This is a genomic window from Specibacter sp. NPDC078692 (assembly GCF_040686835.1).
Lineage (GTDB): Bacteria > Actinomycetota > Actinomycetes > Actinomycetales > Micrococcaceae > Specibacter.
Map to the genome: position 1 here is coordinate 1 of NZ_JBFBLV010000006.1, position 56,189 is coordinate 56,189.

At 60.1% G+C, this 56,189-nt stretch carries 56 protein-coding genes, 3 pseudogenes and 1 riboswitch (1 of these 60 running past the window's edge); of the genes and pseudogenes, 25 read left to right on the top strand and 34 right to left on the bottom strand.

Annotation, left to right across the window (positions count from 1 at the left end; translation table 11 throughout):
* Positions 1-774 precede the first annotated feature (774 nt).
* The 8 genes from AB0O97_RS06090 (at position 775) to AB0O97_RS06125 (ending at position 11,518) form a co-directional block, all read left to right on the top strand.
* On the top strand, positions 775-1,929 hold the full coding sequence (locus AB0O97_RS06090; RefSeq protein ID WP_363881025.1) for an ROK family transcriptional regulator: 1,155 nt from the start codon (positions 775-777) through the stop codon (positions 1,927-1,929).
* A gap of 62 nt (positions 1,930-1,991) precedes the next feature.
* Positions 1,992-3,062: an extracellular solute-binding protein gene (locus tag AB0O97_RS06095; RefSeq protein ID WP_363881028.1), complete on the top strand. Its 1,071-nt coding sequence runs from the start codon at positions 1,992-1,994 to the stop codon at positions 3,060-3,062.
* Between the two features lie 78 nt (positions 3,063-3,140).
* Positions 3,141-4,226, top strand: coding sequence for an ABC transporter ATP-binding protein (locus AB0O97_RS06100; protein WP_363881031.1), 1,086 nt, complete (start codon positions 3,141-3,143; stop codon positions 4,224-4,226).
* Entirely contained in the window at positions 4,208-6,046 is a 1,839-nt protein-coding gene (locus tag AB0O97_RS06105) for an iron ABC transporter permease (protein WP_363881034.1), read from the top strand. The genes AB0O97_RS06100 and AB0O97_RS06105 overlap by 19 nt, the downstream gene beginning before the upstream one ends.
* A complete protein-coding gene (locus AB0O97_RS06110; protein ID WP_363881037.1) occupies positions 6,003-7,520 on the top strand; it encodes a lyase family protein in 1,518 nt (505 codons plus the stop codon). Before AB0O97_RS06105 ends, AB0O97_RS06110 begins: the two co-directional genes overlap by 44 nt.
* Before the next feature lie 17 nt (positions 7,521-7,537).
* Positions 7,538-8,455: a carbohydrate kinase family protein gene (locus AB0O97_RS06115; protein WP_363881252.1), complete on the top strand. Its 918-nt coding sequence runs from the start codon at positions 7,538-7,540 to the stop codon at positions 8,453-8,455.
* 13 nt (positions 8,456-8,468) lie between these two features.
* Positions 8,469-9,503, top strand: a complete 1,035-nt coding sequence (locus AB0O97_RS06120; RefSeq protein ID WP_363881039.1) for an amidohydrolase family protein — start codon at positions 8,469-8,471, stop codon at positions 9,501-9,503.
* 1,172 nt (positions 9,504-10,675) lie between these two features.
* Positions 10,676-11,518, top strand: a complete 843-nt coding sequence (locus AB0O97_RS06125; protein ID WP_363881041.1) for an IS1380 family transposase — start codon at positions 10,676-10,678, stop codon at positions 11,516-11,518.
* Positions 11,519-12,038: 520 nt separating this feature from the next.
* Here AB0O97_RS06125 and AB0O97_RS06130 read toward each other — a convergent pair.
* From AB0O97_RS06130 to AB0O97_RS06150, 5 genes and pseudogenes are all read right to left on the bottom strand, one after another.
* A pseudogene (locus tag AB0O97_RS06130) lies at positions 12,039-12,244 on the bottom strand (recombinase family protein); the annotation flags it as partial.
* A 147-nt stretch (positions 12,245-12,391) separates the two neighbouring features.
* Positions 12,392-12,688, bottom strand: a complete 297-nt coding sequence (locus tag AB0O97_RS06135) for a hypothetical protein (protein WP_363881043.1) — start codon at positions 12,686-12,688, stop codon at positions 12,392-12,394.
* Positions 12,685-13,050: a hypothetical protein gene (locus AB0O97_RS06140; protein WP_363881044.1), complete on the bottom strand. Its 366-nt coding sequence runs from the start codon at positions 13,048-13,050 to the stop codon at positions 12,685-12,687. The genes AB0O97_RS06135 and AB0O97_RS06140 overlap by 4 nt, the downstream gene beginning before the upstream one ends.
* A gap of 17 nt (positions 13,051-13,067) precedes the next feature.
* Positions 13,068-13,313: a hypothetical protein gene (locus AB0O97_RS06145; RefSeq protein ID WP_363881046.1), complete on the bottom strand. Its 246-nt coding sequence runs from the start codon at positions 13,311-13,313 to the stop codon at positions 13,068-13,070.
* A 477-nt stretch (positions 13,314-13,790) separates the two neighbouring features.
* Complete coding sequence (locus AB0O97_RS06150; RefSeq protein WP_219817390.1) at positions 13,791-14,084, bottom strand: hypothetical protein; 294 nt, start codon at positions 14,082-14,084, stop codon at positions 13,791-13,793.
* A 20-nt stretch (positions 14,085-14,104) separates the two neighbouring features.
* Between AB0O97_RS06150 and AB0O97_RS06155 the strand changes: the two genes are divergently transcribed.
* A complete protein-coding gene (locus AB0O97_RS06155; protein ID WP_219817391.1) occupies positions 14,105-14,266 on the top strand; it encodes a hypothetical protein in 162 nt (53 codons plus the stop codon).
* On the opposite strand, the gene AB0O97_RS06160 is transcribed toward AB0O97_RS06155, so the two are convergent.
* Both AB0O97_RS06160 and AB0O97_RS06165 read right to left on the bottom strand, forming a co-directional pair.
* Positions 14,248-14,541 (bottom strand): hypothetical protein, encoded by a 294-nt coding sequence (locus AB0O97_RS06160; RefSeq protein WP_363881049.1) that lies wholly within the window; start codon positions 14,539-14,541, stop codon positions 14,248-14,250. The genes AB0O97_RS06155 and AB0O97_RS06160 overlap by 19 nt on opposite strands.
* Before the next feature lie 6 nt (positions 14,542-14,547).
* Positions 14,548-15,171, bottom strand: coding sequence for a helix-turn-helix domain-containing protein (locus tag AB0O97_RS06165; RefSeq protein WP_104111910.1), 624 nt, complete (start codon positions 15,169-15,171; stop codon positions 14,548-14,550).
* A gap of 155 nt (positions 15,172-15,326) precedes the next feature.
* On the opposite strand from AB0O97_RS06165, the gene AB0O97_RS06170 reads away from it, so the two are divergent.
* The 4 genes from AB0O97_RS06170 to AB0O97_RS06185 all read left to right on the top strand — a co-directional run bounded on the left by AB0O97_RS06170 (position 15,327) and on the right by AB0O97_RS06185 (position 18,639).
* Positions 15,327-15,950, top strand: coding sequence for a hypothetical protein (locus AB0O97_RS06170; protein WP_363881052.1), 624 nt, complete (start codon positions 15,327-15,329; stop codon positions 15,948-15,950).
* Positions 15,951-16,026: 76 nt separating this feature from the next.
* Positions 16,027-16,707 (top strand): copper resistance CopC family protein, encoded by a 681-nt coding sequence (locus AB0O97_RS06175; protein WP_104111912.1) that lies wholly within the window; start codon positions 16,027-16,029, stop codon positions 16,705-16,707.
* Between the two features lie 79 nt (positions 16,708-16,786).
* A complete protein-coding gene (locus AB0O97_RS06180) occupies positions 16,787-17,383 on the top strand; it encodes a copper chaperone PCu(A)C (protein WP_258069108.1) in 597 nt (198 codons plus the stop codon).
* Complete coding sequence (locus AB0O97_RS06185; RefSeq protein WP_363881056.1) at positions 17,380-18,639, top strand: Dyp-type peroxidase; 1,260 nt, start codon at positions 17,380-17,382, stop codon at positions 18,637-18,639. The genes AB0O97_RS06180 and AB0O97_RS06185 overlap by 4 nt, the downstream gene beginning before the upstream one ends.
* 72 nt (positions 18,640-18,711) lie before the next feature.
* On the opposite strand, the gene AB0O97_RS06190 is transcribed toward AB0O97_RS06185, so the two are convergent.
* The 3 genes from AB0O97_RS06190 to AB0O97_RS06200 form a co-directional block, all read right to left on the bottom strand.
* Positions 18,712-19,614 carry a zinc-binding dehydrogenase gene (locus tag AB0O97_RS06190; protein WP_363881059.1) on the bottom strand — a complete coding sequence of 301 codons (903 nt, stop codon included), beginning with the start codon at positions 19,612-19,614 and terminating at the stop codon, positions 18,712-18,714.
* 164 nt (positions 19,615-19,778) lie between these two features.
* A complete protein-coding gene (locus tag AB0O97_RS06195) occupies positions 19,779-20,759 on the bottom strand; it encodes a cytochrome c oxidase assembly protein (protein ID WP_363881062.1) in 981 nt (326 codons plus the stop codon).
* 51 nt (positions 20,760-20,810) lie between these two features.
* The gene (locus AB0O97_RS06200; RefSeq protein ID WP_363881065.1) at positions 20,811-21,236 is read right to left on the bottom strand and encodes a metalloregulator ArsR/SmtB family transcription factor; all 426 of its coding nucleotides are present in this window, start codon (positions 21,234-21,236) and stop codon (positions 20,811-20,813) included.
* A 599-nt stretch (positions 21,237-21,835) separates the two neighbouring features.
* Here AB0O97_RS06200 and AB0O97_RS06205 point away from each other — a divergent pair.
* The 5 genes from AB0O97_RS06205 to AB0O97_RS06225 all read left to right on the top strand — a co-directional run bounded on the left by AB0O97_RS06205 (position 21,836) and on the right by AB0O97_RS06225 (position 26,343).
* On the top strand, positions 21,836-23,533 hold the full coding sequence (locus AB0O97_RS06205) for a cytochrome c oxidase assembly protein (protein ID WP_363881068.1): 1,698 nt from the start codon (positions 21,836-21,838) through the stop codon (positions 23,531-23,533).
* Positions 23,534-23,592: 59 nt separating this feature from the next.
* Positions 23,593-24,504 carry a cation diffusion facilitator family transporter gene (locus tag AB0O97_RS06210; protein ID WP_104111917.1) on the top strand — a complete coding sequence of 304 codons (912 nt, stop codon included), beginning with the start codon at positions 23,593-23,595 and terminating at the stop codon, positions 24,502-24,504.
* 133 nt (positions 24,505-24,637) lie between these two features.
* Positions 24,638-24,874 carry a hypothetical protein gene (locus tag AB0O97_RS06215; protein ID WP_104111918.1) on the top strand — a complete coding sequence of 79 codons (237 nt, stop codon included), beginning with the start codon at positions 24,638-24,640 and terminating at the stop codon, positions 24,872-24,874.
* A gap of 94 nt (positions 24,875-24,968) precedes the next feature.
* On the top strand, positions 24,969-25,583 hold the full coding sequence (locus AB0O97_RS06220) for a hypothetical protein (protein WP_104111919.1): 615 nt from the start codon (positions 24,969-24,971) through the stop codon (positions 25,581-25,583).
* Positions 25,584-25,734: 151 nt separating this feature from the next.
* Positions 25,735-26,343 carry a copper resistance CopC family protein gene (locus AB0O97_RS06225; RefSeq protein WP_104111920.1) on the top strand — a complete coding sequence of 203 codons (609 nt, stop codon included), beginning with the start codon at positions 25,735-25,737 and terminating at the stop codon, positions 26,341-26,343.
* Between the two features lie 94 nt (positions 26,344-26,437).
* On the opposite strand, the gene AB0O97_RS06230 is transcribed toward AB0O97_RS06225, so the two are convergent.
* On the bottom strand, positions 26,438-26,899 hold the full coding sequence (locus AB0O97_RS06230) for a hypothetical protein (RefSeq protein ID WP_363881073.1): 462 nt from the start codon (positions 26,897-26,899) through the stop codon (positions 26,438-26,440).
* A 422-nt stretch (positions 26,900-27,321) separates the two neighbouring features.
* A riboswitch (cyclic di-AMP (ydaO/yuaA leader) is annotated at positions 27,322-27,523 on the top strand.
* A 5-nt stretch (positions 27,524-27,528) separates the two neighbouring features.
* Between AB0O97_RS06230 and AB0O97_RS06235 the strand changes: the two genes are divergently transcribed.
* Both AB0O97_RS06235 and AB0O97_RS06240 read left to right on the top strand, forming a co-directional pair.
* On the top strand, positions 27,529-28,344 hold the full coding sequence (locus tag AB0O97_RS06235; protein WP_363881076.1) for a peptidoglycan DD-metalloendopeptidase family protein: 816 nt from the start codon (positions 27,529-27,531) through the stop codon (positions 28,342-28,344).
* 408 nt (positions 28,345-28,752) lie between these two features.
* Positions 28,753-30,591 carry a DUF4158 domain-containing protein gene (locus AB0O97_RS06240; RefSeq protein WP_363881079.1) on the top strand — a complete coding sequence of 613 codons (1,839 nt, stop codon included), beginning with the start codon at positions 28,753-28,755 and terminating at the stop codon, positions 30,589-30,591.
* On the opposite strand, the pseudogene AB0O97_RS06245 reads toward AB0O97_RS06240, so the two are convergent.
* From AB0O97_RS06245 to AB0O97_RS06265, 5 genes and pseudogenes are all read right to left on the bottom strand, one after another.
* Positions 30,523-31,229: pseudogene (locus tag AB0O97_RS06245) on the bottom strand (transposase); the annotation flags it as partial. The gene AB0O97_RS06240 and the pseudogene AB0O97_RS06245 sit on opposite strands and share 69 nt — an antisense overlap.
* Positions 31,211-33,694: a heavy metal translocating P-type ATPase gene (locus AB0O97_RS06250; protein ID WP_104111924.1), complete on the bottom strand. Its 2,484-nt coding sequence runs from the start codon at positions 33,692-33,694 to the stop codon at positions 31,211-31,213. The gene AB0O97_RS06250 and the pseudogene AB0O97_RS06245, both read right to left, overlap by 19 nt.
* Before the next feature lie 63 nt (positions 33,695-33,757).
* The gene (locus AB0O97_RS06255) at positions 33,758-34,525 is read right to left on the bottom strand and encodes a metalloregulator ArsR/SmtB family transcription factor (protein WP_363881082.1); all 768 of its coding nucleotides are present in this window, start codon (positions 34,523-34,525) and stop codon (positions 33,758-33,760) included.
* A gap of 215 nt (positions 34,526-34,740) precedes the next feature.
* A complete protein-coding gene (locus AB0O97_RS06260) occupies positions 34,741-34,881 on the bottom strand; it encodes a hypothetical protein (RefSeq protein WP_253598160.1) in 141 nt (46 codons plus the stop codon).
* Positions 34,882-35,373: 492 nt separating this feature from the next.
* Entirely contained in the window at positions 35,374-35,592 is a 219-nt protein-coding gene (locus tag AB0O97_RS06265; RefSeq protein WP_253598159.1) for a hypothetical protein, read from the bottom strand.
* A 292-nt stretch (positions 35,593-35,884) separates the two neighbouring features.
* Here AB0O97_RS06265 and AB0O97_RS06270 point away from each other — a divergent pair, with 292 nt between their 5' ends.
* A complete protein-coding gene (locus AB0O97_RS06270) occupies positions 35,885-36,364 on the top strand; it encodes a GNAT family N-acetyltransferase (RefSeq protein ID WP_253598158.1) in 480 nt (159 codons plus the stop codon).
* A gap of 307 nt (positions 36,365-36,671) precedes the next feature.
* A complete protein-coding gene (locus AB0O97_RS06275) occupies positions 36,672-36,974 on the top strand; it encodes a hypothetical protein (protein WP_104111929.1) in 303 nt (100 codons plus the stop codon).
* Positions 36,975-37,487: 513 nt separating this feature from the next.
* On the opposite strand, the gene AB0O97_RS06280 is transcribed toward AB0O97_RS06275, so the two are convergent.
* The 11 genes from AB0O97_RS06280 to AB0O97_RS06330 form a co-directional block, all read right to left on the bottom strand.
* A complete protein-coding gene (locus AB0O97_RS06280) occupies positions 37,488-38,186 on the bottom strand; it encodes a thioredoxin domain-containing protein (RefSeq protein ID WP_104111930.1) in 699 nt (232 codons plus the stop codon).
* A 102-nt stretch (positions 38,187-38,288) separates the two neighbouring features.
* A complete protein-coding gene (locus tag AB0O97_RS06285) occupies positions 38,289-38,930 on the bottom strand; it encodes a vitamin K epoxide reductase family protein (protein ID WP_253599502.1) in 642 nt (213 codons plus the stop codon).
* A 73-nt stretch (positions 38,931-39,003) separates the two neighbouring features.
* A complete protein-coding gene (locus tag AB0O97_RS06290) occupies positions 39,004-39,753 on the bottom strand; it encodes a cytochrome c biogenesis protein CcdA (protein WP_104111932.1) in 750 nt (249 codons plus the stop codon).
* A gap of 4 nt (positions 39,754-39,757) precedes the next feature.
* Positions 39,758-40,639: a F510_1955 family glycosylhydrolase gene (locus AB0O97_RS06295; protein WP_253598157.1), complete on the bottom strand. Its 882-nt coding sequence runs from the start codon at positions 40,637-40,639 to the stop codon at positions 39,758-39,760.
* Positions 40,640-40,787: 148 nt separating this feature from the next.
* A complete protein-coding gene (locus AB0O97_RS06300; protein WP_104111933.1) occupies positions 40,788-41,351 on the bottom strand; it encodes a DUF305 domain-containing protein in 564 nt (187 codons plus the stop codon).
* A gap of 104 nt (positions 41,352-41,455) precedes the next feature.
* Positions 41,456-41,938 (bottom strand): DUF6153 family protein, encoded by a 483-nt coding sequence (locus tag AB0O97_RS06305; RefSeq protein WP_104111934.1) that lies wholly within the window; start codon positions 41,936-41,938, stop codon positions 41,456-41,458.
* 353 nt (positions 41,939-42,291) lie between these two features.
* Entirely contained in the window at positions 42,292-42,438 is a 147-nt protein-coding gene (locus tag AB0O97_RS06310; RefSeq protein WP_181036217.1) for a hypothetical protein, read from the bottom strand.
* Positions 42,439-42,516: 78 nt separating this feature from the next.
* On the bottom strand, positions 42,517-43,026 hold the full coding sequence (gene lspA, locus AB0O97_RS06315; protein ID WP_104111936.1) for a signal peptidase II: 510 nt from the start codon (positions 43,024-43,026) through the stop codon (positions 42,517-42,519).
* On the bottom strand, positions 43,023-44,978 hold the full coding sequence (locus tag AB0O97_RS06320) for a cation-translocating P-type ATPase (protein ID WP_104111937.1): 1,956 nt from the start codon (positions 44,976-44,978) through the stop codon (positions 43,023-43,025). Before AB0O97_RS06320 ends, lspA begins: the two co-directional genes overlap by 4 nt.
* Positions 44,975-45,361, bottom strand: coding sequence for a metalloregulator ArsR/SmtB family transcription factor (locus tag AB0O97_RS06325; RefSeq protein WP_104111938.1), 387 nt, complete (start codon positions 45,359-45,361; stop codon positions 44,975-44,977). The genes AB0O97_RS06320 and AB0O97_RS06325 overlap by 4 nt, the downstream gene beginning before the upstream one ends.
* A 630-nt stretch (positions 45,362-45,991) precedes the next feature.
* On the bottom strand, positions 45,992-46,396 hold the full coding sequence (locus AB0O97_RS06330) for a hypothetical protein (RefSeq protein WP_253598156.1): 405 nt from the start codon (positions 46,394-46,396) through the stop codon (positions 45,992-45,994).
* A 50-nt stretch (positions 46,397-46,446) separates the two neighbouring features.
* Between AB0O97_RS06330 and mobF the strand changes: the two genes are divergently transcribed.
* Positions 46,447-50,028, top strand: a complete 3,582-nt coding sequence (mobF, locus tag AB0O97_RS06335; RefSeq protein WP_363881093.1) for a MobF family relaxase — start codon at positions 46,447-46,449, stop codon at positions 50,026-50,028.
* A 22-nt stretch (positions 50,029-50,050) separates the two neighbouring features.
* Positions 50,051-50,578 (top strand): hypothetical protein, encoded by a 528-nt coding sequence (locus AB0O97_RS06340; RefSeq protein ID WP_146073270.1) that lies wholly within the window; start codon positions 50,051-50,053, stop codon positions 50,576-50,578.
* 127 nt (positions 50,579-50,705) lie between these two features.
* Here AB0O97_RS06340 and AB0O97_RS06345 read toward each other — a convergent pair whose 3' ends face one another.
* The 4 genes and pseudogenes from AB0O97_RS06345 to AB0O97_RS06360 form a co-directional block, all read right to left on the bottom strand.
* Positions 50,706-51,023, bottom strand: a complete 318-nt coding sequence (locus AB0O97_RS06345; protein ID WP_253598155.1) for a hypothetical protein — start codon at positions 51,021-51,023, stop codon at positions 50,706-50,708.
* A gap of 447 nt (positions 51,024-51,470) precedes the next feature.
* Positions 51,471-52,373 (bottom strand): cytochrome c oxidase assembly protein, encoded by a 903-nt coding sequence (locus AB0O97_RS06350; protein WP_104111943.1) that lies wholly within the window; start codon positions 52,371-52,373, stop codon positions 51,471-51,473.
* Positions 52,374-52,438: 65 nt separating this feature from the next.
* Positions 52,439-52,582: pseudogene (locus tag AB0O97_RS06355) on the bottom strand (c-type cytochrome biogenesis protein CcsB); the annotation flags it as partial.
* Positions 52,583-52,607: 25 nt separating this feature from the next.
* Entirely contained in the window at positions 52,608-52,964 is a 357-nt protein-coding gene (locus AB0O97_RS06360) for a hypothetical protein (protein WP_363881097.1), read from the bottom strand.
* Between the two features lie 123 nt (positions 52,965-53,087).
* Between AB0O97_RS06360 and AB0O97_RS06365 the strand changes: the two genes are divergently transcribed.
* On the top strand, positions 53,088-54,077 hold the full coding sequence (locus AB0O97_RS06365; RefSeq protein ID WP_363881099.1) for a hypothetical protein: 990 nt from the start codon (positions 53,088-53,090) through the stop codon (positions 54,075-54,077).
* Between the two features lie 49 nt (positions 54,078-54,126).
* Here the strand turns inward: AB0O97_RS06365 and AB0O97_RS06370 are convergent, their stop codons facing one another.
* The 3 genes in view from AB0O97_RS06370 to AB0O97_RS06380 are tightly spaced (at most 21 nt apart) and all read right to left on the bottom strand, a layout consistent with a single transcriptional unit that may run on beyond the window.
* Positions 54,127-55,305 carry an ArdC-like ssDNA-binding domain-containing protein gene (locus tag AB0O97_RS06370; protein WP_363881102.1) on the bottom strand — a complete coding sequence of 393 codons (1,179 nt, stop codon included), beginning with the start codon at positions 55,303-55,305 and terminating at the stop codon, positions 54,127-54,129.
* Between the two features lie 21 nt (positions 55,306-55,326).
* Positions 55,327-55,890 (bottom strand): hypothetical protein, encoded by a 564-nt coding sequence (locus AB0O97_RS06375; protein WP_363881105.1) that lies wholly within the window; start codon positions 55,888-55,890, stop codon positions 55,327-55,329.
* Positions 55,887-56,189, bottom strand: the end of a protein-coding gene (locus tag AB0O97_RS06380) for a TraM recognition domain-containing protein (protein WP_363881108.1). Its footprint extends 1,518 nt past the window's final position; the window shows 303 of its 1,821 coding nt (coding positions 1,519-1,821); the start codon falls outside the window, past its right edge; it ends in the stop codon at positions 55,887-55,889. The genes AB0O97_RS06375 and AB0O97_RS06380 overlap by 4 nt, the downstream gene beginning before the upstream one ends.

Sequence of the window (56,189 nt, forward strand, 5' to 3'; positions counted from 1 at the left end):
ACGCCGTTTTCCTACCTTGATTTTTGTTCCTTAGACAGTCAAAAATCCTAGGCAGGAAGCGGCGTGTGGGCGTTAAGGCGCGCGGAAAACACCCACGGATGAGTCACAAGAGCCAAAAATCCCCGTAATTCCAGGATCTTTGAGCAGTGCCGACAACTACCGACCACCAATGGGCCTCCTATGGGATTCGAACCCATGACCCCCGCTGTCGCCGCTATCGTCCAATTCGACTTGTCAAAAGTCGCTACTAACCTTTGGCAGTGCGACGGGCGCATAACAATGGATGGTACTGAATAGGCGGCAGTTGTCGCCCAATTTAATGAGTTTCTAATGAGTCGGTTGTAACTGACGTTATTTTTGTCGGGCAGGCGTTGATGGTCGCGGAAATCCATTGTCCGATTGATCCCTACAATCTAGCGCATGGGTAGAAAGGTCCCTTGCAAAACCGACGTCCCCGAGAGCCCAACCCTGAGATTTCCAGGCGCCCCACGCCCAAGGGAAGGGCTAGCTCAGCCCTCAAGCACTGGTCAGATTTCTCTATATCCACACCGGTAACCACCAGAACCTTGAGCCATCCGTTTACGCCTCACCCCACACCGAGGATCTCAATTTCTGGTATGTGACGGCACCTTCACGACGCTCCCTGAGGGTCGCTGAGACCCTGCCGCAGGCATCCCTTTGGTGCTGACTGACGTTGAAATGGGCTCGGTCCCCGAGAAGCAAATGTGTGATGTGACACTTGCATTCTTACTTTATCCAGCGTATAAAGTAAGTATGTTACATAAATCACAGCCCGCGGCTCCAACAGGACGAAACGCCCTTCGCCGGATCCGCGTCGGAGCAATCTTCAGCACCTTGCTGTCGTCAGGCCCCTTGGCTAGGACCGATTTAGCACAGTTGACCGGTTACAGCCCCTCAACTGTGACAGGCATTGTGCAGGACCTTAACGATGCTGGCTACCTGCGGGAACTGGGTCAGCAGGAGTCCACCGGAGGACGTCGAAGGACCCTATTCGAGCTCAACCGCTCCTCCGTAACTGTTGCTGTCGTCGGATTTTCCGCGTCGCGGGTATTTTGCTCACTGGTCGATCTCGACGGCATGCGGCTGGATTCTGAGGAGCATCATTTCGATCCGACAAAACCCGTGGAAAGCATCGCCACATCAGTCGCTGCAGTGAGCGAACGGGCTCAAATCCGCCCCGTCCACATCGTCATTGCGCTCCCCGGTGTGGTGACCAGCGACGGTTCCCTTGCATTGGCCCCAGCGTTTGGCCCGATGGCGCACCTCCGGCTAGCTGATGAACTTGAGGCGAATACGGGGCTGCCCACGACCGTGGAAAACGATGTCAACCTGATCGCTTTAGGGGAACGCTGCTCAGGCGCTGGAAACGGCGTGGATAACCTGGTGTTGATCCACGTTGATGACGGTATCGGCGCAACCATCATTGCCAACGGCGAGGTCCTCGACGGGGCCAGCCGCTCAGCAGGAGAAATTGGCTTCCTGCCACAAAGCCTGCAAGCCAAGCCGCAAGGACAACACGGCGACTATGAAACCCGCTGGAACGCCCAAGGAATCCAAATGTCGGGCGCCCAGAGGGGCCTGAGTTTGCCCACAGAAGACGTTATTGGATCCCTGTGCCAGTCTTCGGCGCCACAAGCCGGAGAACTACTGGCCGATGTTCTCCAAGCATGGGCCTTTGCCGCCATCGTGTGCATCTGCATCGTCAACCCCTCGCGGGTCATCTTCTCCGGTCATGCCGTGCACTTGAGCGAAACTGCCCGTGAAGAACTGCGTGAAATGGTTCAGCGATCCGCCCCATCCTCCACCGACGTCGCTTTCGCGGAACTTGGTAACACGGGGATCCTCCATGGTGCCATTGCCAAAGTTCTGAAGACGCCCGAAACCCTGTTTACCCAAGCTGCAAGCTAACCGCAGCCCCTAATTTCCCTCATTCCAACCACATACCTGACAAAAATCACTAGGAGATATCAATGAAGAAAAATCCACTGCGGTTCATGTTGCTTGCCAGCGGGCTCGCACTAAGCCTCGGCATGACAGGCTGCGGTCTCGACTCAAACACAGCCTCCAGCGACGATGCGGGCTCCAAGGAATCTGGCTCACTGACTATCTATACCGCACGGGACAAAGGCCTAGCTACGGAAGTAGTGGCAGATTTCGAAAAGGCCAACCCTGAATATGCTGGCAAGGTCCAGTTGCTGACCTTGGGTGCGCAGGAAGCCTTGGAGCGTGTCAAGGCCGAGAAAGCGAACCCGCAGGGCGATATCTGGTGGGGTGGCACTCAGCAGCAAATGCAGCAAGGTGCTGCTGAAGGCGTGTTCTCCCCCGCACCCAAGGACGTCATCGACGCTGTGCCCGCCGCACAGCGTGACGCCGACGGTCTCTGGGTCGGTGAAATGAAACTCGCTGAAGTCATTTTCTACAACCATGACATGATGACCGCCGAGCAGGCTCCGAAGGACTGGGACGACCTGATCGCTCCAGGGATGAAGGACAAAATCGCTATCCGCGACGTACTCGCCTCGGGAACCATGCGTAGCATCTATGCCTCCATGATCGACCGGAAGTACGACGACGCCGGAAGTGCGGAAGCAGGTTATGACTGGCTCCGCAAGCTTGACGCCAACACCAAGGTCTACGCCGCCAATCCCACCGATCTGTACCTGCGCATCACTCGTCAGGAGGCTGCGGCCACAGCCTGGAACCTTCAGGACGTCATGTTGCAGATCGAAAAGCAGAAGGCTCCCTTCACTCCCGTGGTGCCCACATCAGGTGCTCCGATGTTGATTGATGGCGTAGCCAAGATCAAGGATGGCCCTTCCTCAGCCGGTGCGGATGCGTTCCTTTCATTCTTGGTCGGCCAGGACGAGCAGAGCAAGCTCGCCGAGAAGTACTTCCAAATCCCTACGATTGCCTTGGCATCCGAGCCCGCATGGCTTGCTGACCTGGACCTAAAGGAAATGGATGTGAACTGGGACCGTGTGAACAAGAACGAGCCCGAGTGGAGCAAGTACTGGGCAGAAAACATCAAGAACCAAGGCTAATACCAGCTAACGCGAAGGGGGCGGGCAATCACCGCCCGCCCCTTTCAGTACCCAACCAGACCCCCTGTGGAGCACCCCATGACACGCGTCTACCTCAACGGAATCACCAAAACATACTCCGGAGCCAAGCCCTCAGTCTCCGACCTAACCCTCACCATCGAAGACGGAGAGCTCTTCACACTTTTGGGACCGTCTGGATGCGGGAAGTCCACTACCTTGCGCATGGTTGCTGGATTCATCCAGCCCACCAGCGGAAGTATCCACTTCGATGGCAAAGATGTCACCAATACAGCACCTAATAGGCGAGACACGGGCATGGTGTTTCAAAACTACGCACTGTTTCCGCACATGACAGTTCGTGGCAACGTGGCCTACGGATTGAACATGCGCAAGGTAGCAAAAATAGAAAAAAAGCGCCGCATTGACCAAGCACTTGCCCAAGTAGGACTTGAAGAATTTGGCGACCGTCGCATAGATCGACTCTCCGGCGGCCAACAACAGCGAGTCGCGCTTGCGCGTGCACTTGTCATCAGCCCCAAAGCACTCCTTCTGGATGAGCCTCTGTCTAACTTGGACGCGAAACTTCGAGAAGAAACACGCGCAGAGATCAGATCCACCCAACAGGCCGCCGGAACCACGTGTTTGTACGTTACCCATGACCAAGCCGAAGCCATGGCTATGAGTGACAGGGTGGCTGTCCTGAACGAAGGTCAGCTCCACCAGGTTGCATCTCCCCGCGAGGTTTACAGCCAGCCAGCCACCGCATTCGTGGCGCGTTTCATTGGCCGCTCTAACGTGCTGCCCTGTACCGTTCTTGGCCACGAAAAAAACACCGTCAGCATCAAGCTCGTTGACGGCACCATCTTGAACGCACCACGCGTGGACGGCACGTTTTCGGCCGGCGTTGTTGTTGGCGAGGAAGCGGCAATTTCGCTGCGGCCTGAATCCATCCGCCTCAGTGTCATCGCGGGTCACGAAGAATCAGGAAACTTCACTGGCAGAGTCCTCACCTCCGAATTTACTGGCGCAGTCAACGTGTACGAGATTGCGTGGCAGGGCATGAAGATTGTGGTTTCAGCTCCAGATTCATTCAATCGGGCAGAACCAGGGGACCTGGTTTCCATGCAGCCGGATCAAGATCGCGTATGGATGGTCCAACCATGATCGGGTCGACGGCGGTTCCACGCAGGAGATCTTCCCTGACCTCTTCGGACCGTTTTGTTTATATCCTTGCGGCACCACTGATTCTGGTGTTGTTGGTGTACATCGTGGTCCCCATGCTTGCAACAGCCACCACCAGCGCCGAGGGAGGCGGCAGCGCCTACGCAGGATTCCTTGAGGGTGCCTCCAAAAATGCGCTAATTCTCTCCGTCACCATTTCATTGGTCTCGGTTCTGACCACAGGTTTGCTTGGCACGGGGCTGGCAGTTCTTCTTTCACGATTCGACTTCCCTGGGCGGAAGATTCTGCGCCTCTTTGCACTTTTGCCCATGGCATTGCCGCCCCTTATTGGCGCGATCTCCTTTTACTTTCTGTATGCCGAAAGTGGCATCGTGCCGCGGTTCCTTGCGCGCTATTTCGGAGTGGACGCAGCCGATTTTTCCGTGAACGGAATTTGGGGTGTGCTCCTAGTCCACACCATGACGATGTACCCCTACTTCTACCTCGCCGTCACCTCAGCTTTGGCCGGATCCGACGCCTCGATGGAGGAGGCCGCACTGAACTTAGGTGCCAGCCGATTCCGCATGTGGACCACAGTCTTGCTGCCCATGCTCACCCCGGCTCTAGTCTCCGGAGCGCTGTTGACCTTCATGGTCTCCATGGCTTCATTCACGGCTCCCCAGTTCTACAACGTCCAGACGTTGACGATGCAGATCGTCGCTTCCCGTACTAGCGGCGCCTACGATGTTGCCGCAGCCCAAGCAGTAGCCCTCTCAGTTGTCTCCATTTTGTTCCTTTTGGCTATGCGCTGGTATGAGAATAGGCGTATCCACCGCGGTTCATCCAAGGGCACCCCGCAAACTGTCAAGGTCCTCCACGGCATGTTCCCGAAAGTTGCCGCTGGACTGGGGTCGTTGCTATTGGTCCTGTTCCTCATGGCTCCGGCGGCGACCATCGCCTTGTTGTCATTCACAATTGATGGATCTTGGACCATCCAGATCCTCCCGCCCGAATACACTCTGGAAAATTTCACCCGCCTCTTCACCGATCCGTTGACCCTGCGTCCCATCATGGTTAGCGCGCAGATGGCGTTTATAGCCATGCTCGGCTGTGTTGTTTTCGGCGTCCTTGCAGCGTGGGTTGTCACCCGGTGGAAAGGTCCTGGCAAAGCCATGTTAGACATCATGGTCATGCTGCCCTGGGCACTACCGGGCACCGTTATCGGTGTAAATATTGTGACAGCCTTTGCTACCCCGACACCGTTCAACTTCGGCCAAGTGCTCATCGGCTCACTGTGGATCCTACCGGTGGCCTACTTCGTGAGATTCCTTCCGCTCGTCTTCCGATCTGCCAGTGCCTCACTGGCGCAAATTGACCCTTCCGTAGAAGAAGCCGCACGCAGTTTGGGCGCCGGGCCTTGGCAGGCACTACGGACAGTAACCGTGCCACTGATGTCTAGAGGCATCATGGCCGGTGCGCTGATGGCCTTCATCCAGGGCTTCGGGGAATACGTGGCCTCTGTAGTGATCTACCCCGCCCGTTACGCGCCACTGTCAGTGGAAATCTACAACAGAATCTACTCCAACGAATTCGGCACAGCAGCCGCCTACGGAACCCTGCAAATGCTGCTGATCTTGATCGTCTTGATCATTTCCCAACGGTTGGAGACTCCCCGCCGGACCAAAAAAGTACTCAATTTCAAGCCTGTGGGGCCCTCCCCGTCGATGACGCCAGCCCTCTCCCCCGCAATCCAGCAAAACCACGAAAACGGTGACACAGATGAGCACTCCCCAGAACCAGCCAATGCCACGTCCAGAGCTTAAGGACCGACCCGAACTGTCCATCTATTGGGACAACCACCTCAGAGTCGCTTTCGAGGAAGCTGCGCCGCACATCTACCCAGCCATGGTCGAGGCCAGCCTGGCGCACGTGTACATGCTCACGCACCAGAACATCTTGCCCCAGCGCCGGGGGAAGCTATTGCTGCAGGGTTTGTTGGCGCTATGGAAAAAGACCCAGGATGGTGAGCAGGAGTTTCACTTCGATGGCAGCGTCGAGGACCCGTACTACTTCCTTGAACAGCAATTGGCGCATGAATGTGGCATTCCCACCTCGGAACTTGATGTGCAGCTTGCGCGTAGCCGCAATGACCTCGACGCCGGGGTGTTCCGGATGGTGCTTCGCCGTCAGCTTCTGGCCCAAACGGCATTGGTGGTCCAATGCGCTGCCGACGCCGCCGCGCAGGCTCTCGTGCATGCCGAAAGCCTCATCGTTGGTTTCACCCACCGCCGTCCGGCTCAGCCCACCACCATCGGTCACGTGCTGGCAGGCCTGTCCGAGGCAATGCTCAGCCAAGCCACTGAAATGCTCAGCATCTACGCCGAACTTAACGTGTCTCCCTTGGGATCCGCCGCCTTCACCGGCACAGACTTGCCCATCGACTCCGATCTCGTAGGCAGACTGACGGGCTTCGATTCCAGCTTCACCTCCAGCTATGAGGCTGTTGCCGGTGCCGAACATTTCATGCGTTTGGCTGCCGTCCAGGCTCGGATTACAGCCACCGGAGCCCGCTTTTCTCGGGTACTGCTGGAATGGATGACATTCAAATGGGTTCAGACACCCACCCCTTACACACAGGGTTCATCGATCATGCCGCAGAAGAAAAACCCCGTGGTTTTGGAGCACATGGTGTCCATGGCGGGCGCTACTGCCGCTGATATGGCCGCAAGCTACGCCAACATCGGTTCGGCTTGGTATGAAGACTCGAACAACGCCACCACAGACGTGCAAAAGCACCTGTGGCGTGCCGGGGACCGTGTCGTTAGATTCATGCGTATGCTCGATGGCCTGTTGCTGGACCTGAAAATAGGGCAGCTTCCAGATCCCGCAGAAATCGTTGCCGGGGGGGCCACCACCACCGCCGTGGCTGAGGCATTGGCCGCCCAGGGCATCCCGTGGCGTGCGGCACATGACATTGTGGGGCAGCTGGTGCGTCAGCAAGCCCCCGCTGACTGGACCGATGACGACGTCACAGCAGCTTTCGAGCAGGCCGGCCAGAAATCAACAACAGAACTGGTGGAGACCACACTCAGCGCCGGACAGCAGCCCGAGCTGATCCTGCAACGCCACCAAACCGGAAGCCCCGGCAGCGCGGCCGTTCGCGAAAATGCCTCCGCATCTCAGGCACGCGCAATGGCAATAGGCCAGGAAGTGCATAGCCGATTGATCCTGTTGGACGAAGCACGAACCGGGTTGCTCCATACTGCCCGCACTGCGGTGAAGGCCGGTCAGTGGTGAAAGCTGGAATCACCGTCGTGGGCAATACCAACCTTGACATTATCGTCGCAGACACCCGCGAGCTCCCAGCACCGGGAACCGAAACAGTAGTACCAGGCATCAGCATCAGACTGGGAGGTTCCGCAGGGAACCTTGCTGTCCGGTGCGCCGGGCTTGAACTAACTACCCGACTCGTTTCGCGGGTCGGGGACGATTCGTCCCTATTAATTTTGGAGGCGGAGCTTGACCGGCCGCGTTTGGAATCACACCTGTTGCGAACCGCTGGAACGGTAAGCGGAATGACCGTAGCAGTCGAAGCTCCCGGCCAAGATAGGGCCTTCCTATCTTCTTTAGGGCCCATGGCAGCCATGAGTCCCTCGGACGTTGCAGAACAAATGCTGGAATCGTCCTTCCTCGCTTTGGCTGGCTATTTCCTCTTGCCAGGCTTGCAAGGTCATGCCCTGCTAGAGCTGTTCCAGCGTGCGAAGGCCGCAGGTGCACAAACTGTATTAGATACCGGCTGGCCGCCACAAGGATGGACGGACGAAACCCGCACAGAAGTACTCTTGACGATGGATGAAGTAGATATATTCCTCCCAAACGACGATGAGCTCCACGGCTTGGCTGGACACACCAACACTGAACGTGCGGCCCGCGAGCTGGCAGTGTCCACCGATACCTTGGTTGTGGTGAAAATGGGGGCCAGGGGTGCTGGAGTTGCCACCCCGCTTGGTGAGTGGTTTGAATGTCCGGCGGCACCGGTACCGGTGATCGATTCAACGGGAGCAGGTGACGGGTTCAATGCCGCGTTCTTAGTCTCCTTGGAACGGGGTGCGGCTATGGCACATGCTTTGGCAGCGGCCGTCGAGTACGCCACCAAAATGGTCTCCACCATTCCTGAAGAACGGGCTGATGTGCCCTTGCGCAGAATCCCCGCCGCGGCGGTGCAGCTCTGAAATGGACAATGCAATGATAAATGCTCGCACGACTGTTCAGGGCATCTCAATTGTTGACTTCCACCTACATTTTCGCATGCCCCAAGATCCTCTCACACGGGCACTGTCCGGTGGTCAGTTCGGCACGGAATCGGCCACAGGCAGGGACGCTTGCGAGGGGTTCGACGCAGGTCAGGCACGCCGCGCGAAAGCCGTGGCACAAACATCTGCTAAGTGGCGTCGCAGCTGGGATTTCGCTGATCCAGAACCGCTCTCCGCCGACGCTGGTTGGGAAGCCGAAGCGGATCGGTGGAAGTCAGAGTTGGATACCAATGGAATTGAATACGCGGCTTTTGTCACTGCTGGCGGGGATGAGTCCATGAGCGCCTTGGTGGAGCGTGGAGCGGGCAGATTTCTTGGCATGGCAACCATGGCCGATCCTTTTGCACCAGGTGCCGCCAAGGCATTTGAGGCCGGCGTCGCCCAGGGCGGGCTCCGCGGGCTGAAACTCTTTGCACCCCTCGCATCCGCCCGCATGGACGACGAGGCAGCCGATCCGGTCTGGGACGTTGCCGCCCGAAAAAATGTTCCGGTACTGATTCATTTCGGCCACTGTGGCTCCGCCGGCGGCATTGCCCACAACGCGTTCAGCAACCCTGCCTCTCTCGAGCGGACGGCCAAGCGATTCCCGGACGTCACCTTTGTCATCCCCCACTTCGGCATTCAGCATGTTCAGGAAGTCCTCTTCTTAATGTGGGCATGCCCCAACGTCATTGTGGATACCTCCGGCTCAAACCAGTGGGTCAGATACATGGCCCAGCGGCTTACTCTGGAGGATTTGTTTCGTCGCTTCTACGAAACCATGGGTCCGGAACGGATCGTCTTCGGCTCCGATTCATCTTGGTTCCCCAGAGGCTTCGCGCGCCGATATCTGAGCGACCAGTTGAGAATATGTTGGGAAATGGGCATGCCAGAAGCTGACGTACAACAGATATTCGGTGGTAATGCAGCACGCTTACTCAAAATCGATGGATGGCAGCCAGCAGCGTTGGACCGCCTTGAAGCATAGAGAACATTGGACTGAGCACCCCCACACCAGATGGGGCCGGGTTGCGAGACCACATCTGTAGATCACAATGCGCGGGCTGTCAGCCTTGCAGGCCATAGTCGTGAGGTGGCGGAAACCTCTGGACCACCTCACGACTGGTTCTACAGCCAAGCCAATCCCGCTGACGACGCCGATTCACCATCGCAGTTCTATGTTTGAGTTGACATCACGGCCGGGAACCAGCGCGTCCCCGCAGCCACTCCCTGGTATTGGGAGCAATTTAATGTGTTTCTAATGAGTTCGGGGAGAACAGTGCGCCGCGGGGTCACTCCCACACTGCAAAGTCGCAGCTCAGCGGCACATACCCGACCGGATGTAGGTTTCGAACCGACGACCGTTGCGTTCGAACTCAAATGGCCTTTAAACGCGAAATGGCGGGGCGGAAACCCACCCCGCCACAACGAAAAACCCCGTAAACCCGGGCTTTCTGGCCCTCCAAAACTTGAGGGCCCCCTATCGGATTCGCACCGATGACCATTGCAATCTATGCGGTCAGTATCCCTGAAAACGGCCCATTTCGTGGCCAAAACGCCCATCATTGCGGGCTGTTGGCAACTACCGACCACTAATGGGCCTCCTATGGGATTCGAACCCATGACCCCCGCTGTCGACTCGATCGACCAATTCGACTTGTCAAAAGCCGGTCCTATCCTTTGGCAGTAGGACGAGTGCATAACAATGGGTGGTACTGAAGAGTCGACAATTGTCGCCCAATTTAATGAGTTTCTAATGAGTCGGTCGAATCCCACTGCCCGACCTCTGCAAGATCTCTATCGCATCCGACCAGCCACCCACACCGTGGCTATCATTTTAGTCTTGGTTCGCTGCCGTCATCCTGCATGCGAGTCGCTACATTCACCGAACCGATTCTATGATCCTCGAGGTAAGTATTGGCTAATCGGCATGCTTCACGCTGACCTAGCAAGCGTGCCGACCCTCAATCGGAAAGGTTGGGGATTCGAGGGATAGCCCCGCCTACAAAACGTCGACACGAGTCCCGAGACAATTCAAAGGGAATAGTTGCCGGAACAGTGAGGCGGCAACAGCTCGTGTCTGACGGAGACATGCGAGCCACTGGGGGAGAATGTGAACCATGAATGATGTTGTCTTGCATGGCCGCGATGGCGACCGGAATGCCGTCACGGCCACTCCGGAAGAGCGCATCCTCGGCCCGCGGAGCGGCGAGCTTCGTCGCCGAGTCGTTGCGGACCGGCCGCAAACTTTCCTCCAAGGGCCGGTTCCTGGTGCGTGCCGATTCCGCGTATTACAACCAATCCGCGGTTGCCACCGCTTTGGCGCAGGGGGCGGACATGTCCGTGACCGTGCGTATGAACTCCTCCATCAAGAAAGCCATCGCCGGGATTGGCGAGGACATGTGGGAAACCATCCAATACCCCCAAGCCCTTTATGACGAAGACACCGAACGGTGGATTTCCAAGGCCGAGGTCGCCGAGATTGATTACACCGCGTTCTCATCCAAAAAGAAAAGCGCCCGGATTCCCGGCCGACTGATCGTGCGCCGCATCCCCGAGCTGAACCTGAAAAAGGCTGCCGGGCAGGACCCGCTCTTTACCGCGTACCGCTACCACGGCGTCTTCAGCACCGTACCAAAGGAAGTCCTGAACACCGTAGACATGGACAAGACCCACCGCCAACACGCGGTCATCGAAGCCGTAAACGCCGAGTTGAAGGACAGCGCCTTGGCCCACATGCCCTCCGGAAAATTCAGTGCCAACTCAGCCTGGCTCCATGCAGCGGTCATCGCCTACAACCTCAGCCGGGCCGCCGGCATTCTCGCCGCAGGACGATTCACCCGGGCCAAGATACGCACCCTGCGGAAGGAACTCATTCTCGTCCCGGCACGCATCGCCTCCAGTGCCCGGAAGATCAAATTACACCTTCCCCAGAACTGGCCCAGGGCTCAGCCCTGGCAGCGACTCTTCACCAGCGTTAAGGCACCTCCACAAACCACCTAAATCATCCGTCAACCAAGCCTCCGCGGCACAACAAGGAACAAACGTTGGAACATCACCGGCAGCGAGGCCAGCCACTGAACCCCGCCCAAAATCACAAACCCACCAAAAAACGGGATCCAGCCAAACACTCAAACCGGATCGGTGGATTCAGGCTCAGACACTCGTTGAGTTGGTCGCCATGGTCGTGCTCGTGAGCGTCGTCCCGCGCATCACCAAGGCACACAACACGACCGCCCATCCGATCCCACCAACCACAACCGATGCAGCCACTCACATGCTTGATCAACGTCTTCCCTGACGCGCTTGGTTGTCACGGTATCGCGTATATGGCGACTGCCTACGGCCCACCTGGTGGTCCTCACCGAAGTCGCTCAGTAATTCTTTGATGCGGCGCTTAGTTGCCGTGAACCCGACGCCGAGCCGTCTCAGTTCCTTGGATGTGGAACACCTGTGCAGGGACTTGACTTGTCATTTCCTTGAAGGCGACTGCACTGAATGTCAGAATCCACCTGTACGGCGACTATTTCGGGTTCAGGAGTTTCTTCCCGTCGGGTCTTAGCTCTCCTGTTGGGGAGACGTGCCGGTAAAGGGGGTTTGCCGGGTGACGCCGAGTTCAGCGCAAAGACCGCCAATCTTGGTTTCGGGCTGCCCCATGGCGGCCATGGCCAGACAGACCCTTGCCGCCGTCATCTTGTAGGCGCGTCCGCCCTTTCGTACGCGGGCACGTTCGAACTCGGCCAGGGCGGCAATGATCAGCACCAGCCAAGCCAGGAAAACCAGAGCTGTTTTGCGCCGTATAGCAGTACTTGACTGCCTGAAACGTTGCACCATATTCACCATGGAGCTGTGCGACAGCACCGCAAATAGTGCCATCTACACCTTCCCCCACAACTCTGGAACAGCATCAACCGCCCCACCCAAAATGAACGGCGCGGAACCATCCAGCCGCAGCCACGGGTTGGCCAGTTCGGGGAATAACGGCGATGCCGGAGCCAGGGCCAGGGGCTTGAACACAATCGCAGCAACGCCCATGCTGAACCACCACCACACCCGCCAAAAGGAACCTGCCAGCAACGTGCCGCAGGGAAAAGCTGTGGCAGCAGCACCAGCCTCAGAAGGGCTCCGGAGACCCAGCCGCCCGTGCTCACCCAGGCAGTCCAGGGTAATCACGGTGCCTGCGGGTTGGCCAGAAGACCCAGTGCGGTAGCCGCCGTCGTCAATGAATAGGCGGCCGACGAGGCTCCGCTGGCAATCAGCAGCCATGCCACTAGATTGCGCGGCTGCTTCGCCGCGATCAAGGCACCAACGGCCGCTGCCAGGAGCCCCACAACGGGTTGGGCCCAAGCTCCAAGGCGCGGTGATCCGCCCGGCGGTGTGGAGAAGGTGATGGCAACGGCGAGAACCACAGCCTCGGCGCTGAGCACGGCGGTGATGTGAACCGCGGTGCCCAGCGCCGCACCGTCACCGCACCGGGTGATCGGCTGGAGCTCATCCCTGTACCCCGTGGCGCCCGACGCTTGCTGTTGGAGCAACCATAGTTCAGCGTGACTCAGTGGAGAAGCTCCCGGCTTGGAAGGGGCTCCCGGTTTCCATGCAGCACCGTCCACGCCGCCCCGACAGCAAAGACCAGGAAGATCAGGTGCGGGTCAAAGTACGACACCTCGGGCAACCCGAAGTCGGCCACGAAGAAGATCAGTAGCACCACCGGAATCCACAGCGCCGTAACTTTTGATTTCAGCAGCGCAATGGCGGTGCACACCATCCCGACGGCGTTGCCCAGCAGGAACGGCAGCATGCCAACGGTGGTTGTGGTGAGCGCGATCCGGCTGACAATGGGTGCCGCGGGCTGGCCAGCTGCAGCAATCCCACGATGCCGGCCAGCATGAGCGGGATGCCCAGCAGGTTCAGCATGAGGCCCAGAATTCCGAGGGTTCCCCGCTCCATCAGAGCGCTGAGGTAGCCTTCCGTGCTGGGACGCCCTGCAGGAATGCCGTGTTGATGAACGACGCCGAGGCGTTCAGTGCCGCTCCCCACCACCAGTGCCGCTGCGGTGCTTCAGCGGCTCATGAAGCGGATGGGCGCCCGGGCAGGGGTGGGTACGACGTTCCTTTCGACGGCCGGCCTGGCACCGGGTTCCATGATATTTTCGGTGCGGCTGTGTGCGTCCATGGCTGATCTCCCGGTGCTGGCTGGTGGAATGGCTTGTTCCACCAGCTTTGCTGCACAACCGTCTCGGGTGGCAGTGCCCAGCGTCCCGGATCATCCGGGATTCTCAGGCCGAGTTCCGCGAGGTCCGGATCGGCTGCGCGTACAACCCGTTAAGCCACGCGCCCCACGCATCGCCGGCGGTGTCAGCGTCAGCACCGTCAGCAAACAGGTGGATGGTCATTCCCATCACGGCGCCGAAGGCATTGCGGTCAAAGAAGCGGTACATCGCGTCTTCTGTGCGCAGTCCCACGAAGTTCGGATCAAGGTAGTCCACCACGGCGTCCACCATCCCGACCCCCGCAATGGTGATGCTGAGGTGTCCCCCGGCTCCGGCGACGGCAATCCCCAATGCGGCCATGACCACCTCACAGGCGTCGGGTGCGGAGGACGCTGCGGGCCCTGTACATGGGCGAATGCGGCCTGTTTGCCCGCGAAGTACTTCACGTACTGGCCCAGCGTGTGCTGGTAGAAGGCGGTGTGCTTGGCGGCGCCGTCGTATTGGTTGTCCCAGTCCTCGAAGATCAACCGCTGTGGACGTAGCGCAGCCAGGAGTTGCCATCCGGGAGCTCGGAAATGTCGTAGTCGAGCTGGTTGAAGAAGTCGCCTTCGCCCGCCATCTGGTTGGAAAATCGGTGCGGCGGCTCCCACAAAGTGACGGTGCTGCCCATGGGGCCGGCCCCACCCGTTCGCGGCTCAAATTCGCCGCCCAGGGCCACAGCCAGCCGGAATTGCCCACTGTGGCGGCGTCGAACACCTGTTGGGGGCGTGCCCTCGATCTCGGATTCGTGCACGATCTTGAATTCCTTGGCCATCATGACTCCCTAGTTGTGGCCGGTTGTTCCGGCAGGGTGTGTAATTTGCTGCGCGCCCGGCTTGATGCTGGGGTGAAGTGCGACGACGATCCTGTGCTTGCGTCCGCCGCTTGCGTTTGCGCTGTGGTACTTTTCGACGAGCTTCGCTGTCCCTGTCTCGAGTTCCGCTGTGAAGGCGGCCCGGTCGGCTGCGCTGGCGAAGATTACCTCGCCGTCCATGGCGAAGGTGGCCAGTCGCTGCTTGGCGTTGTCGGCCCCGGTGATGAGCGCCTCCACGTCGTGAACCAGCCGTGCTGCGAGGGCCAGCATCCAACGTGCCGTGAGCCGGTTGGGCTCGAGCGAAGGATCAGGGGCCACGCCCGGAAGTGCCGCGGGGGGCATGACGTATTCCCGGGCCGTTGCGCCCATGACCCGTTCTGTGACGTTGCCGCGGCGCCGCTCCTCCACCAATTCCAGCAACCCAAAGCCTTCCAACATGTGCAGGTGGTAGTTCACTTTTTGCCGGGGCAGCCCCAGTCGCCCGGCAACGTTCGCCGCAGAGGCGGGCTCGCGCAGTTCCGCCAGCAATCGGGCACGAATGGGATCCAACGTCGCCTCCGCGGCGGCTTCCTCAATGACGGCAACGTCTAACATTTCTTCAGTTTCTCACCGACAATTTTATATTTTTAGCAGAAATCTGGTCACTGAGCCACCGGGCCTCAGTAAATTTTCGACACCTTGTAGAAATATGGGATAATTGCGGGTAGCCGAACAAAATCGGCACACCAGATTCTTCAGGGGAGGCGGGAATGGCGTCAGGCGGCGTTCGCGTTGTCCGAGGCTGGGCCGGTGCGTGTGTTGCAACCTTCGTCTCCGTGCTCTCCCACGTGTTGGCCGGCGGCGGACCTCCCGAACTCTCCATCCTATTCCTGGCTCTTGCACTGTCAGGGCTAGTCTGCACCTTGCTAGCTGGCCGGGTGCTCTCGTGGTGGCGGATGGCTGTAGCGGTTGTCCTGAGCCAGAGTGGTTTCCACTGGCTCTTCAGTGCCAACGCCGCCATGGCCGACACCTCCGCGGTGCTGCCGAAAGGCGTCCATGCCGGCCATGACATGTCCAACATGACGTTCATGACCGTCCCCGGCTCGGCACCCATGGCCATGACGCACGATGGTCCCATGATGTGGCTCAGCCACGTCCTAGCAGCCGCGGTCACCGTTGCTGTACTGCGCCATGGCGAGGTCAGCACTGTCCGACTCATCCGAGCTTTGCGGTTCCGGCTGATCCGGCTGCTGCCAGCCGTCCACCTTGTGTCCATCTTCTCCGGCACCCGGATCCTGCCCACCACCTGGCCGGTTCTGGCCCTGCCGAATTTGGGCGTGCCGCTGCTAGCCATGCGCCACCGCGGCCCCCCGGTACTTTCCCTCGTGTCCTAAAACGCCTCCACGTTTTTCAATCCGAAAGCCCTGCCGGCGCACATTGCTGCGTTCCTTGGCGGGGCGGGAAGCAACCATGCCTACAAACTTTTTGTCCACTGCCACCTGGCAAACCAACGGTTCAAGGGCCGCCGCAGCAATTGCCGCCGTACTTTTGTGCCTGGGGTTGGCTCTGGCCACGGCACCCCAAGCTGCCGCGCATGACCGCATCATCTCGTCCAACCCGTCACCCGATGCGCAGCTAGACGCCGCACCAGCCGGTGTGGAACTTTCCTTCAGCGGTTCATTGCTGATTCTTGGCAACGAGGTTCGCGTCATGGACGCAGCAGACAAGGATTGGGCGCAGGGCGAGCCGGCTCTGAGCGGCACCAAGCTGGCCCAGCCGGTGCAGGCCAACATGCCCGACGGCGAATACCTGGTCCGTTGGCGGGTGGTCTCCAGCGACGGACACCCCATCAACGGCACTCAGACGTTCGTGGTGGGTGATGCCGCGGCGGCACTAAAGTCCCCGGCAGCCGCGCCCACGCTAAAATCGACGCCCAGCAAGAGTGCAGTGGCGCCGTCGGCGACCAGTGCCCCGTCAGCCCAAAACGAGAGCCCCCCGGCTGCCGCGACTCAAAACAGTGACGGTGCTGCCGGAGGCTCGGCCTTGGGCAAGGTGCTGGTCATAGGGCTGGGCGCGCTTGTTGGGCTGGGCGCCTACTTGGGATTCGTCTTCATTGCGCGGGCACGGGAAAACTCCAAACAAGCATCCTGACTCCACACAACAAAAATTCTTCCCGGCCACCCACGGCAGGACGCCGCATGGCCGGCAATACCTTTAACGGAGCTTCATCATGAACAAAATGACTTTCAAGTCCTTCCGCTACACAGCCCTGGCCGTCGCAGCAGCCGCTTCACTGGCGCTGACATCCTGCGGCGCCTACGACGAGAGCCGCAACGCGGCCGCCCCCACCCCCGCCTACGCCGCCCCGGCCTCTGCCCTGACCATCGACGAGACCTGGGCAAAGGCCATCGACGGTGGCATGACCTCCGCGTTTGGAACCGTCAGAAACAGCACCGGCGAGGACATCACCATTGTTGGTGCCAGTACTCCGGCCGCAAAAACGGCTGAGCTGCATGAGGTCATTGCAGGTGCCGACGGCGGCATGAAGATGCAGCCCAAGGAGGGCGGCTTTGTGGTTCCCGCCAACGGTGAAATCGTGCTGGAGCCCGGCAACGACCACATCATGATGATGGGACTGGTCAAGCCGGTCCAGGCAGGGGACGAGATCTCCCTGACCTTGGAGCTCTCCACAGGCGACACCCTGGATTTCACCGCCGTGGTCAAGGACTTCTCCGGCGCCAATGAGGACTACGGCGACCTTGCAGACGATGAGGGCATGGACCACGGCACCGACACCCCCGCCGGCTCGCCCACGCATACCAAATGACCCAACAACCGAAGACATCTACAGCCCCCGCCTCTGAGCCACCCAAGAAACGTGGTGTGCCACGCCGGAACCTGCTCTTTGGTGGTGCCGCGGCAAGCCTAGGCGCCTTGGCAGGTGCGGCAACGCTGTTGCCGGGCGGCAAGGATCAAGGTGAGCTCCCGCCGTCGTCCATGGCAATCCATGGCAGCGCGACGGTGCCGTTTTACGGGGTGCGGCAGGCCGGAATCAGCACGGATGCGCAGTCGCACGCGAATTTTGTGGCGCTGGAACTGAATCCGGACCTGCCCGCTGACCGGATCAAGGCGCTGCTGAAACTACTGACCGACGACGCCGCCAGGCTCACCCAGGGCCGGGGCGCTTTGGCGGACACCGAGGTTGAACTGGCGGCCAGTCCCGCCCGTCTGACCGTGACCTTTGGCTTTGGGCCTCGGCTGGTGGAGCTGGTCAATCCGGCGCAGAAACCTGCCTGGCTCAAGCCACTGCCGGCGTTCTCCGTTGACAAGCTGCGCCCAGAATTCAACGACGGCGACCTGCTATTGCAGATCTGCTCCGATGATCCGGTGTCCGTAGCGCATGCCCAGCGTATGATGCTGAAGGATGCACGCAGCTTTGCCTCCGTGAAATGGGTGCAGCAGGGATTCCGGCGCGCCCATGGCACGGAAAACCCCGGCACCACCATGCGGAATTTGTTTGGCCAGGTGGACGGTACGGCGAACCCGCAGCCGGACACCGGATGGCATGAGGATGTGGTGTGGGGCCGGGAGGAAATCGCTCCATGGCTTGAGAACGGCACGTCTCTGGTGATTCGGCGCATTGAAATGAATCTGGACACCTGGGATGAACTCGATCGCCCCGGCAGGGACGCCTCAGTGGGGCGCCGCATGGACAACGGGGCGCCGCTGACCGGCACAAATGAGCACGATGAGCCGGACTTCGAGGCCTTGAACTCCTCTGGTTTCCCTGTGATTGAGGACTTCGCTCATATGCGCCGAGCTCGCCCAGAGAATCCTGTGGAGCGAATTTTCCGTCGTGGCTACAACTACGATGGGCAGCCGGCGGCGGGGGACATTTCCGGGTCGGGGCTGATTTTTGCCTCGTACCAGGCCGATGTGCAGAAGCAGTTCACGCCTATCCAGAAGCGTTTGGATGAGCTGGACATGCTGAATATGTGGACCGTTCCGACCGGTTCAGCCGTTTTCGCCATCCCGCCGGGCTGTGCGGAGGGCGGGTTCATCGGCGAGCAGTTGTTCACCTAAGTTGCCGGTTGGGCTGATTCCCTGCTCGCTGGAGGTGCCGAAATCGGGTTTCGACACCGCCAGCCAGCAGGGTTAAAAGGTAAACAGCCGCCGCACCACCAGACCTTCGGCAAGGTCATCGAGCCCCTGGTTGATTTCGGATAGGGGCTTGGTGTCCGTGTGCAGCAATTCAACCGGCAGCCGGCCGTCGCGCCAGAGTTGGATGTAGGCGGGGATGTCGCGGGCGGGGTCGGCGTCTCCCCTGTAGGAGCCGATCAGCCGCTTGCCCGTGCCCGCGAACTGCAGGGCCTGAACGTTGAGCATCTGGTCTGGATGAGGCAACCCCACGGATACCAGTGCCCCGCCCCGGGTGAGCAGGTCAAGGCACGCCTCCATGACCTTGGCACTGCCCACAGCTTCAATGGCAACATCCACACCATCGCCGGCATGCGCCGCAACGAGCTCTCCTGCCTGCCCTGGCGAGCCCGCAAAGTGGGCACCACATTTGCGCGCAAGAGCTTGCTTCTCCGGCAGCGGATCGATCGCGATGACCGTAGTCCCAGGAATCTGGGGCGCACCCATGACCGCGGCGAGGCCCACAGCTCCCAGGCCGAATACAATCACGGACTGGCCCTCGGTGACGTTGGCGGAGTGGATGACGGCGCCAATTCCGGTGATGGCGGCGCAACCGAACATGGCAGCGACATCCAGCGGGACGTCGTCGTCAATCACCACCACGGATTCCCGCGCCACCACGGCGTACTCAGAAAACGCGGAAACCCCCAGGTAGTGGTTCACCCGCTCACCCGACGTTGTGCGCAGAATGGCGTCGCCGTTCAGGAGGTCCCCGCTGCCATTGGACTCGGCACCGCGGTGGCATAGGGCGGGGCGGCCGTTGGTGCAGGCGCGGCAGTTCCCGCACATCGGGACGAAGACCAGGACCACCCGGTCACCTGTCTTCACACCCTGGACATGAAGCCCGATGGCGGCCACCATCCTGCTGCCTTCTCACCCGGGTCACCGCGGCCCAGCAATTCATCGCCACAAAGCGGTCCGTCACCCGAAAGCCCCAGCGGTGGACACAGTCTTTATAGCGGCCTAAAGGCACTGCAATAATTCATCTTCGGCTGCTTGAACGCTGCCCCCAACCTGGCAAAGTACTAGGAACGCGTGGACCGCTTGGGTTCGGGCTGGCTTGCTAGTTGGATGAGATAGTCGTTGTATGCATCCAATTCCGGCGTCCCTTCCGTTGCGATCTTCCTTTCGGCCCTGACCCAGCTGCGGGCTTCGTCGCGATGCCATCGAACGAGGATATACAAGAGCATCAACACTGAGGGCAATTCCCCGTAGGCCCATGCCAGGCCGCCGGCCACGGCCTGGTCGGCCATGGGGTCGACGTTCCACGAAGCTGGTGCAGTCGAGAAGAACGTGACCATGGGTTTGGTGGACATCATGATAACCACGCCAAAAAAGGCATGCAGTGGCATTTCAGCGAAGACATCGATCATCCGGCCCAAATGGCTCTGTCGCCTGGGGAGGGGGTCGGCCGAAAGTAGTGGGATGGTGAACAGGACTCCAGCGAACAGAAACACTAGTTCCAGGCCAACGTGCCCGTACCAATTTGTCAGAAGCCGGTCAGCCATTCCGGAGAAGTAGACGCCGTAGAAGCTAAGGAGAAAAAGGGGAACCATGAACGCTGGGTGGATAGCCAGGCGCCCCCACCTGGATCGCAAGCCCCAGATCGCAAGGCGTAGTGCTGGTAGTCCCAGGCCGTTCCGCGGCGTCGCCCGCAGCAGCAGTGTTCCTGGTGAGCCGAGTACCAATAGTGGCGGAACAGCCATCATGAGCGTGAGCTGTTGGAACATGAAAATTGAAAACATGCCCAATCCGTAACCTTCGATGCCGGCACCCATGACAACCATTACGGCCAAGCAACCGATCAAGAATGAGGCGGTGCGAATCGGCGACCATGACCGCCCTTGCCTCCAAAGTCGAATTGCCCCGGAAAGGTAGAAGATTGCCGCCAGTAGTGCCAGTACCGGGATGAGAGGCATGGGTTGGAAGTTTGGGGCAAGATATTGAGCCATCGATGGCGCCAAGGTGGGCAGCCAAACAGGGCCATCTATGTCAAAGTCAGACATCCCGGAGGCGCCCTTCGGGAGCTAGGGGCGTACGGACAGGTGGTTGAGGGGTTAGTCGAAGTCTGCCATGGCCAACCGTTGTTGACCGGTATGTCCAACATGTTTCAGGCCGAGTTCCAGCAGAATGCTGACGTGGGAATCGGCCAGTGAATAGTACGCCATTCGTCCTGATCGACGGACCTCTACCACTCGGGAAGCCCTTAGAAGGCGAAGGGCATGGGAGACGCCTGATTCGCTGAGTCCGGTTGTTGCGGCTACATCGCAAACGCACATCTCCCCTGACAGAAGGGCGGTGAGTATCCGAACCCGCCCTGGATCGGAGAGGAGTCCAAAGATGGCCGCAAGTTCCACTACGTCGATGTCGCGGGGCATTTGGGATTTGACCAGTGCGACCTTGCCAGCATCTACCAGTCTGCCTGAACACTCGCTGTCTGTGCCCGCCGTCAATTCTGCTGCCTCGTGTGTTGTTCCTGTCATTCACCAAGAATACCCTTTCCTGCTAATGGTTCGCATTTGCTTTAGGCGATGTCACTGAAATTGCTGCACCGGCCTCTCGACGAATGAAAGTCGCGACCGTTCCACTCCCCAGAATTAACGTATGAACAACTCTACATTTATTCTTATGGAATGCTGGCGATTATTGGTGCTGCCTGCCAAGAACCCTTTTCACGCCAGCGTAGGTCTAGGTTTGAGGAACATACATGGCGATGAAAGTGCCGGCAACGATCAATACCCGTGGCACTGCGCCTAGACTCTGGTGGCTCGGTGGTGCTGTCATCCTTGCTGTGTGCACGGTCTTAGTCGCGAGTGCTTTCGGCCGGGCGGGGCTTCCAACACTGGTTCGTGACCCCGGAGCCTTCGTTCGATGGGGGTATGGTGTTGCAAAAACGGTGCAAAATATTGCTGTCGCCTCGACCATTGGCGCCCTAATATTCGCCGCCTTCATTGTTCCCCGCACTAAGCAACGACCAGCGAGAAAGAGTCAAGTTGGAGCAACTGTGGCGAACCACGGAGGAGAGCATCCGGCATTCACTCGGGTCATGGTCCTTGCCATGACCTCCAGCCTGTTGTGGACGTTGGCCGCCCTGGCTGTTCTGATCTTCAGTTTCGCCGACATTGCAGGGATACCGATCTCCGGCAGCAGCGATTTTGCCGCCAAGCTCGCATCCTACGTCACAGAAATCCCCACTGGAACTGCCTGGTTGGTGGTGGTGACCATTGCAGCGCTAGTGGCGACAATGACATATGGCGCCCGCTCGGCAACAGCTCTTGCAGTTACGGCCGGTCTTGCCTTGGCGGGCTTGCTGCCAGTAGTCCTAATAGGTCATGCTGCCGGCGGCAGCGATCATGAACAAGCGGTCAATTCCCTTGGATTGCACCTAGTTGGCGTGTGTTTGTGGTTTGGTGGGTTGATTGCCTTATGCGTCGCCGGACCTGCCCTGGGAAACGAAAAGCCCTGGGTAGTGAAGCGATACTCAAACATGGCGGGCTTCGCCTTCGTGCTAGTCGTCGCCTCCGGCATTATCAATGCCCTCATCCGGATCGATGTCCCTGCCGGGATGGCTTCCGCCTATGGGTACATCTTGCTGCTCAAAACCGCGGCCACCATCTTCTTGGGGGTTGTTGGACTCATGCATCGAAAGTGGATTATTCCTGCTCTAACAACAACGAAGCACCCTGGGAAGGCACAGCGTCTGTTCTGGCGCCTTGTGGTTGTGGAATTATTGATCATGGGAGCCGTCAGCGGCCTCGCTGCCGGGCTGAGCCGGACACCAACTGGTACGGAGGCTATTGGCCCATCGCTGAGTCCGGCCGAAGTTCTTACCGGCTATCGACTGCCGCCGGAACTGACCATCGAGACATGGTTCTCGGTATGGAGACCGGATTGGCTGTGGATTGCCCTGGCAATCGTCTCGGCCTACCTATATCTCCGAGCCATCCGCCATCTTCAACTACGCGGCGACAGCTGGCCAGCGGCTCGAAGCGTGTCATGGCTGATAGGCCTGGGCCTGCTGGTGTTCTTCACCTCCGGTGGACCCGCTGTCTATGGGCGTGTCTTATTCAGTGCTCACGTGTTCGACCACCTTGCGCTGACGATGATTGTTCCGGTTCTCCTCGCGCTCAGTTCCCCCCTCGTGCTGGCTCTTAGGGTTTTTGAACCTCGCACTGACGGATCGATGGGCCCCCGAGAGTGGGTCGCTGCAGCCACCAAATCACGATTATGGACAGTGGCCACGCATCCAGGGCTTACTTCCGCGACCTTAATCGGGTCAATGGCTCTCTTTTACTACTCGGATGCATTCGGATTTGCACTCCGGCAACACGCGGGCCATGAGCTTATGAACGTCTATTTCGTGGTAATCGGGTGCCTCTTCGCCCAGTCAATGATCGGGAAGCGCGCTAGCACGCAATCAATGACTTCGTATCGGGCTCGCATCGTTTTGCTCCTGGTAGTGACAGTGGCTCAAGTGGCTATGGGAACTGCCTTGAGGTTCTCAACAACTGTGATTGAGCCTGAATGGTTCCTCGGCATGGGAAGAGAATGGGGCTTGGCCCCTCTGGCAGATCAACGCTCAGCCGGCGCCATCCAGGGGGTAGTCGGCCTAGCGATGGGCCTTATGATCATTCTCGTCATGTCCATTCAACGGCGAATTTCCGGCCTCGGAGTGGTTCGGAGCCGGATCACATACGGTGAGCTCGGGCGGAAAAATGCCGAGTGTATGCATATGGGCAAACCGCATGTTCCCTGTGAACGAGTCGAGAAGCATCAGTAACTTATCCAATACGACTGTCAAAATTCAGCGACTTCCCCTAGCGACTTGGAGATGACCTCATGAGCGACCACGATCACGCAGCAGCAGGTACCAGCCAGCGAGGCAAGCTTCTACTTGTTTTTGTCATAACTTTCACAGTCATGATTGCCGAAATAATCGGGGCTATTTTGACCGGGAGTCTCGCACTCTTGGCCGATGCAGGGCACATGTTCACCGACTCAGCAGGACTATTGATTGCGCTGCTTGCGGCGTCTCTGGCCCTGAAACCAGCATCGATAAGCCGTACTTGGGGCTACAAGCGCGCCGAGATCATTGCTGCGGCCGGACAGGCATCGCTGCTTTTGGCTGTAGGTGGATTCGTCATCATCGAAGGCATCCGCAGACTCTTCGATCCACCAGAGGTCGGAGAGTCCATGATGCTCTGGTTCGGCGTCATAGGCCTCGTTGGTAATGCTGTTAGCCTCGTCATCCTTTCAGCAGGACGCAACCACAACTTCAACATGAAGGCAGCCTTCCTGGAGGTGCTCAACGATGCGTTGGGCTCGATCGCCGTCATCGTCGCCGCCATCGTCATAGCAACTACCGGTTGGCTCCAGGCCGATGCTGTTGTGTCGTTGTTAATCGGGACGCTGATCATTCCCCGAACAGTGAAATTACTCCGTGACACCATCAATGTTCTGATGGAAAGTGTTCCCAAGGGCCTTGACCTTTCGAAAGTGCGTGAGCACATCCTCGCATTACCTAATGTCCTTGATGTCCATGACCTGCATGCATCATTGGTGGCATCCGGTACACCAGTGCTTTCTGCACACATCACTGTTGAGGACTCCTGCATGACTGACGGCCAGGCAGGAGTCCTCCTGACGAACCTGCAGGATTGTGTCGCCCACCACTTTGATATCGGCATCGAACACTCAACGTTTCAGATAGAAACCTCAACCCACCGTGACCAAGAGAATATCCATCATTGATGACGACGCATCCACCAACATCGACCACTCGGGAAGTCCCATCCAATAGTTGTCTAGGATCGTATGGCTATTGATGTCCGTAATTGTGATGGCAGGACTGATCTGGTCCACCAGTTGAATGCCTTGGTGTCAGATGCAAGACATTCAAAGAAATCCGCGCATTTTTGGTAAGCCTAAAGATGAATTCGTAAACAAAATCGCATTTATCACTGGCTGTGACCCGCTCCCCATCCACCGCCAATCGAAAATGCTAACCCTCGCCGCCGCGACTGCTAGCCAACAAGGCAAGTATGCGCAAAGGATGCCGGGCTCTTTGAATCTTTGCGGAAGAAATGGACTCGAAATGACCGCCAATGACACTGCCAAGTAGCCACCTACGTCAGCTCCCCCGATAACCCACATGATCACCCCACCGCCGTTTTCTCGTATCTAGCAACCACCTCGTCAAGAAAGGTATGGTGCCCATGGCTGCTGTTTGTGCACCATTTCGCTTCCCGCGGGCAGCGGTGATAGCTGTCGCCGTCCTGGGATTGCCTGCCGCAGCCCACCTGATGGCAGGGGGCCACCTGCCGCCACCGACAATTGTGGCTGCCCTCTCGAGTGTTGTCTTGCTCTCCGCAGTCTTGCTCGCAGGCATAAGAATGACGGGCCCGGTGCTCGTGGCGTACCTGGCTGCAGGCCAAACTACTCTGCACCATGCCTTCTCCGTATTTTCTGGTGACAGCACTCTCTTGTTCGAAAATGGGACACATCACGGAGTGGTGCTGGGCCCCGTGGCGAGGCCCGCAGTCGAGACGATCCCCACTGAGCACCTGGCTGCCGCTGATTCGCCACTTATGCTGGTCCTGCACGCCGCAGCAACAGTACTGGCTGCAATAGTTCTGGCGTGGGGAGAAGCCGCACTTTGGGCTCTTGCGCGCTGGCTTCGTCCCCTTGCTGTGGTACCAGAAGCTTTTGGGGTTGCTCCAACATCGAGCACCCTGACTGCAAAATACGGTACGCTCGCACGGCGATGGAGGTACCTTGGAAAACCGTCAACACGGGGGCCTCCGCGAACGGAAGCGCATCTGCCCGCATAGCCCCACCTACACGCCCGCAGTTGATGCGACCTAGTTTCCCGAACGGTCTATTGCCCTTCGGAGTGTACTTCGACGCACCTAGCGCACCAACGACTTAGAAGCACTGAAGAATAATCCAGTGGAACACAGAACAGAATTGCAGAGATACACCATGAAAAAATTTCAAATTCGACGCTACCGACTCCGCATGGCCTTGGCAGCGGCGGCACTTATTCCGGCATTCGCAGCCGCACCAGCACTAGCCCATGACGCGCTCGAATCCACCGTTCCGGGCGTTGATGCCACAGTTGCCGTAGCGCCCAGCTCAGTCTCGTTGACACTGTCCAATCCTCCGGCAGATTCCGAAAGCCTGAAACTCAGTCTCATCACCGTCACCGATGGGGAGGGGAAAACTGTCAGCGACGGCCAGGTCACCATCCAAGGTCCAACACTCTCCACTAAGATCACCAACGGCAGCTCCGGGCAATACAAGGTGTTGTGGCGTGCAGTCTCCTCAGACGGCCACCCCATTGAGGGGAACTACGCTTTCACTGTTCAGGACCTTAGCCAGGGCGCGACGGTCACTGCAGCGCCAACAACAGTGGTGCCCGAAGCCAGCCCAGCGGTGAACGCTGCCTCTGACGTGACCTCCGATCAACCTGAATCATCAAACGCAGGAGGCTTGGTTTTGGCAATCGGAATACCGGCAGCTATTTTGGCTGCCATTGTTGGAACCATGATCATCGTCCGTCGAAGCTTGCGCAAAAGCGAAGCTCCCTAGGCTAAACCCGTTGGCGCTTGGGAGCAAGTCCTTCAGTTGCCAACGGTGGATGGTCGATCCTCGATCAAAGCCTCAGGGATCGACCATCAATGCATCACGCGGCCATTGTCCGCCGGTTTCTGAGATAACGAGAAATACAGCCGCAAAGGGTTCCAAGGGCCATTACAACGAATGCACCCACTCCGACGGCGAAAAGAATGGTCGGTAACAACGTGGGCGGGCCCGACGCTTCGACGGCGGATATGATGGCCAGCCAGTAGGCCCCAGTTGCTACCAACCACGCTGCTCCAGCGAGAGCTACTAGCCACGACCACCCGGCGAACCAGCGTTGTCCGTCCTGGTATGACAGTGCCACCGCCACCGCAACAATGCCAGCCACAAGTAGCAGCTGCGCGCCGAATATGTATGCAGTGGCTATTAGGCCTACAGGAATGCAGAATCCACCGATGAACATGAGCCGTCGGGCACCCAGAGGCATCTTGGTGCCCGCGGCGACTTCCTCACGATGCATGGACGGGGCTGGCATCATGTTCGGGTCTGGGTCTGAAATTTTCATAAATCCTTACGAGTGGGTGGTGCCGCTGGCGAGTGCCCTATGAGGTCTGGTGGGGAAGTGGAGGGGCGGAGCGTCCGCAGACCGAGGATGTGTTCAGATCCGAGTAGACGAGCGTCTGTGCCGGAGCGAAGGAATTGGCCAGCTAAGTCCTGCGATCTACGCTGGCGTCAGTACATCAGTCCATGCTCACCCAACCCTCACAGGATCCGCCCAGCTTACTAGGCGAAAATAAAAGACATATGAACATACGTTCATACTACCGCCGTCTGATCTCTTGATCCGTTGCTTTCAGCCATGATGCGGAAGTGATTGTGCAGCGCCCGAGCGTCAGGGGCAAGCTGACTGTCATTCACACCGTGGTTCTGTAGCTCCCGTGACGGCTGTGGCTCACTAGCTATGGCATATCTGCATAGGTATGCTCGTGTACCGTTTCGCCAAACCCCGCCGGCGGCCCACGTCCAATCAACTCCTAGGCGGGGGTGGAGGACCCATCAGTGGTGCGCTAGCGCACCTTGGGGTGAAGCACATTGAACTGGCCATCGCAATTGCGACCAGTTATCAGATGTGCCGGGCAGAACTCTCGCCCGAATCCGACAGCTAACTTCGCCGGCGCCGAGAGGATTACCACCATGCCTTCCCACCGCCAGCACGGCCGTCGCCGTGCTCAAATGTCCGTGCCAGCTCCCCGCCATACCGGGCGCCATTGGTCCCTACCTCCAGCTACCGTTCCGAAGCGAGGCCGTCTCGGGCGAAAGATGGGCGCCATCGCCGCTTCCGGATTCATCATGGTCGCCACCTTAACGGCCGCTCACGCTGGCGTCGCCCACAACCCTGACACCTTGGATTCAACCGCGCCTTTAGCGATCGAAAAGAACCAGCCACAGGTGACTGCCAATAAAGACGTGGCACTCAGCTTCGCCGCGCCGGCCATCAGCAGCAAGCCGGCACCTTCGAAGGCTCCCGCCCAAGCCCAGTCGATCCCCGCCCAAGCCCAGTCGAGCGAGGTGCAACCTGCATCGCCGGCCCCAGCAACAACGGCGCCGGAAACTCCTTCAACCACTTTGCGCCCGCCACTAGCAAGCATGACCGTCAACTCTCCCTTCGGGTTCCGGTCTAACCCACTCTCGGGCGCCAGTGGAGAACTGCATACAGGCTTGGACCTAGCAGCGACCTGCAATACCGAAGTGTTCGCGGCTGGCACCGGAACAGTTACAGAAGCTGGATGGAGCCCGTATGGCGGAGGAAACCGCATTGTCATTGACCACGGCAATGGCATCCAAACCACATACAACCACCTGGCCAACATCGGACTCAGCGTCGGGCAGCAAGTCACCCAGGGAGCCCTAGTGGCGGGAGCAGGCACAACTGGTAACTCCACCGGCTGCCACCTCCACTTTGAAGTCATGGTCAACGGCCAGACTGTCGACCCTGACCCCTTTGTCTAGACCTCCCTCGCCAGCATTCCCACACTCCGAGCTGTCGTCCCAGTCCGGAGTGGGGCAAAAAAGGTTGCCCAGGTGCAAATTACTTGCTGTGTATAGGACCTACTTTCGATTTGGTGGTGCAGGACTCATCTCTGTGATCCCGACCAGCTTGCGGTGAGGGGGTATCCACTTGCAGGCATTTATTTGCCGCTAAGTGGGTACCCCCTTGGCGTGCGCCCAGTCAAGAGTGGCAAAGGCATCCCTCCGATTGCCTAGCCCATGGGCCGATCTCGCTCAGAACCAGTCTCAAAAGAGCTGCCTATCGGAACGAAAGCATGATGAACCGTCCCGGAAATTATGCCGCCAGAAAACTGGCGGCATAATTTCCGAGACGGTTCAATTGCTGGTGGGGCGGCTATTGTCAGTCTTATGCCCGTGGAATTTTTGACTGATGAACAGGCGCAGGCCTATGGAAGGTTCGCCGAGGAACCGACGCGGCCTGAGCTGGAGCGCTTCTTCTTCCTCGACGACGAGGACCGGAACCTGATCGCGAAACGAAGAGGCGACCACAACCGCCTAGGCTTCGCCCTGCAGATGTGCACGGTCCGGTACATCGGGCTGTTCCTGGATAACCCCTCGGCCGTGCCGTGGCCGGTCGTTGAGCATCTGGCGCAACAGCTGGAGATTGAGGATCCTTCCTGCCTCAAGGAGTACACCGAGCGGCCCAAGACAGCGTATGAGTACGCGTGGGTGATCCGCGATGCATACGGCTACCACCAGTACGAGGACCCCGCCCACGGGCGGATGTTCAGGGCGTTCCTGCACGGGCGGGCGTGGACGCACGCCGAGGGACCTGTCGCGTTGTTCAACCACGCGGCGGGTTGGCTGCGTCGGCACTGGGTGCTGCTACCCGGGGTGAACGTGCTGGCCCGGCAGGTTTCCGAGGTCCGTGCCATCGCCGAGAAGCGGCTGCACGCCACGGTTGCCAAGGCCGCCCTGCGGGCGGATCCGGCGCTGCCCGGGAACTTGGTTGCCACGCTGAAAACACCGGAGGACACCCGGTACTCGGAACTGGAGCGTATGCGTCGACCGCCAACGCGGACCACCGGCACCGCGATGAAGGGTGCGTTGCAGCGGGTTGAGGACATCGCCGCCTTCGGGCTGAGACGGCTGAAGCTGAAACAGATACCGCCGAACCGGCTCTCGGTGCTGGCTCGGTACGGGCTGGGCACCAAGGCCCCGAAGTTGGAGCGGACCGCGGAACCCAAGCGCACGGCGATACTCACCGCCGTGATGCGCCATCTGGAGGCCAAGGCGATCGATGATGCCCTGGATCTGTTCGAGATCCTCATGGCGACCAGGCTGATCAGCACCGCGAGGCGCGCCACTGACAAGCAGCGCCTGTCCACCCTGCCGCAGCTGGAGAATGCGGCACGGATCGTGGCAAGGGCAGCGAAGGTGTTCCTCGAGAAGCTGGAGTCCATCGAGGAAGCCGGGGGTGAGGTGGATGTGACCGCGCTATGGCGGGCCTTGGAGGAGATCGCGCCCCGGTCGGTGATGTCGGGCGCGGCCGCCACGGTAGTGACCTTGGTGCTCCAAGACGGAGACTCGGCACAAACCGCACTGCGCGGGGCGCCGGCACTGCGCTACAACACCGTCAAGTCGTTCTTGTCTCTTTTGGGTGAGACCTCGGCGCTGGAAGCCGCAACCGGCGGGGTAAGCATCTTGGCAGGGGTGAAGAAGCTGCCAGCACTCTCGCGCAGGAAGGTCGGCGAGAAGCCGCTGCTGCCCCGGGAGATCGACGACACGCTCGTGCCGCCGCACTGGCACAAGGCGGTGTATGCGAACGCCGAGCAACCGGAGGGGACGGTGGACCGCGACGCGTACGTAGTGTGTGTCCTGGAACAGCTCTTCCGCGCCCTGAAGCGTCGGGACATCTTCGCCTCGCCCTCGCACCGCTGGTCGGACCCACGCGCCCGCCTGCTGATGGGAACGGAGTGGGAGGCGGTGCGCGAGGACATCCTGGCCGGACTGAGCCTGGAGGAGGATGCCGAGGCGCACCTGCGGGAGTTAGTCGAGGTGCTGGATGCCACCTGGCGGCAGACGGCCGAGCGGCTCGAGGAAGCCGGTGATGACGCGAAGATCAGCATCGAGGTGCAGCCAAGCGGACGGGCGAAACTGAATGTGGAGAAGCTTCACGCGCTCGGGGGGCACGGGTTTGGGACCGCCGAGGCTGAGCATGGCCAGCGAGATCGGGGCCTCGGGTGATTTGAAGCCGAACGCGATCCGGGTGAGGAGGCGTAATTTCGTAGTCAACGATTCGATCCGCCCATTCGAAAGTCCAGGGCCTCGGCCGCCTCCTCGTACGGCAGTTTGACGACCAGCCGCTGTCCTTCCTTGAGGTAGTAGGCCCGGCCGAGCCCGGGGTCGATCTGCACGATCCAGGCGAGCTTGGTCTGCTGCTTTTCGGTCAGGTTCTCCGGGTTCTTCCACAGCGCGTAGCGGGAGTTCTTCACTCCGGCCGAGAGGGCGCTGGCCGCCCCGTGCGGTTTCGTTGGCGTCGATCCAAGCGCCCCGGCGGACCTCGTCGAGTGCTTCGGTGGCCCATTGGACAATTTGGAAGGAATCAGCGCAGAGGATGGCATCGGGGCAGCGCTCGGCAATAACGGCGGTGATCCAGGGGCCGCGTCCGCGTTGACATGGGTGATCCTGGCCGAACGCTCGTCGCCGAGGCCGTCGAAGAAAGTGCGCAGGGTGGCCTTGTCGCGGCCCGGTGCCGCCCAGAGCAGCCGCCGGGAATTGTGGTCGACGACCACGGTAAGAACTCCGGTTCCCGTCAGATTTGAGACACAAACGTCACCGCCGATTTTCCGCCGCTGAAGGAGCGCTAGCTGGTTTTGGGTTCGCGGTAGGCCAGGAGGCGGAGGGCGTTGGCGACGACGAGCAGGGTTGATCCTTCGTGGACCAGGACGGCCAGGCCGATGCCGATGGTCCCGGTGATGGTGGCCGGGATGAGGATCGCAACAACGCCGAGGCTGGCCCAGAGGTTCTGGCGGATGATCCGGCTGGACTGGCGGCTGAGGTTCACGGCGAAGGGGAGCCGTTGCAGGTCATCTCCCATGAGCGCGACGTCGGCGGTTTCCATGGCGACGTCGGAGCCGGCGGCGCCCATGGCGATCCCGACGGTGGCGTTGGCCATGGCGGGTGCGTCGTTGACGCCGTCGCCGACCATGGCGACCTTGTGTTCCCTGGCGCGCAGGTCGATGACGGCCGTGACTTTGTCTTCGGGCAGCAGATCGCCGCGGGCCTCGTCGAGTCCGAGCTTGCCGGCGACTGCGTCGGCGACGGTCTGGTTGTCGCCGGAGAGCATGATCATGTGGCGGATGCCGGCCTGGCGCAGTTGCGTGACGACCGTCGCCGCGGAGTCCCGGGGCGTGTCCATCAGGCCGAGGACGCCCAGGTACCGGGATCCCCGTCGTACGACCATGGTGGTCCGGCCTGCTGCCTCCAACCGGGCGGTGGAGTCGGCGATGTCTTTGGTCAGCGGCGAGCCGTCGATTTCCGTGAACAGCCGTTGTTTGCCGATGTGGATCTCTTCGCCGTCGATCACGGCGCTGACGCCGCGACCGGTGATGCTGGTGACTGCCCCGGCGGTGAGCAGGGGTGTTCCGTCCAGCCGGGCGCGGGCCGCCCTCACGATGGCGGAGGCGAGCGGGTGGTCGCTTTGCGACTCGACGGCGAGGGCGACGTTGAGCAGTTCGGATTCCTTGACGCCGTCAGCCGGTTCGACGTCGGTCATTTCCGGTTTGCCCTCCGTGAGGGTGCCGGTTTTATCGAAGGCGATCGCGCGCAGGGTGCCGAGGTTTTCCAGCGGGCCGCCGCCTTTGATGAGCAGGCCGCCGCGGGCGGCGCGGGCCAGTCCGGACAGGACCGCGCTCGGGGTGGAGATTGCCAGGGCGCACGGGCTGGCGGCGACCAGGACGGCCAGGGCCCGGTAGAGCGTGGCGGAGAAGGGTTCGTCGATGACGAGGCCGGCGAAGAGCAGTACGACGACGAGGATCAGCACGGCGGGGACGAACACGCGCTGGAACCGGTCGGTGAATCGTTGGGTGGGGGAGGTCTGGGCCTGGGCTTCGCTGACCATCCGCACGACGCGCGCGAGCGTGGAATCCTTGGACAGCCGGGTCACTGCGATCTCCAGTACGCCGGGCCCGTTGACGGTGCCGGCGTAGATGCGGCTCTCCGCGGGGATGTCCACCTCGTTGCGGGAGGCCTGCGGCCCGATCGGGGCCTTGTCCACGGGGATGCTCTCCCCGGTTACGGCTGACTGGTCCACGCTGCTCTCGCCAACTGTGACGTAACCGTCGGAGGGGATGCGGGTGTTGGGCTTGATGATGACGGTGTCGCCGATCCGTAGCTCCCCGACCGGGATCTCCTGCTCTGTGCCGTCGCGTTTGACGATCGCACTTTCCGGGGCGAGTTCGGCCAGCGCCTGGATGGCGCGCCGGGCCCGTCCCATGGCGTAGCCTTCCAGGGCGTGGCCGATGCTGAACAGTGCCAGCAGCAGGGCGCCCTCTGCGAGCTCCCCGAGCACCGCGGCGCCGGCGGCCGCGACCAGCATGAGGAAGTCGATTTCGAACCGTTTGGCCATCACGGTCTGGATGGCTTCCTTGAGGGTGTAGTAGCCGCCGAAGAAATACGCGGCGATGTACAGTGCCGTCGAGACCGCGTCCGGCACCGTAGGGCTCAGCCCGAGCAGGAAACCCGTGGCGAGGGTCAGGGCACACAGGATCGCGAAGATCAGCTCGCTGCGCTCACCGAAGATCCCGCCGTGCTTGTGATCATGGTCTTCGTGCGCTTCGGCCTTGGGTGCGGCGGCTTCGCCGGCACCTGCCGCGGGTGCTTTGGCGGGACCGGGCCGGCCTGCGCGCGGTGGTGTCCCGAAGCGCGTGAGAAGGTCCGTAATCGCCTTCTCCGAGGTCCGGTCCGCGAGGTATTCGACCGCGACGGACCCGGTGGCGGAGACGTGGGCCTCCGCCACACCGTCCAGGCTGCGCAGCCGCTGTTCGAGCAGCTGCGCCCGGGCGGGCCTGGAAATGCCGTCCACGTCGATGCTGAGGTGGCCGAAGTCGCTGTCCACCCGTACGCCCAGGGACACGGCCAGTTCACGGATGCGCTGCAGGCTGATGACGTCCGGTTCGAAATGTACGCACAGCTGGGCCGCTTCGGTGCCGTCCGCGCGTTTGACGTGCGCGCTCATGATGCCCTCCCGGGCCTGAAGGCCGTCGGTCAGCGTCTGGACGCAGGCGTCCTGTTCATCCAGTGCCTCCGGCAGCACGGTCTTCAGGTCAAGTTGGGTGTCGGTTGCCATACGTGGTCATTCCTAGTGTCAGGGCCGGTCTGGGTAAGGGGTGCGGGTATAAGGCGTCGGGGGTTACCCGAACAGGTCGCCGAGGAATCCGCCGCGCTTGCGGCGGTCGTGCCGGTCCCCGTGCCCGGAGTCGCGGCCGTCGTGGTGGCTGTCCCTCTGGTCCGGGTACTGGGGTCGGGGGTATCCGGGCGCGGGATTCCGGGCGGCGTTGAAGGAGCTTTCGGCGTCCATCAAAGACTCGAGCTCGCCCCGGTCCAGGAAGATTCCGCGGCAGCCGGTGCACTGGTCGATGACGACGCCGTTGCGTTCGTAGGGACGCATCTCCGCTCCGCATTTGGGGCAGGTGAGTGCGGTGGGTGAAGGGTTCATGATGGCTCCTGATGGGTGGGGTCGGTGGGGGGGGTCAGTGGTGGCAGGGGTTGCCGTGATGGCCGGGGAGTGGCTGGCGTGGGTGATCGCCATGTCCAGCAGCATCCGGACGTGGCTGTCGCCGAGCCGGTAGAAAACGACGCGGCCCGCGCGGCGGGTTTCCACGACGCGGTGCGCGCGCATGAGCCGAAGGGCCTGGCTCACCGAGGATTCACTCTGGCCGCTCACCGAGGCAAGGTCGTGCACGCAGACCTCACCGGCTTCGAGCAGGGTGGCGAGGATCCGGACCCGGCCGGGGTCGCCCATCAGCCGGAACACAGCGGCGACCCGTTCGACATCCTCCACCGAGGGCAGCGCCCCCTGGAGGATGTCAACCCGTGCCCGGTCGCCGCCGTTGTCCCGGGACCCGGAAGGGCCGTCAGGGTCGGGGATGGACTGAAGTCGTCGGCTCTGTTGACTCATATGAACATCTTATCATTTGAGCAGATGTAAGCAATGGGCGGTTCGTCGTCGGGTTTTTCGGGGGCGCGGATGTGTCCTCCGGGCACGCCGGCGGTGGAACTGCATGGTTTGGGCTGGTGTCGCAACTTCTTTTTCGCATCCACACTGATCACGGTGTCCCCGGTGGCCATGTGCTGGCGGGCCTGATCGTTGAGATACACGAACTGTCCCTCGGCTTAATCCGGAGGCTGGCCGCCCTCGGCGGTCTTGACGTTGGCCCGCAGACTGTAACCCTGCTCGCGCAACAGCCTTCGGACCACGAAATCACTGACCAGATGGCCTTCCCCGCGGAGCTCAGCGGTCAGCTTCCGGATCAATTTGGAGTCCATCGCAGGGGCGACATCGGATCCCCGCGGGTAGCCGGATCGATCAGCGATTCAAACGCCGCGGTCAGAGCTCATCATGCGTTTCGGCCCGTTTACGGCCGCCGCCGGGCTTACGTGAACGCCCCGACGAGAGCTCCACTCCGCTCGCGGCTTCCGTGCGTCCGCACCGCACCGTATCCGCGGCAACGCCCGTGGCACGAGCAACTACACCCACTCCGCCCGAGCCCAACTCCGCCGCTTCCGCACCCAACCACATCCTCCGCTGGAACTCCGACAGATGAGGCCGCAGAACCTCAAACCACCGTGCCACCGACTCCGCCAAACCCGCCTTACCACAACAGTAATGGCGCAACCACCAAAACGAGGTTAATTACTCACAAGCACTACGTACAACTGGTCTGGGCGGAACCCCCGCAGAGGAGGCGGGCACCGCGGACCTGGCGCTCGACGCCCAACCAACCCAAGGATCACGCGGCAACCGGGTTACACCACACCAATGGGCTTGACCGGCTGGAATCGATGCCTTGGCAGGTGGCTACTTCCGGAGGCTTTTCTGGACTTTGTGACGGCGGATGACAACACCTGCGCTGTGAAGCACCAGCCCCACACCGCGATGACGGCCAGCGATGCGAATGTCAGGGTCTCGTCCTTGGAAATTTGCCCAAGAATATTGAGGACGATGCCGACGGCGACCGCTCCCATGGCGCCAAAAGACCCACGGATGCGTCAGGAGAGCCCCAGATACAGGGCATATACCCAGAGACTAACATGGGACGACGCAGTTGATTCCCTGCCGACGATTCTTGCAAATAGTTCTCGAATCGGCGATCGGAACCGCCATTCCCGACTGTGAATTATCCGCCAGTCTGAACTAACAGTCACAGCAGCAGGTCAGCGGCTGGTGTGTCCGGTGGAGGACCGGCATACGGGACAGTTCGCGTACGTCGTAGATTTCTCAGAGTTAGCCGTCGATCCGAACCGTTAGGCTTTCTGGATGGACCCTTTGAATCAGCCCGTCTTGGATGCCTTGGAATTTCGTCTACGCCCATTCGAGGCCAAGGATGCTGAGCTGGTTCGAGAAGTATCGGTCGATCTGTTGATTCCTTTGATTACGACTGTTCCAAGAAACGGCACGGACAAGGAAATACTCGATTTCATCGACCGGCAGCACCATCGGCTTGTGGATCGATCCGGATATTCATACGCCATCGCGGATGCAAGCTCTGATCAAGCACTGGGCCAAATCGGACTGTGGCTGAAAAATTCCGGTCAAGGCCGCGCCAGCATTGGATACTGGGTTGCCCCTCGTCATCGAAACCAAGGAATAGTCTCTACCGCCCTGGATGCCTTGTCAGGGTGGGGGCTAAGCCTGCCAGAGATACACCGGTTGGAGCTTTACGTCGAGCCTTGGAATCAAGGTTCTTGGCGAGCTGCGGAGCGCTGCGGCTATGCGCCAGGAGGGGTTGCTGCATAGTTGGCAGGAAGTCGGCGGGCAGCGTAAAGACATGTACATGTACTCCCGCCTCAAATGAGGTGAATGCGAACTGAGACATTCCGAATGTTACTGAACTCGGGTGGCGTTCCCGGTGCCCGCTCAGCGTTCCCGCTACGGGCACAAGACGGCTGTGCAGGCAAGTGCTGAAATTTGTGCAGACGGGTACTGAAAATGACATCAGCTGACCCGGGGTGACGGGGCGCCGAACGTCTCAAAAAGTCGCCCCACCGTAAAACGTCTTACCTGCCGCGGTGCCTTTTAGGAGTTTCTGAGCCAAAATGAAGGCGTGAGACATTTGGGATACACGCGGGTGAGCACCTCAAGCCAAGATGCGCAGCTGCAGCTCGACGCGCTGGTCAAAGACGGGGTGCAGAAACGGGACGTCTTCGCGGACCCAGCCACCAGGATCCGTGCACTGGAAGGCAACCACCGACTCCACCACAAATGGGAAGTCTTCGATGCCCGCAAAAAACGTTCCGTTATCGCCAATACAGCGGTCGCCCGGGAACTCGCCAGCTGGTGCTGGTCCCTGGCCGCACCCCTCCAACAGGGCGAGCAAGCACCAGGAGGCCGCATGAACGCGGCCTAACAAACGTGCCTTCCGGGCTGTAGCGGACGTGACGTGGCAGCACCTTGGGGCTAACTCGAGACACGACTATGGGCAAACGGCCTATACCGTTGACGCCCGACTTTAGACATCGATACGCCCCAGCCGAACAATTGTCCTGCGGTAACCAACCCGCGTATATCAGTCTGACACTGCAGTCGAATACAAGACTCGCCAGCACGACCACCACGCCCGGACGGCACCCCACCAGCGGCCCCCACCAAAGAAGTAGGGAGCCGCTCACCACTGCCCCTTGACAAACGTTTCTACATATCAGCCGTCACCTCATCATCGTTCACGCTTGAAAAGGTTCCATAGCCTTCTTGCATCAAGCGCGCCGTTGAGTCCCTGACTTGCCACGACCGCCACCTTGATTGCATCGGCGGAGGCAATGACTCAACGAGAGCGCCTCCGACTGCTTCGGAGAATAGGGCTGCCGCTACGACCAGGAGGGCCATCGCGCCCACTGTCTAGGTTGGTGAGGACGGATAGTGACTATTTTGTCGCGGCGGCAAGTTTTTGGCGGAAATCTGCTTCGCTGGTGATTTCGAGTTTTTCTCCATCCAAGAAGAAAGTCGGGGTTCCTGTCACGCCGAGGGCCTTACCGTCAGCGATGTCCTGACGGATCCTGTCTTTTGTCTTCTCATCCGCAACGGCCGCATCGTAAGCCGCCATGTCCAACTTGAGCTCCTCTGCGAACGTCCTGAACAGGGGGGCCCTGGTTTCCTGTTGTTCGCCCCACTGCGCCTGCGTCTGGAACATCTTCGAGTACATCTGTTCATATTTGCCTTGTTGTGCAGCGGCCTCAACCGCCAAAGCGGCAGTGGCAGAATTCGTGTGACCGGGTAGTGGGAAGTAGCGGTTGACGAAGGTGATCTGGTCTCCGAATTCTTTCTTCAGGTCTTCAACAATCGGATACATCGCTCCACAGGCTTCGCATTCGAAATCGAGGAATTCCACGAGTTGGGCTTTCTCTGTGGTAGGTGTGGTGAGTCGGTGGCTGTCCTCTCGCACAAGTTGAACGTCAACTGTCGGTTGCGTGGTTGCCTCCAGAGCGGGCCGGTTTGCGGTAAAGACGGCGTACCAGATGATGCCAGCGGCGACAATGGCGCCTAGGAGTATCCAGACGACCAGTCTGGCTTTCTTCGCCACGGCATTCTCCGGATTGGGTGTACTAGTTGGTTTCTGTGTCATCGTGTTGGCTACTTTCTTGGTTTTTGTGTTCTAGGGATTCAATGTGGAACGTGGAGTGTTCGACCTTCACGGGGACGGAATATGTACTATTTGGCTAGATCTTCACAGTGCTGATGTGCCGAGGAATGCGTCAATGAAAGCAAAGAAGATACTCGCGGCTGCGGCCACATAGATCACTGCGACGATGAGCCAACCAGAGTCACCCAAGAATCGCGCCACCGGGATGGGGACCTTGATGGCTTCATGCTCGATGTTTCGGATCGTGACCCAGACGAACAAGGGAATCATGACTGCCCAGACGACCATGCATAAAGGGCAAAGAACATGGATCGAATACAAGGCTTGAGACCATAGCCATACAACAAAGGCAAAGCCGAGAGTGATGCCGATCTGCATTCCTATCCAGTACCACCGTGCAAATGCTGCACCGGAAATCAGCGCCAATCCGATGGCGATGATGATGGCGAATGCAACGATTCCGATGAACATGTTGGGGAAGCCAAATATGGAGCTCTGCCACGTCTGCATGACTTTCCCGCAGGACACCCACGGGTTGATATCGCACACTGTTTCATAGCCGGGGTCCTTGAGTACCTCGAGTTTCTCCAGAGCCAACGCTCCGGAAGCCAGCCAGCCAACGGCCCCCGTGGTGACGAGGAGCCAGCCAAACGGTTGGGTGCGGACCTGTCGTGGAATTTCGGGTCGCCCGGGAGGATACCCACCGGCGCCGTCGCCGAAGTTCATTTTCCCAGTGGAGGCGGAGTTGGTAGTCATAGGATCAGGAGTCCTTCAGGTTGATTCATCTGATTTGGGGTCTTCAGACCGGCGTCAAATACGTGCCGGAGAGGTTCTGTAACTGGTAGATCCATTTCATCCAGAGTCCGCTGACCATCATGAGGCCCAGGAGAATCAGCATGGATGCTCCTGCGATGTTGACGATGCGAATGTGCCGGCGGACCAGGCCCATGACCTTGGTTACCCAGCCCAATCCGAGGGCGACGAGCAGGAAGGGGATGCCGAGGCCCAGACAATAGACGAACGCCAGGAGCGCACCTCGCCAGGTGCTGCCGGAGGTGACGCTGAGGGCCAGCACGGCGCTGAGCGTGGGACCCATACAGGGTGTCCAGCCAAGGCCAAAAACGATGCCCAGCAGCGGCGCCCCGCCGAGCCCGGTCCTGCGTGTCAATGACAGCTTGCGGCTTTGTTGCAGCCAGGAAAATTTCCCCAATAACACTAGGCCCATGACAATGACGACGACGCCCATGATGCGCATGAGCGGGTCCTGCCAGCGGACGAGCCAGGACCCGATCATCCCGAAGGCAGCGCCATACAGGGTGAACACGGCACCAAAGCCGAGCACGAACAATCCGACCCCGGCAAGTACACGACGCCGGTTCTTGGGTTGGTTGGGGTCAGTTAGGCCCGAGACATAGCCGAGATAGCCGGGTACGAGCGGCAAAATGCATGGAGACATGAACGAGACGATCCCGGCAATGAGTGCCAGGGGCATCGCTACGAGCAAAGCCCCTGAGGTTACCGTGGTGGCGAAGAACTCTCCGATACTCATGACGTTATGAGCTGGCCGGGCGAAAGGTTGCGCCGCCGTCGGTGGAGATTTGAACGCCGGTGGTGGTTGACACCCAAATCGAAGGTTTACCGGAACTGTTCTCCACTGCGGTTACGGCCTCCACCTGGCCAGAAATGTTCCCTGTTGCAGCCCAAGTTAGCCCCGTGTCGGTGGAGAGGAAGACGTTGCCGTCCGTTGTGATACCCACTGCTTCCGTGGGTGCCTTTTCAGTTGGTGTGGCGATTGCCACAAACTGGATGGTCGGCCCTTTCGGAACAAGTTGCCAGGTCCTTCCGCTGTCGGTGGAGCGCTGGAGGCCGTCTTGGGTCGTGGCCAGTACTACTGTGGAGGCGGGGCTGCCAGCCAACACAGTAGGAGTGAAAGAAGTTGCCGATGTGGTCCAAGACTTTCCGTCGGAGCTGGTGCGCAGCTGACCGTCGAAGGCAACCAGGGAATTGCCGCTGACGGTGAGCGCATGGAAGTCGGACTCACCACCTCGGGAGATTTCTTGCCAAGTCTTCCCTGCGTCCGTCGACTGTATGAGCCCAACAGGATTCGGCAGCGAGGATCCGGGTCCGGGGTGACCGGAGGCGAAGAGAACATCAGGTTCGGCGGTGGCCGTAAACCCCATCAGGTCGATGGTGGTGTCACTGATCTTTGCGGCGGTTTTCGTCGTGGCGTCATACAAACCATCGTGGGTGGCCAGCAGGATCCTAGACGATGCTGGGTCAACACTGATGCCATGCACATGATCCGACTCAACGGCTGCCGAGGGTGTGGGGCTGACTTGAGTGGTCGATGTTGTGCATCCGGCCAGGACCAGCGGCAACGCCAGAACCAGGGCTGCAATTGGGTTGCTGACACGGGCAGTAGTGCGGGGTTTCACGGGGTACTCCAAAAGACGAGGGAAGAGAGTGGGAACAATTCGAAGGACGTGGGTTCCAGTGGTGATTCCAGCGCGCTGCGGACCGCCACCGGCATTTTGCCCTTACCCTGGGTCACAGGGAGGCGAGCAAGTCCTTCATGGCCTTGATTTATTTTTCTTGCGCGGCAACAATGCTCTTGGCCAAAACGACAGCATCAACGTTCTCGCCGCTGGCGAGCTCCTTGTAGACCATTTCATTGACGCCTTCGTGATGGGCGCTCATCTGGGTGAGGAACAGCTTGCTCACCTCGGTGCCCTCGGCGGCAGGGAGCTTGTCAAGGTCCTCCGAGGTCCTCATGCCGTTCATGGAATTGTGGTCCACTACGGCTGTCGGCTCGGACCACCCGGTCAGCCAAGCATTCATCATCACAATTTCCGGGTTTTGGGCTGCCGTGGTATTTGCGGCCAGTGCGGTGATCTTGGCGTCAAGGCCGGTCTTGCCGAGCATGATGTCGCCCATTTCCACGGCCTGGACGTGGTGCGGGATCATCATTCGAGTGAACGTTGTGTCGGCAGAATTGTGATCCGCCTCCGTGCCCGATGATTGTGAGGCCAGGGGTGAGCTGCCGCGCTTCAAGTCGGACTTGGCTCCGCCATCGTTCTCTGTGGAACATTCGGCTACTGCCATCATGGCGGCAACAACCGTGGAAGTAGCGACTAGCGGTTTTTTCATGATACAACGTCCTTCATTCCAGCTTCTGGATATGCAGCGAGCGGCCTCAGTTTGAGGGCGCGTCAACGAGGACCCGTGAATAGTCCACGGGTCGATTCGTTGGTTTACGTTCTGCTGATCGAGAGTTGCTTTAATGATGGCGGGTCAAGGGGACGGTCCGCAGCCTCGTGTATTGGCGCGTGCAGGAACGCCGCACCCGGGCCAAGATGAGTGAGCGTTCCTGGTAGCGGAACGCTCACAGATGCGGAACCTATAGCTGGCGTGCAGTCGCTGTGAATGGACATGTTAGCCGTATGCTCAGTGGCCGGACAATTGAGGGCGGCCCTGACAGCCGTTGGACTGTGCAGGGCGCTGTGGGCGACCGCAGTGTCTGCGAAGTTGTCGCCGTCAAGATTTACATGACTGGAAGCCGCGGCAGATTCCGTGCTCATTTGGGTTGCTGTCATCGATCCGCTAGCTACAATATGAATGCTCAGAATACCGCCGATTATGGCAATCACTACGGCGAGGAATCCGCCCCAGCGCAGGAGGACCCCTGCCGCGGGTAGGTCATGGATCATGCGCACGGTGAAGTCCCTTCTGTTCATAGCTTCTGCTGTTTCATTTGTTGTGTATTGTATGGGCGGAATCTGGGTGAAAGCTGCGAAACGGCTTGGGACGCGTCAGAAGCGATGAGCTTGCGCCTGTGGCTTGGGTATCGGTTGAGAGCCAACAAGATCGTGGTGAGCATCTTGAGCGCGTCGCGGGCCACTGGGAGAAGGGGAGTCCACCGATGGATGGTGCTCCTTCGGCGGCTTGGCAGTTGGGGGCTTGGAAGTTGTCATCTTGGTCCTTGTTACCGACTGTAACCGAGACATCAATGGGTGGCTCGTGAAGAAGCGAACTATCTAGGGCTAAGGACTAGCGGAGCTGCGGGGTTAGGTGAAGTGGGCTGCGAGTGTCAAGAATCCGGTGAAGGCTCTGCTGTTGATGTGTCGTGCGCGGGAGGCCCCTTGTCTGGGTGCACGGAAAGCGTGCGGAGAAATGCTTCAACGTCGTCAAAGTTGATAGCTGCGAACATGCCTACTGCGGCCAAATCTAGTGTCATATCGGCGAGATCTTCTACGGGTGAAAGCGTTGACCGCCGGCGTTTTGCGCGGCGCCCAACGCCCGTCAAGCGGGTCATCTAGGGTTGCGGAGGTGGCCGGGTGGTTATCAATGTACCCAGAATGTAGAGCCCTACCCCAACGGTGACAAAGGCGTCGGCGAGGTTGAAGGTGGCAAACCAGCCGGTGTGAAGGTAGTCCACGACGCCGCGTCCGTCGAGCCGGTCGATGAAATTCCCTATGGCGCCACCTATCAGCAGTGCCGCGCCAGTCAGGGAGAGGCCAGTCATGGCGGGTGCGGTTTTGAGGGCATGCCAGACTAGGGCGGTGATGATCAAGCCCGTGGCTGTGATGACGACCCAGACTGGAAGGCCCGATCCGAGGCTGAAGGCGACACCCGTGTTGTGGAGCAGGCGGATGTTCATCACCCCCAGCTCGACCGTCGCTCCGGTCGCGAGCAGGGTTTCGGCCAGTGCCTTGATGGCCAGGTCGACACCGGCCAGTACGGCCACCCAGACGAGCAGCCCGGTCCGAGTCCTGCGGGCGGCTCGGGCGGGTGCCGCTGGCTGCGCCGTGGTTTCGGCGCTCATGCTGCCGGTTCCAAAGCGGCGTCGGACTTGGCTGGCTCGAGCACAGTGGTACGACTCAGTCGCCCCGCCCGGACGCCGTTGGCGATCACGACGATTTCGGCCAACTCGTGAATAAGGACCACGGCGGCCAAGCCGAATATCCCGAACAGTGCCAGGGGGATTAACACGGCGATCAGCACCAGGGACATGCCCACGTTCTGGAGCATGATGGTCCGGGTCCTGCGCGCGTGGTCTAGGATCCTGGGCAGGTGGTTCAGGTCCTCGCCCATCAGCGCTATGTCAGCAGTTTCGATCGCGACGTCGGTACCCATCGCTCCCATTGCGATGCCGGTGTCGGCGGTCGCCAAGGCGGGAGCGTCATTGACACCGTCACCGACCATGGCTGTGGGCTGGCGGACCTGGAGCCTGCGAATGATTTCCGCCTTTTCCTCGGGGCGCAGATCCGCGTGGACTTCGCTGATACCCGCTTCCTTACCCAGTGCGGTCGCGGTGATGACATTGTCACCGGTGAGCATGACCGTGGTGTACCCGGAGGCTTTCAGCCGAGCGATAACCTGCCCGGCTTCGGGGCGCAACTCGTCCCGGACCGCGATGGCACCAATGACTTTTCCTGCTGATTCGATAAGGACGGCGGTGGCACCGGCGTGCTGCATCCGCTCGATCTCCGGGGCCAGGGGGCCGGCATCGATCCAGCCGGGACGGCCGAGCCTGACAGGTTCACCCTCAAACAGACCCGCTAGGCCAGCACCGGGTACCGTGTCTACATCGGTCACGACGACTCGATCCGGAGTGGCGGCAAGGATGGCGCGGGCGAGCGGGTGTTCGCTGCGCGATTCCAGCCCGGCGGCAAGGGCTAGCACCTGCTCCCGTGTGGCGGACCCGGTAGCCAGGACGTCGATCACGGCAGGTTTGTTCCGGGTCAGAGTGCCCGTCTTGTCTAAAGCTACGGTGCGAATCCTGCCGAGCATTTCGAGGGCTCCACCACCCTTGATGAGCACCCCGATACGGCTGGCCGCACCAACCGAGGCAATAACCGTGACAGGAACGGAGATCGCCAGTGCACACGGCGAGGCTGCCACCAGGACAACCAGGGCGCGTTCGAACCACAGCAGCGGCTCGCCAACGATGAAACCGAAGACGATGATCAAGGCTGCGGCGATTAGGATGCCCGGAACGAGCCTTTTGGCAATATTGTCAGCCAGACGCTGCCCAGGACCCCTGCGTGACTGCTCGGCCTCGACGATGTGCACGATCCTGGACAAGGAGTTGTCCTCAGCGGTGCTGGTTACTTGGACCTCCAGTGGCCCGGTGCCGTTAATGGATCCGGCATAGACCTCGGATCCCGGTCCGACCTCAACGGGCACAGATTCACCGGTGAGTGCCGAAGTGTCCAAAGAAGTCCGCCCGGAGATGATCCGGCCATCGGTGGCGAGCCGTTCCCCGGGTCGAACGACCATGACATCTCCGAGGGTGAGGTGCTCCGGTGACACCACAATTTCGGCACCGTTACGCAGGATGGTCGCCTCAGCCGGGACCAGGTCCAGCAGAGCCCGCAGACCCCGCCGTGTTTTCGCCAGCGAGTACTCCTCCAACCCCTCAGATATGGCATACAGGAAGGCCAGCATGGCAGCTTCCTCAAACTGGCCAAGGGCCACAGCGCCTGCCGCGGCGATCGTCATCAGCGTACCGACCCCAATCCTGCCCTTGGCCAGGCGTCGAAGCGTCGAGGGGACGAACGTCCACGCAGCCACCAGCAGCGCCCCGATTTCCAACGGAAGCATCAACCATTGAGGTCCGTCGGCTAGTCCTGTGATCCACGCTGCCAATAGGAGCACGCAGGACACCGCCGCTGCGCGAACTTCAGTTACCTGCCAGAATCCGAGGATGTCATCCGACTCTTCGGAAGTGCCGGTTTCTGGTTTGTCATCGCTGCAGCCGCAGGCATCACTCATCGTGCGCTTTCCTTTGTCAGATCGGCATTAGTGCTACCAGTGCCGTAGTTCGGGCACAGGCTGACGGCGTTTCCGGTGGCGGCAAGCAGAACCTCAGCCTGGGCGAGCATGTCCATCAACTCCGGACGGGACAGAGAGTAATGGACACTGCGGCCCTGCACCCGTCCCTCGACCAAGCCGCAGTCCCGCAGACAGGCCATATGCGCCGAGACCGTAGACTGTGCCAGGCCCAGCTCCCTGGTCAGGTCACTCACCCGCACCTCCCCCCCGGCCATCCGCTTCACAATATTCAGCCGGGTAGGGTCGCTGAGGGAATGGAACAACGCCGTCGCGGGATCGAGCTTGGCACAGGAATCCGGAGAGATCTCCGATTGAATCGTCATGAGACGATTATAGCGCTGTTAAATGCTATTATCGGCCGCGTGCTGCAAATTCGTGATGGTGGACTCGCTATGAGAAGTAAACGGTCACCGCGTCCCCACTAGTTTCCAGAACCGGCCAAAAGACGGCAAGTCTTTTCCTCAGGCCAGTCGTTCTTGACATCCAAGCAATGCCGCCGCTCTCGGATACGACCGGTACCCTGGTTACTCCCAAGCCCCGTCGTCAAAGACCACCGCTGGTCAGGAAACAACCCCACCGAAATCGAAAGACTCCGCCACGCCATCCAGTAATCATCCCAAACAGGGATTCCAGTGCCGCATGAGAACCTCAAGCGGCACTCCCCTGCGTCACCGCAATCCCAACGAAAATTTCCCCGCCCACCACTGCGGCCAGCACTCATCGCCAAGCCAGTTCCCTCAGCAAATCCACCCCACCCCACCATGTTGCTACCGCAACCCAAAATCATTCAAATCCTTTACACGTCTGGCATCCAAGGTCTTACCCGAGGCGGGAAGTCCCACGGGCAGTCATGGGGGAAGACGCCACCATGACCATGAGTCTGTATGTCTACGCAAAAGTGCCCCCAATGTCATGCCCCTTTTGACCCTCGTCGGTCCACTCAGTTGTACTGTTCAGCCGAGTGCTCTGGGCGATACCGCGAGCGCCGTCGTCGAGATAAGCGACGGACCACCGCGCGAGTAACGTCTCAAACGCTTGTCGCCGTGGAGCGTGCCGATGGGAATGCTCGCCTGCTCCTTGCTGAAAAGCAGCATCAGCGCAGCCTGCACTCCGAAACATCTCTGGTTGCGTCGAAGTCTCAGGAAACGGTCCTGGCCCGAGACAGAGTGATTGATGAGCAGCGAACTCGGCTCCAACTGTTGGGTGCCAAGTATTTTGATCAGTCTGGACAGCTTGCAGAGGCCAAAGCTGAATGTGTCGAGTTGACGTTGGAAGTCTCGCGAATCTTGAAGGACCGGCATGCTGATGTGCAGGATTTGATGCAGATCGCGGTTCGGATGCTCCAGCTCACCGACCATCTCGGTATCCCCCTCGACCGTCCCACCGCGGATATCTTTCGCCGCCGTGGGTGGAACACGAAAATTCCGGCAGGCTCACGGTGACTGTCTCCATCGCCCGCCTCACCGCTCACAGCGGGGTCAAGTACCTACTGAAGACCACCATGTCCGACGACTTCCCCCTCGCCTCGGGTGATGCCACCAGTTACTACATGAAAGCTGGCACCCCTCCTGGCAGGTGGCTCGGCCAAGGACTCACCGGCATCAGTCGCAAGTCGCTGGATCCAGTGACCTCAAGTGATGCCAACGTGGTCTTCACACATGCCGAACATCCCGACACCCACGAGCCGTTGGGGCACCATCATGGCCAAACGACGGTGGCCCATCGCAATGGCGAGGAGGTTCAGCGCTATGCCGTTGCTGGCTTCGACCTAACCTTCAGCGTTCCTAAGTCCGTCTCGACGCTGTGGGCGCTGGCCCCGCAAGAGATCCAACGGCAGATCCTCGCAGCGCACCACGAAGCCGTCAACGAAGTCCTGGCATGGTTGGAAGAATCTGCCATTCATACTCGCACTGGACGAGGCGGCGTCGCCCACGTCGGAACCGTCGGCGCCATGGCTGCCGCCTTTGACCATTGGGAATCTCGCGCCCGCGATCCCCAGCTCCACACGCACGTCGTCATCGCCAACAGGGCACAAAGAATCACCGACCAAGCGTGGGCCACTCTAGATTCACGAACCCTCTATAAAGCCACGGTGGCCGCCAGCGTGCACTACAACGGGCTCCTCTTTGACCGGCTGCAATGCAGGCTGGGTGCAGTGTCTGGTTTTCGACCGCCGGCTGGTCATGACCGGAATCCGCGCCATGAGTTGGTCGGTGTGGATGATGCCTTGATACAGGAGTTTTCCAGCCGTTCTCACGGCATCAATACGGAGACTGATCGCTTGATTGCCGAGTGGGAGGAAACCCACGGGTATGCCCCGTCAGCCACCACCATCATTAAATTCCGTCAACAGGCAACTCTCTCCACCCGGCAAGCCAAAGAGACGAACCCTCAACCGCTGGACAGTCTTTCTGCAGGGTGGCGCGATCGTGCCGAAAAGTTGGGGTTCGATCCGATACAAGTCCTGCGACACACCATCGATCGGTCCCATGAGCGACCCGTCACCGTCGCCGACCTGACGGTGCCTTGGGTGACCGCTGCTGCGGCCGCTTCACGGGAAGCGGTGGCCAGGCGGAGGGCCACGTGGAGCCGCTGGAACCTGCTGGCCGAGGCAGAACGCATCTGTGCCGAAATCCGCTGCGCCACCGGCGTCGACCGCCGCCACTTGATCGACGCTGTGACCACCGAGGCGGAATCACAGTGCGTCGCCCTGAACGCTTACCGCTACAAAATCCCGCTCAACACTGGGAATGACGTCGCCTTCGCCGGCCACAGCGTGTTCGAATTCCCCGGGGCCCGCCTCTACACAGACGCGAGCATTCTCGCCAACGAACAACTCATCATGAACACGAGCAAGAACGACGCCGGACCCTCCATCGCGCCCGGCCTTGCCGACACCGTCCTCATCAAAAACAGCGCTCACCCCGGCAGCCCGGTGCTAGCTGAGGACCAAGCCGCAGCGGCGCATGAGGTTCTTTGCAGCGGGAGATTCATGGACGCCGTCGTTGGTCCGGCAGGGTCAGGGAAAACCACCACCATGGCTGCGATCTGCCAGAGCTGGGAAAAGGTTTACGGGGCGGGCAGTGTGATTGGACTTGCCCCGGCGGCTGCGAGCGCCGAGGTCCTTGGGCGCAAGCTGGGGCTAGCAGCGGAGAATGTCGCCAAGTGGCTGTATGAGTCCGTTGGTCAAGGTGCGGCCATACGGGCTGAACAGTTCCGTGATCTCGAAGGCACTGCTGCACAGCAGTCCTGGCAACAGACCAGGAGTGCCCAACGCATGGCTGGCCTGGCTATGCGTCAGCAACAGTGGTGTTTCCAACCAAACCAGTTGGTCATCATTGATGAGGCATCGATGGTTTCCACGGTGCAGTTGGCTGCGCTGGTGCATCAGGCCCAGGATGCCGGTGCCAAGATTGTGTTGGTTGGAGATCCCGCCCAACTGGACTCGATCGACGCCGGCGGGATCCTGGGTTGGCTGGACAGGAAGGGCCGGGCAGTTCAGCTGACCAGTATTCGGCGCTTCAACCACCAGTGGGAAGGACCTGCATCGCTGCTGCTAAGGGAAGGGGATATTGAGTCGATCCAGAGCTACGCTGCCCATGGGCGGTTGCGTCATGGCGACCACGCGGACATGATCGATCAGGCCTACCAGAGCTGGGTGGCAGACACCAGCAACGGCTTGGAGTCGATCCTGATCGCTCCGGACAATGACGCCGTGACGGCCCTGAATGAACGTGCCCATGCCGAACTCGTAGACCGGAAGGTGGTTGATGCCACGCATGTGGTCCTCCTCAGCGACGGGCTCAGCGCAGGCCGTGGCGACACCGTCATTGCGCGCAAGAACGATCGCCGCATCAAGGACAACGCTGGCGATTTCATCCGCAACGGCACCCTCATCAAAATCACCTCCAATCCAAGTCGCGACGGCTCCATCCATGGTCGCCGTCTGGACACGGGCCAAAGCATTCGTTTGAGCTGTGAGTACCTGGCGGAGTCAGCGGAGCTGGGCTATGCGACCACGGCACACCGTTCCCAAGGCATTACCGTCGACTCCAGCCACACCGTCCTCACGCAGGGCTGCCTGACACGCGAGCTCTTCTATGTAGGCATGACACGAGGACGCCAATGCAACACCGCGTACGTCTGCGAATCCGACTCCGCCCGGGACCATGTTGCCATAGACGCTACCGAGCCCACATGGCAAGAGATCATCGCTGAAGTGCTGGCCGCACAAGGTGCTGAAAGGACGGCCCATGAAGTGGGAGACGAAGAACGCGAAGGCGGCAGATCGCTGCACCAACTCGCTGCCGAATACGACTACCTCGCGCAAATCGTTGCAGCCGAACAACTTCGCGCCGCCGTCGAACGCACCCAGTCAGGGCTCGCGGCCATCCTCGAAGCGTCCCCGTCGTGGGGCGCTGGAGTGGCTGCCTGGCGGCGCGCCGTGGCGACTGAGCCACTCGCCGCGGCAGCAACACTGGACCATGCCATACGACGTCCTGGCGACGCCAAGGACCTGATGGCAGTCATTCACACACGACTCCGCCCGATCGGGAATGCCAAGACTCCCGGTGGCGACGAATGGCTAATTGAAGACCTCCATGCCAACCGTGCTGACGTGGCGGAGATGGTCAGGCAAGTGCGCGAACTCGGAAAACGTAGGGTTCAGGCGTTGAAAGCCAAGGCAGCTGCCGGGATGGAACTGTGGACCCGGCATCTGGCAGATACCCTTTCCGACAGCACCTCTGTAGCCGACCGCAATAACTTGATGGAATGCATTGCCATCTATCGGGACCGATGGCTCATCGTCACCGATCCCGATCCGTTGGGTCCTCCCCCGGCCGACTACGAATGGGAACGTGCCCGGGACCGGGAGCGCCTCACCGCCGAGCTGACGCGTCTACAAAGCGTTCCTGTGGACACCGTGGCAACTACTGATTCCCAAGTTCCTGTCCACGCCGCTCTTACCAATGTCGGATGGGAAATTTAGAATGAAAGCGGAGGTGGTTCCGATGGAGGACAATCCGATGGTTAAGCCGACGCTCAACAGCGCACCGCTCGTGGTCATGACTACATTGACTGGCGCGGCTCTGCTGTATGTCGTCGCCATCATCGCTCTCGCATGGCCACCGGCCTTGAGTGTTTGGATCGCGTTTGCCGTAGTAGCCGTCGCTGCTGGACTGGTCACTTGGCGTTGGTCCCTGCGGATTCAGAAAAGGAAGCTGTGGCAGCTATTCGCCAATAGGCAATGGGAGTACTTGACTCGCCTCAAGGGAGAGCACGAAACCACCACTGAAGTCACGGTTCTCGACTTCCAGGAGCTTCAGCCGACCGGAGTCTGGGCCACAATCAGGTGGGAGAAGTTCGGCTACATCCAGCCAGCTTGGATAGAGCCATGCAGTTTCTCAATCTGGCCGCAGACTGTGCTGCTCATCCGCCCTGACCCGACGCAGATTCAGGTTGGGGCTCCATGGCCACAAACCTACTATGTCCGTTCACATGCCTGTCTGGCTACGGCCCCCGCTCACACCAGGATGTGATCATGCAGGAGTCCGAGTTTGCCTGCAGCTATAGCATGGTGGGACATCGCACCGACCAGCTTAGTTGGGGTTCAACATGGACAGCACGACGGATGTGGGAGCACTACGATTCCAGAATTGGCCGGTCTCAGGTGTGCATTCCCTGGCATTTCGATTTGAGCCAGAGAACAGCCGCACCGGCATCTATATCTTGTCTTTCGCCAATGGGGAGCGATACGTCGGCCAAAGCTTCGATGTGGTCAACCGATTCAGCGCCCATCGACGCCGCTGGGACGACATCACTCACATAGCCTTTCGCGCCTTCGTGGCAGAAGACCTCAACTTTCGAGAGCGGGAAATTCTCGCCGCCATCGAAGTGCGCGGCCATCGAGTTCGCAATCTCGATCTCGCAGGCCGCCCCGGCGGGGACAGCCTGCTGGACGTCGTCATGGAAGAGCAAGCCCAAGCAGAATGGCTCGTATCCGACGGCGCCGAACCAACCGACGCACCCCGATATGTGGAAGGCGCACGCCGCGCGGGCGCTCTTCTGGTTTTGCCGGGTTGTACATGGCGCATTGAGGAAGCCATATATAGGAGTGCCGTGGAGAGCACTGAAACCCGGTCGGCTGCCGTTACGGCCGCCCCCGAGACGGAGGCGGAGGCGGCGGCTGGAGCTCCGCCAGACGGTCGGCGAGGAAATCCCAAAGGGCGGCATCGTCGTCGTCGTACATTTTCCGCGCAGCGGGCGTTGGCTGCAGGACCCTTCAGCGCTTGTCGCGGCAACGGTTGTTGCACCCTCATTCGATGTGGCTGATGACTTTCATCGGTTCACGCTAACGTCGGGAGCGCCGGGTCCTCCGAGTAGAAGGGCAAGCGGGGACTGATGCGCTGGCCGCGACACACGAGGATCCCACTACCTCTCAAGGCGCCCCTGGGCCATACTTGCGAGGTATTCGTTGTATGTGTCGAGCTCTGCATCCTCGACGCGTTGTCGTTGCTTCGAGGTGCGCATCTCCCGGGTGCTCCAGCGGGAAAGGCAGACGATGAGTACCACGAATAGCGGCAGTTCTGCGTAGGTCCATACTAGGGTCCCGGCGATCGCCTGATCGAGGATCGGATCATGGTCGCCGGTGGGGTTGGCATATGCGCTGAAAAGCGGTGTCCCGATTCGGAGCAGGATCAGGCCGAAGACGGCATGGATTTGGAGCTCGACGACGATGTCGACGAACCGCACAGCGAAGGATGTGACACGTGGCAAGGGGTCGGACGACCATAGCGGTATCGCCGAGATGACGCCAAGGACGAGGAAGATGAACAACAGGGCGTCGTGGCCGAAGGGGATGCGCATGACGATGCTGATGACGTCTGTGAGATAGAGAGCCGGGTACAGCAGGATCGCGACGACGATGGCGACCCCGGGGTGTAGTGCGGCGCGCCAGAATCGTGATCGGAGTCCCGCGTGCGCGGCGCGGAGCACGATTCGTCCGAGGCCGGTGTGCGGTGTACTGCGCAGGAGAAGACGCCCCGGCGAGCCGGCGATGAGAAGCGGCGGGACGACGGTCAACAGGGTGATCTGTTGGAACGCCAGGCCCGAGACGAACTCCTCGGCCAGGCGGTTCACGCCGAACGTCGTGACGGCAAAGATCAGGACGCATCCGGTCAAGAACGATGCCGTGCGGGCGATTGCCCAGCGACGGCGATGCCGCCACATCCAGATCGCCCCCCTCAGGTATAGCGCCGCGAGCAGCAGGGCGGCGACGGCGATTGGCGATCCCGCGAGGGGTTCGAACGCGACCCACTGGTCAATCGGTGGCATGGCAGGTTCCCTTCATCGAATCGATGATACATCGTTATTCGGCCGCCCCGGTGCCGGGGACGGGGTCAGGTGCGTCTGGAGTAGGAGTGCAGGCCGGGGAAGTACACGTTGACGACGGTGAAGTTGAACACTACGGCGGCGAATCCGATGATGCACAGCCAGGCCGAGCGGTTGCCGCGCCCGCCCCGTGCGGCCCGGGCGAGGATATAAGGCGGCCTAGGGCTCACGTAGAAATTAGTTCGCGTTTTTCGGGCGTGCCGTTTTCTCTTCGGGGGTGGCGGAGGCCGATAGGAACGAGTCAATGTCGTGCTTCTGAATCTTGTAACCTGGAGCGTAAAAAAACATCTGAATGGCCCTCAGACCACCGTCGGTACGCGCCGCAACCAGGTCTATTCCATTGTCCTTGTTGGTGAAATTCTCCGGCCGGTTCGGCCAGTCCTTCCACAGCCACACATCCGTGTACTGGGGTGCGTAAACGCCGTCGTTCTCCAGGTACTGCTCAACGAGCTGCTCAAGATAGCTGCCCTTCATTCGTTCGAAATCCGAAAGATCGCGATAGGAGTCGAGTAGCTGATCAAACGTAGTGGTCACAATTTCCCCAGGGTGGTGCGGACACGAAGGAGGAAGCCCCGCTGGGCTTCCTCCGATTGTATGTGGCCAGGTCATGAAATCCGTGAGCACCACCTGACTAGCACCAATCTGTAGTCTTGCCTGATGCAACCAACACGCGGATATGTCGCCGAATCCCCTTTTGCTGATTGGCCATTCGGTGAGTACCACAGGACTCATAAGGACCTAGCTGCCCATCTCCATCAGGTGGGCCGGCATCATGCCAAGAAGGCGCTGCTTCTTTACACATCGCAGGATGAGTTCGACCAACTCGATGCCGCGTATAGCCTCGGATCGGCTGTTGAACTGTTGGCCAAATCCTTGCTCGCATCCGTAGATACAGCCCTGCTTATGCCTCGAGATCCCGACGCACTAACGATCCTAAAATACTCCGGGACCAAAATTAGTGGCGTCGCCCCTCCTGACGCGTTGTCAGTGCGATCGCTCGAAGCAGGAAGAGCTATTGATTTACTCCGGGAAATAAAACTGTTTCCCCCTCTATGGGCCAAAACTGACCGCTCCCTGTTTAATGTTCGCAACGCGGCTGCGCACATGGGTATCGTCCATCAGGAAGCCCTGCGGTCAGCGATTCGTCCAATGGTCCGTTTTGCGGAGCACACCCGGACGCATCACAACGAGACACCCGAGAACTGGTGGGGTAAGGAACTGGCGGGCGTTGCTTCGACAATCGCTGAGTCGGAAGTCAACTCCTGGATTCAGGTTGTACAAGCAAAAATTGCCGCGTCGCATGTGCGACTCAGCAAGCTCCGAGCTGGTCTGCCAGCATCATCGGCAGACGCCATTCTCACCTCGATGGAGGGGTACTGGCGAAGCTCGATAGCCCATATTGAACGCGTCAAATGCCCAGCCTGCGGCTTTCGGGGGTGGGCCACGGGCGATGTCGACAGGGCTGTCGACATCGAGTATGAACTCGACGGTCCCCCCACAGTCTGGAGCGTTCTGACCATACTTATTTTCGAGTGCAACGTGTGTGGCCTCGAGTTATCCGACGAGACGGAGGTCAGCATTGCCGGACTCGCCGCAGATGTTATGTTCCTTGACGAGGATTACGTTCCCGAACCCGACGACCTATGAACGACATCTGAGGAGGAACCACCTGCCCAAAAATCGGACCACATCGAAGTTATAGACCAAGCGAAGGTCTGTTGTCGGAAGAAATCGTTTGCTGTAGTGTCCATCGAACCTGCACATCGGGCGCAATCGACGCCGAATCTCGACGTGGCAATGGGCTTGCAATGCCCAACCGCCCGCCAAACCCCGGCGGATATGTCGTCTCCAAAACCGTCTTTGCCACCGACGTCACCCTAGCCAAGACGGACCTTGCGATGTCCACCCGTGACATCGGCTTCCTGTCGCGTGTACAGCGCAGGATCGAGTCAGCTTCGGCTTCCAGCACGGCATCAGCCCAACCTGCCAAATAGGCGGCGGATTGAGGCCCCCGGTCAATGCCATGAGCGCGAAGCACTAAATACGCGACGGATTCGGCCTCGATCTCAGCCAGACCACGGTGTTCGGCACTACTGCCGTACAACGCACCGATGGCATCTCCGGGGACGTGCAGCGAGGCGTGGGCGAGTTCGTGGGCCAGTGTGGCGATGCGGTCTTCAGTAGTCAGCCAGGACCCGACGCTGATCAGACGACGGGCGTGGTCGGTATAGCCATCGGCCAATCCCGCCTGCGCCTCAGAAACGACAATGTTATAGCGGGCTTTTCTGGCTACTGCGGTGAGTGACTCCCACAACTGGGTATACGAAGCAGTGTCTAACGACGTATCTTGCTTGCTGGGAATTGAGACAAGCAGCGGCTCTCCTTCAGTTTGCGAGACGTCAAAGACTGCTTGGCCACGCCATCCAACAATGCGGGACCGACTGATCCCGTCGCCTGCCTCGGCCAGTGCCCGCTCACCCATGGCAGGGCCGTGCACGGTTTCTTCTGCGTCGGTGATTCGTGCTGTTCGCGGAGCGATGACGTACAGTGCGCGTTCGCCTTTGAGGACGTAGCGGCCGTGGCGTTCCCACTCCTTGTACCCGGCTACGAGGGCCGGTTTTATGGGTCCGCGTTGGGCCATTTGCATCATGAGCAGGGCGACGTTGCCTCCGGAGTACCGCCACATTGTCGCGGAGGCGTCGAGAAGCCGATGCCACTGATTCGGATGATCGACAGCATCCGCGAGCAGCGCGTAGAGCCCTTCGGTAAGCTCTGCCACGCGTTGTTCGGGGCCCGGGTGCGAGGCTGGCGGCGGGGTGTCATTTCCAGTGGGGGCGATCAGATGCTGTGTTGCTGGTTCGGTTGACGATTCCATGATGACGCTCCTTGCGCTGGGTCAGGAGTCCGAGGTGCCGGGTTCGGGGTCTCGGGTCGTGGTGGGTTCGTCCGACGACGGTGTAGCCGGACCCTTGTTTGACTGGCCTAGTTTGCTTGCCTGCATGCCTGGTCCGTCATTGGGCAGCTGGCGGACAGGAGGTTCCCGGTGATGTTGCAGGCTCACACAGCCCGCGGTGCGGGTTTGCTCCCGCAGCCGGCTAATACTGTGCTCGAGGCGTTCGTGGAAGCTCAAGGGACCAAATCCGCCGTCATCCTCGGTGTAGGAAGCCTGCTCTGCTCGCTGAAGCGCATACAGCTCGGCGACGATGTCTGAATGTCGCCACCAGCAGTCTGGGACCACCGAGGTGGTCAGGTGGTAGCTTTCCACGAGCCAGCGGACCCACCGCCCCAAGTGTTCCCAGACGGCATCCGCTGTGCGGGGGTCCATGTCCCGCCACCGGTAGGTGATGGGAACCCTTTCGGAACGTAGCCCGCGCGTGGACCCGAACAGCAGCGCGGCAAAGTTGTCTTCGGCACCGTTTTCAACGTCGTATTCGAAGGATTCGCCCTCGTCCATGGTCATGCCTCCTGTTGTTCTGCGGCCGTGACCGCTTGTTGGTCGTGTTGTCGTTTGAGGTGTCCAGTGAGCAATTCGAGTTCGGTTTGTTCCTTGGACCGGCCAAGTTCTGCCGCGTCCTTACGTTTGGGCCATTCGCGCAGGTCCAGCAGGATGGGCCTGCTGCGACGCCCCAGCATGATGGCCGTTCCTACTGGCAGCCTGCGGATCTCGTGCAGCGGGATCACTGGCGACTCTCGGATTTGTTCTCCGTCTTGGCGCCCCTGCGACGACCAGGAACGGGTGTTGAACGTCAGCGTCCGTTC

Excerpts from the sequence above, each read along its gene's own strand:
- AB0O97_RS06090 (WP_363881025.1), top strand. The coding sequence starts at position 775 with ATGTTACATAAATCACAGCCCGCGGCTCCAACAGGACGAAACGCCCTT.
- AB0O97_RS06095 (WP_363881028.1), top strand. The coding sequence starts at position 1,992 with ATGAAGAAAAATCCACTGCGGTTCATGTTGCTTGCCAGCGGGCTCGCA.
- AB0O97_RS06100 (WP_363881031.1), top strand. The coding sequence starts at position 3,141 with ATGACACGCGTCTACCTCAACGGAATCACCAAAACATACTCCGGAGCC.
- AB0O97_RS06105 (WP_363881034.1), top strand. The coding sequence starts at position 4,208 with ATGGATGGTCCAACCATGATCGGGTCGACGGCGGTTCCACGCAGGAGA.
- AB0O97_RS06110 (WP_363881037.1), top strand. The coding sequence starts at position 6,003 with ATGAGCACTCCCCAGAACCAGCCAATGCCACGTCCAGAGCTTAAGGAC.
- AB0O97_RS06120 (WP_363881039.1), top strand. The coding sequence starts at position 8,469 with ATGATAAATGCTCGCACGACTGTTCAGGGCATCTCAATTGTTGACTTC.
- AB0O97_RS06125 (WP_363881041.1), top strand. The coding sequence starts at position 10,676 with ATGCCGTCACGGCCACTCCGGAAGAGCGCATCCTCGGCCCGCGGAGCG.
- AB0O97_RS06145 (WP_363881046.1), bottom strand. The coding sequence starts at position 13,313 with ATGCTGCCGTTCCTGCTGGGCAACGCCGTCGGGATGGTGTGCACCGCC.
- AB0O97_RS06150 (WP_219817390.1), bottom strand. The coding sequence starts at position 14,084 with ATGGCCGCATTGGGGATTGCCGTCGCCGGAGCCGGGGGACACCTCAGC.
- AB0O97_RS06160 (WP_363881049.1), bottom strand. The coding sequence starts at position 14,541 with ATGATGGCCAAGGAATTCAAGATCGTGCACGAATCCGAGATCGAGGGC.
- AB0O97_RS06165 (WP_104111910.1), bottom strand. The coding sequence starts at position 15,171 with ATGTTAGACGTTGCCGTCATTGAGGAAGCCGCCGCGGAGGCGACGTTG.
- AB0O97_RS06170 (WP_363881052.1), top strand. The coding sequence starts at position 15,327 with ATGGCGTCAGGCGGCGTTCGCGTTGTCCGAGGCTGGGCCGGTGCGTGT.
- AB0O97_RS06175 (WP_104111912.1), top strand. The coding sequence starts at position 16,027 with ATGCCTACAAACTTTTTGTCCACTGCCACCTGGCAAACCAACGGTTCA.
- AB0O97_RS06180 (WP_258069108.1), top strand. The coding sequence starts at position 16,787 with ATGAACAAAATGACTTTCAAGTCCTTCCGCTACACAGCCCTGGCCGTC.
- AB0O97_RS06185 (WP_363881056.1), top strand. The coding sequence starts at position 17,380 with ATGACCCAACAACCGAAGACATCTACAGCCCCCGCCTCTGAGCCACCC.
- AB0O97_RS06190 (WP_363881059.1), bottom strand. The coding sequence starts at position 19,614 with ATGGTGGCCGCCATCGGGCTTCATGTCCAGGGTGTGAAGACAGGTGAC.
- AB0O97_RS06195 (WP_363881062.1), bottom strand. The coding sequence starts at position 20,759 with ATGTCTGACTTTGACATAGATGGCCCTGTTTGGCTGCCCACCTTGGCG.
- AB0O97_RS06200 (WP_363881065.1), bottom strand. The coding sequence starts at position 21,236 with ATGACAGGAACAACACACGAGGCAGCAGAATTGACGGCGGGCACAGAC.
- AB0O97_RS06210 (WP_104111917.1), top strand. The coding sequence starts at position 23,593 with ATGAGCGACCACGATCACGCAGCAGCAGGTACCAGCCAGCGAGGCAAG.
- AB0O97_RS06215 (WP_104111918.1), top strand. The coding sequence starts at position 24,638 with ATGCAAGACATTCAAAGAAATCCGCGCATTTTTGGTAAGCCTAAAGAT.
- AB0O97_RS06220 (WP_104111919.1), top strand. The coding sequence starts at position 24,969 with ATGGCTGCTGTTTGTGCACCATTTCGCTTCCCGCGGGCAGCGGTGATA.
- AB0O97_RS06225 (WP_104111920.1), top strand. The coding sequence starts at position 25,735 with ATGAAAAAATTTCAAATTCGACGCTACCGACTCCGCATGGCCTTGGCA.
- AB0O97_RS06230 (WP_363881073.1), bottom strand. The coding sequence starts at position 26,899 with ATGAAAATTTCAGACCCAGACCCGAACATGATGCCAGCCCCGTCCATG.
- AB0O97_RS06235 (WP_363881076.1), top strand. The coding sequence starts at position 27,529 with ATGCCTTCCCACCGCCAGCACGGCCGTCGCCGTGCTCAAATGTCCGTG.
- AB0O97_RS06240 (WP_363881079.1), top strand. The coding sequence starts at position 28,753 with ATGCCCGTGGAATTTTTGACTGATGAACAGGCGCAGGCCTATGGAAGG.
- AB0O97_RS06250 (WP_104111924.1), bottom strand. The coding sequence starts at position 33,694 with ATGGCAACCGACACCCAACTTGACCTGAAGACCGTGCTGCCGGAGGCA.
- AB0O97_RS06255 (WP_363881082.1), bottom strand. The coding sequence starts at position 34,525 with ATGAGTCAACAGAGCCGACGACTTCAGTCCATCCCCGACCCTGACGGC.
- AB0O97_RS06265 (WP_253598159.1), bottom strand. The coding sequence starts at position 35,592 with ATGGGAGCGGTCGCCGTCGGCATCGTCCTCAATATTCTTGGGCAAATT.
- AB0O97_RS06270 (WP_253598158.1), top strand. The coding sequence starts at position 35,885 with ATGGACCCTTTGAATCAGCCCGTCTTGGATGCCTTGGAATTTCGTCTA.
- AB0O97_RS06280 (WP_104111930.1), bottom strand. The coding sequence starts at position 38,186 with ATGACACAGAAACCAACTAGTACACCCAATCCGGAGAATGCCGTGGCG.
- AB0O97_RS06285 (WP_253599502.1), bottom strand. The coding sequence starts at position 38,930 with ATGAACTTCGGCGACGGCGCCGGTGGGTATCCTCCCGGGCGACCCGAA.
- AB0O97_RS06290 (WP_104111932.1), bottom strand. The coding sequence starts at position 39,753 with ATGAGTATCGGAGAGTTCTTCGCCACCACGGTAACCTCAGGGGCTTTG.
- AB0O97_RS06300 (WP_104111933.1), bottom strand. The coding sequence starts at position 41,351 with ATGAAAAAACCGCTAGTCGCTACTTCCACGGTTGTTGCCGCCATGATG.
- AB0O97_RS06305 (WP_104111934.1), bottom strand. The coding sequence starts at position 41,938 with ATGAACAGAAGGGACTTCACCGTGCGCATGATCCATGACCTACCCGCG.
- AB0O97_RS06310 (WP_181036217.1), bottom strand. The coding sequence starts at position 42,438 with ATGACACTAGATTTGGCCGCAGTAGGCATGTTCGCAGCTATCAACTTT.
- lspA (WP_104111936.1), bottom strand. The coding sequence starts at position 43,026 with ATGAGCGCCGAAACCACGGCGCAGCCAGCGGCACCCGCCCGAGCCGCC.
- AB0O97_RS06320 (WP_104111937.1), bottom strand. The coding sequence starts at position 44,978 with ATGAGTGATGCCTGCGGCTGCAGCGATGACAAACCAGAAACCGGCACT.
- AB0O97_RS06325 (WP_104111938.1), bottom strand. The coding sequence starts at position 45,361 with ATGACGATTCAATCGGAGATCTCTCCGGATTCCTGTGCCAAGCTCGAT.
- AB0O97_RS06330 (WP_253598156.1), bottom strand. The coding sequence starts at position 46,396 with ATGGTCGGTGAGCTGGAGCATCCGAACCGCGATCTGCATCAAATCCTG.
- AB0O97_RS06340 (WP_146073270.1), top strand. The coding sequence starts at position 50,051 with ATGGAGGACAATCCGATGGTTAAGCCGACGCTCAACAGCGCACCGCTC.
- AB0O97_RS06350 (WP_104111943.1), bottom strand. The coding sequence starts at position 52,373 with ATGCCACCGATTGACCAGTGGGTCGCGTTCGAACCCCTCGCGGGATCG.
- AB0O97_RS06365 (WP_363881099.1), top strand. The coding sequence starts at position 53,088 with ATGCAACCAACACGCGGATATGTCGCCGAATCCCCTTTTGCTGATTGG.
- AB0O97_RS06370 (WP_363881102.1), bottom strand. The coding sequence starts at position 55,305 with ATGGAATCGTCAACCGAACCAGCAACACAGCATCTGATCGCCCCCACT.
- AB0O97_RS06375 (WP_363881105.1), bottom strand. The coding sequence starts at position 55,890 with ATGACCATGGACGAGGGCGAATCCTTCGAATACGACGTTGAAAACGGT.